Raw genomic sequence first — 56,178 nt, 5'->3', positions numbered from 1 at the left:
GGAACGCCCAGATAACCCAGCGACACATTCTCCCCGATCAGCGCGTCCGACGGGACGGGCGCGGAGGTCGGCGTGCCGCTCGCCACGGTGCAGTTGGTGCCCGCGCCCTTCGGGCACAGGAAGTACGAGGTATAGGCGCTGATTTTCTTGCGCCGGCTGAAATTCGCGCCGACCTGCCAGCTCTTGATCACGCTATTTGAGAACTCACCGGCCAAATCGGCACGCAGCGACTTCATATCGTCGGTGAAGCTGGGGCGATTGAGAAAGCCCGCCTGGACCACCGTCTGAGTGCCGTTATAGCCCCAACCCTGGGGGTCGGTCAGCTTGAACAGCGAAGGATCGGCATAGTTGAGCGTCGGCACGATGGTGAACGTGCCGTTCTTCTGTTGCTCGATACGGACCGTGTCGGTCGCGCCCGAACGGTTATAGCCGGTGCCCGTATAGGTTTCGAGCAGGAAGTCGGTGCGCTTGGCGCGCGACCAGCTCGCGTCGACCGTCAGGCGCAGGCTGTCGTTCAGCTTGATCTCGTTGTTCCAGCCGAACGAATAATTGTCAGCGGTCCGGCGGTTATAGTCGTTGCGCTGGACGCCGACGACGTTGCTGTAGGTCGCTGCCGTGTCGAAGCCGTTGACCGTGGTAATGTTGGTGGCCGACGTGCCGGCGCCCCACCACAACGGGAATTCGATGCCGCGGAGCTTCTGGGTTTCCTTGAAGTTCGAATAGAGCGCGTCGAACGTCGAATGGAAATTGTCGCTCGGCTGATATTCGATCGTCGCGACGCCGCCATAACGCTTCAGTACGTTCGACTGGACATAGGGTTTGGCGCCGCCGAGGATCAGATTGCCGTTATTGTCGGTGGCATAGCCCCAGGCATTGTAGCGCTCGTCCTGCGACGGCGTCGAACTGGCCGATACGCCCAGCGCGATTCCCAACGTGTCGTTGGCGAACTTGCCGACATAGGTCGCCGATCCGCGATAGCCGAAACGCGCCGAGTCCGGATTGAGCGACTTGATGCCGTTCATCTGGCCGCGCGCCGAGATGACGAACGCGTTCTTCGACGCGAGCGGCCGGAGCATGCGCAGATCGACCGTGCCGGCGATGCCAGCCGCGACCAGCGACGCGTCGGCGCTCTTGTAGACGTTGACGTTCTTGAAGAATTCCGACGGATATTGGTCGTATTCGACGCCGCGATTGTCGCCGACGGTGACCTGCTCACGGCCGTTCAGCAGCGTGGTGCTGAAGTCGGGGCCCATGCCGCGGATGGACAGGCGCTGGTCGCGGCCTTCGAGCCGCTGGGCGGTGACGCCGGGCAGTCGGGCGAGCGAATCGGCGATCGAAACGTCGGGAAGCTTGCCGATGTCCTCGGCCGAGACGGAATCGACGATCAGCGTGGAATTGCGCTTGGTACGCGCCGACGATTCGAGCGAGGCGCGGATACCGGTGACCTGGATATCGGGTCCTGCCGCTGCACTTTGATCATCGGTTTGTGGGACGGGCGCGGCAGGCGCATCCTGCGCCGAGGCTGGCGAGGCGACCATCGCCAGCGCGCCGGCAAGCGCGATGCCACTCACGCGCTGCGCGAGCTGGACACGACGGTTCGAACGGTAAGTAGTCATCAATTCCTCCCCTTGCGGCCACGCCATGTTTGGCTTGCGGCATCGACGCGACCGACACGGCGCGTTCGGATGTGCTGCGCTTATGTTGCGGTCGGTAACCGGCCAAGTTGGCCACATACGTATTCAGGATTATGCAGTCGGCGGTGTTGCCCGGTTGCATCGCCGGGTCAGCGTGTCCTTCCGGCAAGGATGCGATAGCTCCACGGGGCCAATTCGATGCTGGTCGATCGTGTCACGGTCACTGGCGAACCGTCGGCGAAATCGAGGTAGCGTCCGTCGCTCGGCCCGTCGGTAAAGCTTACGGCCTGGGTCTCGCCCGACAGATTGAACAACGCCAGCACCTTGTCGCCGTTCTTCTGACGCACGAACGACAGCACCTTGGATGGGACGCTGTTGACGACCGGAGTCATCGGGGCGCCCCAGGGTGCATTCGACAGTGCCGGATGCGCCTTGCGGAACGCGATCAGGCGGCGGAACAGATCGTTATTGGGGTGGTCGCGCCATTCGATCGGATCGCGCTCGAAGAATTTGAGCCGTTTGGGATTGCCCGCCTCCTGGCCATTGTAGATCAGCGGGATACCTTCGCCGACGAACGACAGCGCGATTGCGCTAGGCAACTCCTTGCCGAAGCGTTCGAATTCGGTGCCCTCCCAAGCATTCTGGTCGTGATTCTCGGTATAGACCATGCGCATAGCCTCGGCTGGCCACGCGCTCTCCGTTTCCGAATAATAACCGAACAGCGCGCCGACATCGGCCTTGCCTGCGGCGATGTCCGCCATCGCGTTGTTCCATTTCCACGCGTAGCTCGCGTCGAACGCCTTGCGGTGGACATCGCGCTGGTCGAACTCGGCCAGCATGAAGACCGGCTTGATGCTGTCGAGCTGGCGCCGCGCAGTCTCCCAGAAATCGAGCGGGACATAGCCGGCGACGTCGCAGCGGAACCCATCCACGCCGGCGGTGCGCACCCAATAGGTCATCGCGTCGGTCATGTAGCGGCGCAGGCCGGGCTTCGAATAATCGAGGTCGATGATGTCGGACCAGTCCCACCACGGCGTGGGGCGATTGGCGCCTTTCCAGTCATGCTCGTACCAATCGGGATGCGCCGCATGGATCGGATTGTCCCAGGCAGTGTGATTGGCGACCCAGTCGAGAATGACGTGCATGCCCAGCCGATGGGCGGTCGCGACGAACGACTTGAGGTCGGTGAGCGTCCCGAATTCGGGGTTCACGCCGTAATAATCCCTGACCGAATATGGGCTGCCGAGGCCGCCCTTGCGGTTCTGCACGCCGATCGGATGGATCGGCATCAGCCAGAGGATGTCGACGCCGAGCGCCTTCAGCCGAGGCAATTGCTTCTCCGCGGCACGGAACGTGCCTTCGGGCGTGAACTGGCGGGTATTGATCTGATAGAGGACCGCATCCTTCGACCAAGCGGGATGCTTCAGCGTCACGTACGGCTTGGGCGCGTAAGGATCGGCAGGACCGGCTGCCGCCGTCGCGGGCGTCAGCGTCAGTCCCGCCAGCAGCGCGAGTGCGATCGATTTCAGCATCCTGTCCTCCTTTTTGTGTGGACATTGTGCCACGCTCGCCGGGCCGTACCCGTTGAATACGTATGTGATCGCGTTCCGGCGGGTGAGCCGCGCGCCTAGTCTCCATCGATCGCCCCGCGACAAAAGGGCGGCTGGGGAGGGATGATTTGCCGGACACTCTTTACGCGCGCGGGCCCTATCGCGCCGCCGCGCTGCCCGCTACACTCGCGCCCAATCGGCCGCAAACGACGGCCGGCAGCGGGAGAAGCCGTCGGGCAATGCTAACCGACAAACCGACGTCGTTCGATATCGCCCAACGCGCCGGCGTATCCCAACCGACCGTGTCGCGCGCGCTGCGTGGCGACCCGACCGTCAGCGAGGCGACGCGCAAGCGGATCGAAGCGATCGCGGCGCAACTCAACTACAAGGTCGACAAGAACGCCTCGTCCCTCCGCAGCCGCCACACCAATACGTTGGCGCTATTGTTCTTCGAGGACCCGACGCCTGACGATTCGCTGATCAACCCGTTCTTCCTCTCCATGCTCGGATCGATCGCGCGAACCTGCGCGCTGCGCGGTTATGATCTGCTCACCTCGTTCCAGCAGCTCTCGTCGAACTGGCATGTCGATTATGAGGACAGCCACAAGGCCGATGGCATTATCCTGCTCGGTTATGGGGATTACGAGACGTATCGCGCGCGGCTCGAACAACTCGAGGCGCAGGGCACGCATTTCGTGCGCTGGGGATCAGTCCAGACAGGCCAGCCGGGAACGACGATCGGTTGCGACAATGTGCGCGGCGGGCGCGACGCTGGTGCGCACTTAATCGGGCTGGGCTGCCGTCGGATCGCGTTCCTGGGGCAGGTGTCGAGCCATTCGCCCGAACTCGCCGATCGCTATCGCGGCATTTGTTCGGCGATGCTCGAAGCAGGGATCGACCCTGATCCATCGCTGCAGGTCGATGCGATCACCACGGAAGCGTCGGGGTACGAGGCTGCGATCGAATTGCTGCGGCGCGGTGTGCGCTTCGATGCGGTCTTCGCGGGCAGCGACCTGATCGCGATCGGCGCGATGCGCGCGTTCGAGGAAGCAGGGCTCGACGTGCCCGGCGATGTGTCGATCGTCGGGTTCGACGATATTCCGGCGGCCAGCCTGTCGCATCCGCCGCTGACCACGATCGCGCAGGATTATGCCAAGGCCGGGGCCGCGTTGGTCGATACGCTGTTGCGTCAGATCCGCGCGCAGCCGGTCGAGGCGGCGATGCTGCCGCCGCGATTGGTCGTTCGGCGCTCGACGGCGTCCAGGGCATGAGCGGACTTCCGGTGGAGAAACCGCGCCAGACCTGGCGCGGGCTGTGGAATATTTCGTTCGGCTTTTTCGGCATCCAGATCGCGTTCGGGCTGCAGAACGCGAACATCAGCCGGATCTTCCAGTCGCTGGGCAGCGATGTCGGCAGTCTGGCGCTGCTATGGATTGCCGGGCCGGTCACCGGATTACTCGTCCAACCGATCATTGGCCATTTCAGCGACCGCACCTGGGGACGGTTTGGGCGCCGCCGACCCTATTTCCTGGCCGGTGCGACGCTGGCGGCGCTGGCGCTGATCGGTATGCCCAACGCCTCGGCGCTGCTGGCGGCCGCGCTGTTGCTGTGGATGCTGGACGCATCGATCAACGTCTCGATGGAGCCGTTTCGCGCCTTTGTCGGCGACATGGTCGCGCCGTCGCAACGCACGACAGGTTATGCCTTCCAGACCGCCTTCATCGGGGCGGGCGCAGTGCTCGGCAGCCTGGCGCCGTTCGCCATGGCCAAGTTGGGGGTGAGCAATGTCGCACCATCGGGTGGCGTCCCCGATTCGGTACATTACGCTTTCTATCTCGGTGCGATCGCGATCTTCGCCGCCGTAATGTGGACAGTGCTGACGGTACGCGAATATTCGCCCGACCAGATGCGCGGTTTTGGCGACACCGACGTCTTTGGCCATGACGGCCATCCCGCCGCGCTCCATGGCGGCCTTTGGTGGCTGCTTGGCGGTTTGGTGGTGATCGGCATCGTGCGGTGGTTCGCGCTCGAGCGCGACCTTTACGTGCTGGGCGGGGCGTTGGCCGCGTTCGGCGTACTGGCGCTCGTCGCCGCGGCGATGGCCCGTAACGGGGGCAGAAACGCGCTGGTCCAGATCATGAGTGATATGGCGCGCATGCCCGATCAGATGAAGCGGCTGGCGCTGGTCCAGTTCTTCTCCTGGGTCGCGCTGTTCATCATGTGGATCTACACCACTCCGGTGGTGGCGCAGTACGTGTTCCAGTCGACCGACACCACGGGCAAGGCCTATAATGACGGCGCCGACTGGGTCGGGGTGCTGTTCTCGGTCTATAACGGCGTCGCCGCACTGGCCGCGTTCGTGTTGCCGGTGATGGCGAAGCGGATCGGGGCGCAAAAGACCCATATGCTGTGCCTGTTGATTGGCGCCGTCAGCTTCGCGTCGCTATTGGTCATTCGCGACCAGTGGATGTTGCTGTTGCCGATGGTCGGGATCGGCTTCACCTGGGCGTCGATCCTGACGATGCCCTACGTCATTTTGGCCGGCGTGCTGCCGCAGCACAAGCTCGGTATCTATATGGGCATCTTCAACTTCTTTATCGTGGTGCCGCAGCTGCTGGTCGCGACCGTGATGGGGGCGATTATCCGCACCTTCTTTCCGACCGAGCCGGTCTGGACGATGGCGTGCGGCGCGGTGGTGCTGGTGCTGGCGGCGTTGGCGATGCTGCGGGTGAGGACGAGCGCGGAGCCTAACGTGGCAGCGTGATCGTTGCGGCCAGCCCGCCTTCCGGGCGGTTCTCCAGCCGGATATCGCCGCGCGCTTCGCGTACGATTGCCCGCGCCAGCGCCAGGCCGAGGCCGATTCCACCGGTTTCCTTGTTGCGCGATCCCTCGATCCGCGTGAACGCCTCGAACACCTCGGCGATGCGGTCGGACGGGATGCCCGGGCCCTCGTCGCACACTATGATCTCGACTGCCTTGACGTCGGACCGAAGGAACACTTCCGCGCCGCCGCCATATTTGACCGCATTCTCGATCAAATTGCGGATCGCGCGGCGCATCAGCGACGGCCGCAAATGCATCGTCAGCCGTTCGACCTCGGCGAACTCGACCGGCATGCCGAGGTCGCGGAAATCCTCGACCACCGCATCGACCAAAGCGGCGAGGTCGACTTCGGTCGCCTGTTCGCTCGGCCGCCCGAGCCGCGCCAACGACAATATGTCGTCGAGCGTGCGGTTCATCTCGTCGATCGTGTCCGCCATGCGTGCGCGGTCGTCGTCATCCTCGACCGATTCGATGCGGACGCGAAGCGCCGCCAGCGGCGTGCGCAAATCGTGCCCAATCGCGCCCAGCATGCGGTCCTTTTCCTCGAGCATCGCACTCACCCGCGTGCGGAGGTCGTTGAACGCGGTGATCAGCGTGCGGACGTCGTGTGGGCCGCTTTCGGTGATCGGACCGTCCGCTTCACCGGGATGGAAACGCTGCGCCGCGTTGGCCAGCGACCTCAGCGGCTGGGCGATGCGTCGCGTCGCCAGCAGCACCGGCAGCAAGACGATCGCGTAGAGCACCAATGTCTGGCCGATCAGCCGCGACAGGAACGGCCATTCCGAATCCTGCCAGGGAATCGAGGCCGCCCACCAGCCGACCTTGGGTTGCTCGACGGCGATCAACAACTCGTGCTGGACGAAGCGATAGCGCTGCGCCCGGACGCGCGACATCTTGCCGAAACGCGGGTCGTCGGAGCGCAGCGGGCGGATTCCCGTCACAACCTGGCCGACGGGGACGCCGGCCTCGTTGAGTCGCGTGCGTAGCGCTTCCTCGATATCTGGTCGTCGCCGCAGCCCTCCCTCGATCGGATTGGACGGCCAGGGGCGCGAGCGGAACCGGTCCCAGGGCGTCTCGTCGCCGACCGGGGGAGCGGGCGCGATGTCGAGCGGCCGGTCATGCCGGTTGCGGGGACCCTGCGATGCGTCGACGATCCGTGCCGCGACCGGCCCAACCGTCTGTTCGAGCCGGAACGCCTGCCGATCCCGCAGGCTCAGCCCGAAGTTGACCGCCTGGGCCACGAACAAGGCAATGGCGACCAGTACCGCCATCTGGCCGGGCAGGTTGCGCGGCCATAATCTCACAGGCGCGTGACTTCGGCAGCGAGCGTGTAGCCACCGCCCCAAACCGTCTTGATGACGGTGGGGTTCTTGGGATCGGGCTCGATCTTGCGTCGCAGTCGGCTGACCTGGTTATCGATCGCGCGATCGAACGCCATCGCCTCGCGGCCCTGGGTCAGGTCGAGCAACTGGTCGCGCGTGAGCACCTGGCGCGGGCGCAATACCAGCGCCAGCAGCAGATTATATTCGCCGGTCGACAAGGGTACCGACACGCCTTCGCGGTCGACCAACGCGCGTTCGCCGGACTTCAACACCCAGCCGGCGAAGGCATAGGATCCGCTTTCAGGTGCGTGCTGACGCGCGCCGCTGCCGGCGGCGCGGCGGAGGATGACGCGGGTGCGGGTTGCCAGTTCGCGGGGGGAGAAGGGTTTGACGACATAATCGTCGGCACCCATTTCGAGCCCGACGATGCGGTCGGTCTCCTCGCTCTTGGCGGTCAGCAGGATGACCGGGATATCGCCGGTCGCGCGGATATGGCGGCACAGGCTCAGCCCGTCCTCGCCTGGCATCATGATATCGAGAATGATCAGATCGATGGCATAGGCCGCCATCCGGGTACGCGCGCTTTCGGCATCGCCCGCCTGGGTGACGCGAAAGCCCTGCTTGGTCAGATATTGCGCCAGCGGCTCGCGGATCGAGCGCTCGTCATCAACCAGCAGAATATGGGGAGTGCCGCCCATCGGCACGTCGCTTAGCATCTATCGGCCCCCTGAAAACCCCTCGAATTCTAAAAGGAGGGCCGGGCGGGTGAGGAGGGGCACCCGCCCGGCAGCCAGGGCATATGGGGATTACTGCCCGGGCTTGTCCGCTGGCGCGGGCGGCGGCGGCATGTCTCCGCCGTTGCCGCGTCGACCGCGCATCTGTTCCATTGCGTCGCGCGCCGCCTGGCGCTCGGCCGCGTCGACCTTGCCGTCCTTGTTGGTGTCCATGCGGTCGAAACGCTGCGCGGCCTGTGCGCGATACTCCTCGCGGTCGATCACCCCGTCGCCGTTGGTATCCAGCCGGGCGAACATTCGCCCGCCAAAGCCGCGACCGCCCGGTCCGGGCGGGGGCGGCGGTGGGGATGCGCCGTCAGCCGGCGGTGGGGCAGACGCCGCCGGCGCGGTTCCGCTCATCGGCCGGCGCGGCTGCATCTCGTCGGGCGTCAGCTTGCCGTCCTTGTTGGCATCCAGGCGATCGAACCGCGCATCGGCCTGAGCCATTGCCTCGTCGCGCGAAAGCACGCCGTCGCCATTGGCATCGCCTCGGGCGGCCGGGGCGGTCTGCGCCGCGGTCGGCCCGACCAAGGCTACCGCCATGAAGCTTGCGCTCGCGAGCGCCGCGGCAAGAAACACTCGATTCATCCCGTTGTCCTCGATCGGGCGAAGGGTCATTCCCCGCCATCCAAGGACTTGTGGTTCCTCTGTGTCGCCCGGGCATGTCAGTCCACGACGAAATTGTCGCAAATTGTCGCACTACAAGGGAAAGCCTTCGCGTCAGGCGAAGATAGCGACGCTCTGCATCTGCTCGGCGATGGGCTTGCCATCGGCATTCCAGATCATCATTTCCTGGCTCGAGCTTCCGGCCTTGGCATAATCGGCGTTGGTCCTGAGCAGCCACCATCCGTCGGTCGTTCGCGGCTGCGCGCCGAGCAGGTTGAGTTGCCAGGTCATCGAGCTGCACGGCGCCGGTCCGCCGATCAGCTTGAGCGCGGCGGGCGGCAGGCAATCGGCCACCGCGATCAGCTCCACCATCGGATCGATTCCGTCGCGCTCGTTCAATCGTACCCAGCGCAACCATTCGGCCGGCCCCACCGTCGCATCGCGCCGGTCGAGCAGTTCGAAATTCTGCGCGAAGGATACCGCTGAATTGCCTTTGAAGGTCGTGTCGCCGGCTTGCGGGCGTGGAAAGGCCGGTGCGGTGCCGACCTGATGATCCAGCTTGGACTCGACCGCGCTCATGAACACGAATGTCGCGCGCAGCCCGAGCCCGGCCTCGCTCTCGACATCGGCTTGGATGAAGGCGGCGTTACGGCCACGGCGCAGGCGGCTCGCGCGGATCACGATCTCGCCGGACAACGGGCCGATGAACGCGACCAGCGCGGATCGCAGCGGCGGCAGGTCGGTGTCCGACTGTTGCGCCGCATGAAGCGCGAGCGCTGCCGACAGGCCGCCATAGCTCGTCCGTCCCTGCAGCCAGGTGTCGGGGATGCTGCCCCGCCAGCCGCCCTCGATCGGTTCGAGGGCATCGATGATCTGCTTCAAACCCGGCATGAATTCCCCTTGTTCTTGTGATTATGCCGGCTGCGCTGTCAGGCGATCGCGCAATTCGCGCTTGAGCACCTTTCCGATCGCGCTCCGTGGCAATTCGTCGATCGGATGGAGTGCCGACAGGCGCTGCGTCTTGCCGAGCTGGTTATTGGTCCACGCCATGATCTCGTCGGCCGAGGCATCGACGCCGCTATTGGGGACGTAGAATCCGACCGGCGTCTCGCCCCACTTTTCCGACGGTACGCCGATCACGGTGCATTCTACGACCGCAGGGTGCTGTTTGAGCACCGCTTCGATATCGACCGGGTAGATATTGAACCCGCCCGAGATGATCAGGTCCTTCTTGCGGTCCATCAGGATCAGGAAACCGTCTTCGTCGAACCGGCCGATATCGCCGTGGCGGATGAAGCGATTGCCCTCCTTGTCGTACCATTCGGCGTCGGCGGTCGCCTGCTTGCGGCCGTGATAGCCGGTCATCATCGCCGGTGAGCGGCCGACGACTTCCCCGGTTTCGCCTTGCGCGACCTCGTTCCCGTCATCGTCGATCAGCCGCATATCATGGCCTGGCAGCGGCTGCCCGACGGTGTGCAGCTTGTCGGGATATTCGGTGCAATCGAGTCCCGTCGAGGCGCCACCCTCGGTCATTCCGTAGAATTCGATCAGGCGGCCGGGCCAGCGCTTGAGAATGTCGGCTTTGAGCGTGGCGGAGAAGGGGGCGCTGGTCGACGTCTTCAGCCGGAATGCCGACAGATCGAACGTGTCGAAGTCGGGAACGGCCATGATCCGCTGATATTGGACCGGCACCAGCATCGCGTGTGTCACGCGAAACTTTTCGGCAAGCTCGAGAAAGCGGCGCGCGTCGAACTTCTTCATCAGCACGACGGTGCCTCCCCAACCCAACGTGGGAAGGAAACTGACCAACGTCGTATTGGAATAGAGCGGGGTGGAATTCATTGTCACCGCCTCGCCGTAGCCGCCCGCGGAGTTGCGGCCGATATGCGACCAGCGCATGCGGTGCGACTGGACGATCCCCTTGGGCGTGCCGGTGGTGCCCGACGAATAGATGATGTTGAAGCCATCGACGGGGTCGATCGTCACTGGGCGGGGCTTGCTGCCCGGTGGTGCCAGCCACGCCTCGAACTCGGTGGTGTCGAGACGAATCTGTTTCGCGGCGATTGGCTGCTGCGCGATCGCCGCCTGGTTGTCGCCATCGAGGAAGACGATCGGCGCGCCGCAATCGGCGATCATCGCGGCAAGCGCCTCCGGCGTCGAGGAGGGCGCCAGTGGCGCCGCGACACAGCCGGCACGCAACGTTCCCAGGAACACTGCCGCATAAGCGATCGACGAGGCGGAGATGATCGCCACCGACTGACCCTGGTCGACGCCGTCACGCTGCAGCGCGGCCGCGACGCGGTCCATCATCGCGTCGAGTTCGGTATAGCTGTAGCTGCCCTCGCCGTCGGCTACGGCGGTCTTGCCGCCGCGTTCCTCGGCATGGTCGCGAATAATGTCGGGCAGGGCAGCGAAGTCACTGGTGAGCAAGGCGTCAGCGCTCATGATCTCTCCTCAAACTTGCCGTGAGTCGCTAGGCGAAGCCGCCACGAAATGCCATACGCGATATTCGAAAAATGGAATCAAGGGGGAGTCGATGCTGTTCTACGATGCGGTCAATCCCGCGCCCAACCCGCGGCGCGTGCGAATCTATCTCGCCGAAAAAGGGCTGACCGTTCCGAGCGAAAAGGTGTCGATCCCGAAAGGCGAGCACAAGGGCGAGGCGTATCGCGCGGTCAATCCGCTCGGGCAGGTGCCGTGCCTGAGGCTGGATGACGGCACCGTCATCACCGAGAGCGTGTCGATCTGCCGCTATTTCGAGGCGCTCAATCCCGAACCGCCCTTGTTCGGCGTGGGCGCCCAGGGGCAGGCTGAGGTCGACATGTGGACCCGCCGCGTCGAACTTCGCCTGATGAACCCGATCGCGATGGTGTGGGTGCACACGCATCCCTTCACCGCGCGCGTCGTGCCCAAGCAATATACCGAATTCGGCGAGAGCAACCGTCCGCGGATCGACACGGTGATGCGCGAGTTCGACACGGCGCTGACCGAGCGTCAGTTTCTCGACGGAAGAGGATATTCGATGGCCGATATCGTGCTGCAGACGACGATCGATTTCGGCAAGTTCATCGGCGTGGACATGCCCGAGGACGCGACGGCGCTGAGAGCCTGGTACGACCGCGTGTCCGCACGCCCGAGTGCGGCGGCATGAACACCGGGATGGACGGCCGCGTCGCGATCGTCACCGGCGGCGGGACGGGCATCGGCGCATCGACCGTAAGGATGCTGGCGGCGCGAGGCGTGCGCTGCGTGGTCAATTACGCGTCCAGCCGGGAAGATGCGGAGGCGGTGGCGGCCGAGGTCGGCAATGGCGCGATCGCGGTGCAGGCCGATATCGTCGAGGATGCCGCATGTCGCGCGCTGGCGCAGGCCGCGCTCGACGCGTTCGGGCGGATCGACTTCCTAGTCAACAATGCCGGGCGGACCAAGTTCGCCAATCATGAGGACCTCGACGCGCTCGATGCCGAGGACTTCGTCGACATCTATCGGCTCAATACCGTCGCCGCGTTTCAGATGGTGCGCGCCTGCGCGCCGGCGATGCGCGACCAGGATGCGTCGGCGGTGGTCAACGTCGCCAGCGTCGCGGGCGTGTTCGGGATGGGATCGTCGGTCGCCTATGCTGCGTCGAAAGGCGCGCTGATCACCTTGACCAAGAGCCTGGCGCGCGTGTTGGCGCCGCACATCCGGGTCAACGCGGTTGCCCCGGGTTATGTCGGCACCGGCTGGTTCGAGAAGAGGCTGGGCGCGGAAGGGTTCGAGCGGCTCAACCAGAATATCGCCAGCCGCGTGCCGATGGGATTCGCCGCCGGACCCGATGATATCGCCGGACCGATCGTGCAATTGCTCGATCCCATCGCCCGCGCGATCACCGGGGAGGTGACGTTGCTCGACGCCGGCGGTCACCTCGACGTCGCGCTGACGCGGCGGCCGGGAAGGGAGCAATAGCCGCCTGACGTAAGGCTCAGCCTTCGGCAACCGCAACCGGTGCCGCCGCCGGCACGCGATCGAGCACTTTCCAGAGGATGATGCCTAGCGCGATCGTCACCAGCAACGCCGCGACCAGGAAATTCGCGCCGGTAAATCCGTGATGATCGCCCGCGGCCAGGGCCTGGGTCAGAACGAGCGGTCCCACGATCGACGACACGCTGCCCATGCTGCCGATCCCGCCCTGCAATTGCCCCTGACGCGTCGCATCGACCATGCGCGATAACAGGCCGTTGAACGCCGGGAAGACGAAGCCCTGGAACGCGCTGACCGCCATCAGCAGGTAAGCCTGCCAGCCGGCGGTGGCGAAGGCGAACAGGTAAAAGGCGGTTCCGGCGGAGCACATCCCCACGACCATCGCCTTGCGCTCACCGATGCGCCTGATCACCGGGCCGGTCAGGCCGGCCTGCACGCACGCCATGATGAAGCCGACGAAGGCCAGGCTCCAGCCGATCGCGCGCGCATCCCAGCCGAAGCGCATCGTCGCCCAGAATGACCAGGTCGACGGATAGACCATGTGCGCGAGCTGCCAGATGAACCAGGCGAGCAGCAGCGGCGCGGCATTTCCGGCGTGGAACAGGGGACGGAAAGCGCCGACGATATGCGCGTCGCGCAGATGGAACGGACGACGATTCTCAGGCTTCAACGTTTCCGGCATGAACAGGAACATCGTCGCGGCGTTGAGCAGCGCCAGCGCGGCGGCCGCGACGAACGGAGCGCGCGGCCCGAAGCTCGAGAGCAGGCCGCCAAGCGCCGGGCCGAGGATGAAGCCGATGCCGAATGCCGCGCCGATCAGCCCGAAGGTCGCGCTGCGCTTTTCGGGCGGCGTGACGTCGGCGATGACCGATCCGGCCGGGCCATAGACCGCACCCGCCGCGCCGGCGATCGCACGACCCAGGAACAGCCAGCCGAGCGTCGGCGCCCAGGCCATCAACGCATAATCCATCCCGAAGCATAGCATCGAGGTCAGCAATATCGGCCGCCGCCCGAAGCGGTCGGACAGATTGCCGAGCACCGGTCCGGCGAAGAATTGCATCACCGAGAAAACCACGAGCATATAGCCCGCGACACGCGTGGCCTGCTCCAGGTCGATATGGCCGAGCTGAGTGATCAGCTTGGGGAAGACCGGCATGACGATCCCGAACCCGATCGTATCAATCAGCACCGCCGCGAGTGCGATTGGCACGGCGCGATTGTCGAAGCGCATCAATTCCTCCCGGCGATATTATCGAGCCGCAATGCCCGAACCGTGCGGACCCGGCAATTCAGCGACTTGTTCGGCGTGTTCTGCCCGACTTGTTCCAACATCGCAAAACAAGGCGCCGCCCCCGGAGGCAAGGGGCGGCGCGGCCGGGGATCAGCCGAGATGGGCGACGAGATTGTCGAGGGTCTGGCTCGTGCCGTTGGCGACGCCGAGCCTGATATAGTTGTCGAGATGCTCGTCCGAGCGGCAGACGATTTCCACCGTCATCCGCGTGCCGCCGTCATGATCGGCGAGCATCACGCGACCGATCGCATCCATCGCCTCGAACTCGAGCAGGTGCGGCGGTTCGATCCGCCGATAGGTTCCGGTGAACGCCATATGCGCATGGCTGGGCGAGACGAATAGGAACTCGCCGCCGATGCGCAGGTCGATCTCACAGCGCGAGAGCGGCTCGCCGCCGGCGTCCCACCAGAGGCGCATGCTCTCGGGCGTGGTCCAGGCCGTGAACACGGCGTCGGGCGACGCGGCGACGTCACGGACGAAGCGAAGGGCGTGAGCGGCACGGTCGATCGTGAAACCCGGCGCGTTGGCGGCGATAGCTGGGGCAGGCATTCAAGTCTCCTTCTTGGTGGCGGCGAGGTGGCGGTCGAGATTGTCGAAACGGCGGTCCCATTGGTCCCGGAACCGCTCGATCCAGTCGGCGGCATCCTTCATCGCTTCCGCGCGCAACCGCCGCGGCCGGCGTTGCGCGTCGCGCCCGCCCTCGATCAGCCCGGCATGTTCGAGCACTTTGAGATGCTTCGAGATGGTCGGCTGGCTGAGCGCGAAGGGCTGCATGAGCTCGGACACCGTCGCTTCGCCCAGCGCCAGCCGGGCAAGGATCGCGCGACGAGTGGGATCGCTGAGCGCGGCAAAGGTCGCGTCGAGAGGGTGTGATTCGATAGCCATATAGCTATATAGCCAGATAGCTATTTAAGAGTCAAATCCTGCGGTCTTATGCACTCCCCTCCCTGCTTGCAGGGAGGGGCTGGGGGTGGGTGCGCGCGTCTGCGCGCTTACAAAGACTCATTGATCGATTGCCAAAACAGCAACGGACGAGGCATCGAGCCTCGCCCGTCGCTACACCCACCCCTTTATCCCCTCCCTTGCAGGGAGGGGAGATTAGGAGGTCGATCGCCTCAACCCGGCATCGTTTCGAACACGGCCAACCCCTCAGGCATGGCGACCCAATCGGGTTTGTCGCGGACGAAGATCGCCAGCGTCGGTTTGAAGTGCGCCGGGTCGTCGAGCGAACCGGCATAGATGGTGTGGCTGTCATGCACGCCATGGATGCCGCCGAACACCAGCCCGCCGCACTCAGGGCACGAATTGCGTGTGGCACTGCCGCCGCGCATCGCCGGGGAATGGAATTGATGCGTGCGTCCCGTGATCGTCAGCGCGCTGGCGGCAAAGCCCATGAACGGAATGAAGCCCGACCCCGATGCCTTGCGGCAGTCGGCGCAATAGCAAAAACCCATGCCGTCCGCTTCGCCCCGTGCTTCATAGCGCAATTGCCCGCACAGACATCCACCGGTGATTGTCGTCATCCGCCTCTCCGCTTGCCACTATTCTTGAGCGCTTCGCGTTTGCTCAGGCCGCTCAGCCGATCCTCGCTCGCAGCGACATAACGTGCGACTTCATCCGGATCTGTCCAGGCATATTGGCGCAGCGCCCAGCCGATTGCCTTGCGCAGGAAGAATTCGGCCGATCCGATCGACGGTTCGATACAGGCGTAAAGCAGATCGAGATCTGTCTCGCGCTTGGCGGGCAATTGGCAGAGGATCGAGCTTCTCCGCTTCCACATATCCGTGTCGGTCGACCAGGCCAGCATCGCCTCGCGCATCGTGGCACGGTCGTTCTGCAGCAACGTCCATAACCGGTGCCCAGCGATTTCGTCGACATAGTCCCACCACGCGCCGGTGACGATCATCTCCTCGTACATCGGCAAAACGTCGATCCGCTGAAACCGTCTTGCGGCCTTCACGGCGGTGAGGTCGATCGCCGCATAACGCTCCTCGCGATGGGTGGCGCCGCGCCACAAGGCGAGCACGTCCGCTTGCCACGCGAGGCTGTCGGGCCAATCGATACCGGCGAAGACCGACTTCAGCGCGACACGTCGCGGCACGCTCGCGACGCCGAGATAGGGCATCGCCGATTTCATATAGGCCTGCATCGCCGGCGCCCGCGCCGGTTCCGCTACGGCATCGAGCGCTTCGCGGACCCGCATCGTCAGGGGCTTTCCCGCCGGCTTGGAATGTGTCATCTCCGGACCATACCCGATATTCAGATTCGGTGAAGAGGAGAGGTTTGAATGGCATCCGCCGCCGAACTCGATCGTCCGTCCGACGCGCTCGAGAATTTCCGTGCCGAAGTGCGCGACTGGCTCGCCGCCAATTTCCCGGCGTCGCTCAAGGGCAAGGGCAATGCCCTCGCCAGTGTCGAGGGGCCGACTCAGGAGACGCCCGAAATGACCGCCTGGCGCAAGGCGATGGGCGAAAAGGGGTGGGGCGTTCCGACCTGGCCGAAGGAATATGGCGGTGGCGGGCTCAGCCGCGCCGAGGCCAGGGTGCTCGCGGACGAGATGGCGCGCGTTGACGCCTGGAACCCGATCGGCGGCATGGGCGTGATGATGTTCGGCCCGACCCTGCTCGAATATGGCAATGAGGCACAGAAGCGCGAGCACATCCCGGCGATCGCCAAGGGCGAAATACGCTGGTGTCAGGGCTATTCCGAGCCCAATGCCGGCTCGGACCTCGCCAATCTGCAGACCTTCGCCGAGGACAAAGGCGATCATTATGTCGTCAACGGCCAGAAGACCTGGACCTCGGGCGGCCAGTGGGCGGACAAATGCTTCTGTCTCGTCCGCACCGACAAAACGGAAAAGCACAAAGGTATCAGCTTCCTGCTGATCGATATGACCGCGCCCGGTGTCGAGGTGAAGCCGATCAAGATGATCAGCGGGATGTCGCCCTTCTGCGAGACCTTCTTCACCGACGTGAAGGTGCCGAAGGAAAACCTGGTCGGCGAGGAAGGGCAGGGCTGGACGATCGGCAAGCGCCTGCTCCAGCACGAGCGGACCAATTTGTCGGGCGGCGGGTCGCGGCTCATGCCGAGCGGTCCGGGCCTGCCAGACGTCGCCAAGAAATATGTCGGCACCGATGCCGAAGGACGGATCGCCGACCCGGATTTGCGCGCGCGGATCGCCAAGTTCGAAATGGACTGGCGCGCCTTCCTGCTGACCGCAATGCGTATCCAGGCCGAATCCAAGGCAAAGGGCGGCGTGTCCGAAGTGTCGTCGATCCTCAAGACGATCGGCACCAAGCTGGGGCAGGAACGCGCCGAGCTGACGATCGAGATTCAGGGGCTGCAGGGCCTGGGCTGGGAAGGCGAGGGCTTCACCGAATCCGAATTGCACGGCGTCCGCGCCTGGCTCTTCGGCAAGGCGACGACGATCTATGGCGGCTCGACCGAAATCCAAAACAACGTGATCGCCAAACGCATCCTGGGGATGCTGGATCATCAGTGAAATCCGTCGCCCCGGCGCAGGCCGGGGCCGCTGCGTAGTAAAGCGCAGCCCCAACAATCTAGCGGCCCCGGCCTCCGCCGGGGCGACGAGGTAGAAAAATGGCCGTCCTCAACGAAGAACAGACGATGCTGCGCGACATGGCGCGCGAATGGACTCGCAACGAAAGCCCGGTGACCGCGTGGCGTAAGGTGCGCGATGCCGACACAGCGACAGGTTACGACCCTAATGTCTATAACGAGATGGCGCAGATGGGCTGGGCGGGGATCGTCATCCCCGAAGCCCAGGGTGGCTCCGATTTCGGCTGGCTGAGCCTCGGTCTGGTAATCGAGGAACTCGGCCGCACGCTGACCGCGAGCCCGCTATCGGCAAGCGCGGTGGCGGCATCGGCGATCGTGCTTGGCGGCAGCGACGCGCAAAAGGAAGCGTGGCTGCCCAAGATCGCCAGCGGCGAGCTCGTCGCGACCTTCGCGCTCGACGAAGGGCCGCGGCACGACCCAGAGAATATCAAGACCCAAGTTGCCGGCGGCAAGCTCAGCGGGACCAAGGCGTTCGTGGCCGAGGGTGACAGCGCGGGCCTGTTCGTCGTCGCGGCGACGGACGGGCTTTATCTGGTCGATGGCAATCAGGCCGGCGTATCGCGGTCGCGGCGTCATCTCACCGATTTCCGCAGCCACGCCGACCTGACGTTCGATGCCGCCGAAGCGGACAAGCTCGCGAACGGCGGCGACACGTTGCTCGATCAGGTGCTCGACCGCGCGCGCGTCGTCGCCTCGGCCGAGATGCTTGGCATGGCGCAGCAGGCGTTCGAGACGACGCTCGATTATCTCAAGCAGCGCCGCCAGTTCGACCAGGTCCTGTCGACCTTCCAGGCGTTGCAGCACCGCATGGCCGGCCTGTTCAGCGATATCGAACTGATGCGCTCGGCGGTCGAGGCGGGGCTCGCGGCGATCGACGCCGGCGGCGACACCCGCCAGGCGGCCTTGCTCGCCAAGACCAAGGCGAACGAGGTCGGCCACGCGATGAGCCGCGAGATGATCCAGCTTCATGGCGGGATCGGCATGACCGACGAATATGATGCCGGCTTCTACCTTAAGCGGATGCGCGTGCTGGAAGCGGTATGGGGAAACACCGCTTACCTCCGCGACCGGTTCGCGCGGCTCGGCGGCTACTGAATTTAGCTTCTTTCTGGCCATGTTTTCCGGAGTCCGGTTTGTCGGGTTCCGGAATCGTGGGCTCGTGCCTATTCCGCGTTGAACTAGGAATACATAGCGATTTGCAACGCGACTAAAGCTTGACGTAGCGTCACCCATAGTGCCTATTCGAGTAATGGGTATGGAGCCGATCAAGGTGCTCCAACCCATTTGGGGAGAGGCACATGACCAAGACAAGGTTGCTTTGCGCCTGCGCGATTTCCGTATTTGCGGTATGCGCGGCATCATCGGCGGCTGCCCAATCGGCGCCGGCCGCGGATCCGCAAGACACCGGCAGCACGCCGGACATCATCGTCACCGGCTCGATCATCAGGGGGACGCCTGAGGATGCGGCGCTGCCGGTCAACGTCATCGGCGCCGATGAACTCCAGAAGCAGGGATCACCTTCCGCTGTCGAATTGCTCAAGGCACTGCCGACATCGAGCGCGGTGCTCGGCGACTCGAACCAGTTCGACAGCCGTTCGCAAGGTGCGGAAGGCATCGCCACCGCCAACCTCCGCGGCCTGTCGCCGCAACGGACCCTGGTGTTGCTCAACAATCGGCGCCTGGTCACCGCCGGCAACGGCGTCCCAGCAGTCGATATCAACCTGATTCCGTCCGCGGCGATCGGCCGTATCGAAGTGCTCAAGGATGGTGCGGCGGCGACCTACGGATCGGACGCGGTCGCCGGCGTGGTCAATTTCATCACGCGCACCGACCAGGAAGGGTTTCGCGCCTCGGCCGCCTATCGTTGGGTCAAGGATACCGACGGCGATATCGACGCGTCGCTGAGCTACGGCCATGTCGGCAACGGCTTCCGGATGCTTGCCGCGGTCGGCTTCAACAAGCGCGGTCAATTGCTCGCGCGCGACCGCGCTTTCGCGGTTCAACCCTATCTCAACAATCCGCAGGGCGGCTGGACCGGCGGTGGTAACCCAGCCAACTTCCTGCTGGTTGGCCCGAGTGCAACCCCTGGTGTCGTTACCCCCTATACGGGCGTCGTGGCCGATACGAGCTGCGTTCCCTTGGGCGGATATCTCGGCGCGAACGGCCGTTGCTCGACTCAATATACCGGGTTTGACACCCTGGTAGATCTCGAGAAGCGCATTACCGCCTTCACCGATGTCGAGGTCGATCTCGGCGGCAGCCACAAATTCGAGGTCACCGCGCTGTATGGGCGCACGACGGTCCCGCACTATCTGACCTCGCCGTCCTATCTGCTCACGCAGTTGCCCTCGACGGTGTCGCTGGGCGGTTCGGTAGCGAACAGCAGTCTCGGGATCGGCTTCTACGTGCCGGCGAACAATCCAGGGTTCATCGCCTACAAGGCCGCCAACCCGTCGCTTTTCATCAACCCGGTGACGGGCAATCCATTGCCCGCAAGCGGAGCCGTCTTCCCGCTGCTACTATTCCGTCCGTACATGGCCGGCGGCAATCCCTCTACGCTGGGGGATTCGAGTGAGACCGGTTCGGCCCGCGGCATGCGCAAGTCGGAATCGATCCGCTTCACGGCCGAATTCAGCGGCAAACTCGCCCCGAAGCTCGATTACAGCCTGTCGGCGACCTATCACCAATATTATCGTTACATCGACGGCTACGACTCATTCGGTGACCGCATCCAACTCGCGTTGCGCGGATTGGGCGGACCGAATTGCACCGGCAACGTGCCCGGCGCGAACGGCTGCATGTGGCTCAATCCGTTCGGCAACGCGGTAACCGCCGGCGCGATCAACGGTACGACCAACCCGCAAGGCAATGCCGCTTTGGCCAATACGAAGGCGCTGACCGATTGGTTCTTCGTACGGTCGTCGACCGCGGTCGATTCGCAATTGTTCGTGCTCGACGGCAATATCAGCGGCTCGACCGGCATCAAGCTGCCGGGCGGCGACATCCAGTTCGGCGTCGGTGTGCAATATCGCTACAATTGGTTCGACACCAAATATGCCGCGAACAACAACCTTGCGGTCAATCCCTGCCGCGACACACCGATCACCGGCAACACGAATCCGGCCGCCTGCGCCCCGACCTCGGGCGTAACGCCCAGTCCCGCGACCGGCGCGCTGGCGTTCCTGGGTACGAATCGCGACAGCTTCCTGAAGGGCGGCGTCAAGGCCGTGTTCACCGAATTGCAGCTGCCGGTGTTCGACAGCTTCAACATCCAGGCAGCCGTACGATATGAGGACTATGGTGGCTCGGTCGGTTCGACCGTCGATCCCCAGGTCCGCGCGCGGTGGCAGGTCACCGACTGGCTCGCCATCCGCGGGGGATACGGAACGACGTTCCGCGGGCCGACGCTGGCGAACATCACCAACAATTTCGTGACCGCGCTCCAGCTGATCGGCACGACGTTCAAGCCGGTCGACGTCTACGGCAACCCGGCGCTCAAACCCGAAAGCTCCGAAAACTACTCGGCCGGCATTCTGCTGAAGTTCGGCGGTTTCAACGCCAGTGTCGACTATTTCCGCTATAATCTCAGCGACGTAATCGTCAGCGATCCGCTGAGCGCGATGGTCGCGACATTGTTCCCGACTGGGTTGCCCAACACATGTGCCACCAATGCGGGTCTTGCTGCGCGGTTCACCTTTTCGACCGGCGCGTGCACCGGGACAACGACGGTCGCGAACATCGCGCGCGTCAAGACGATGTACCAGAACGGCGCGACCCAACGTAACGACGGGCTCGACTTCAGCGTCAACTACCGGTCGAACCAGTTCCTCGGCTCCGCCATTCGTTTCGGCGTCGGCGCGGACGCCACGCGGACGCTGCACAACCGGATCAGCGCGATCATCGTGGCGGGAACGAAGGTTCAGGACGCGTTCGACGGCGTCGGGCTGCTCAACTATCAATCGACATTGTATCCGGTGCCGAAATGGAAGGGGCAGGCGTATCTCGATCTGGGCGCTGGTCCGGTCGATGCCCGGTTGACGGTCAACTACACCGACGGGCTGCACGACCAGCGTTACGATACCAGGACTGGGCCGTTCGCGCCCAACTGCGCGCTAGGCCTCAAACAGGGAGCGACCGGCGCTTGCGTCGACTCTGGGCTGACGCCCAACGCCGCGAGCATCCTGACCGGCGCCGATCTCAACGACTTCATCTCGGCGGACCTCAACGTCCAGGTCAAGCTGCCGTGGAAGAACATCGTCCTGACCGGCACGGTGTTCAACATCTTCGACGCGCAGCCGCCTTTCGCGCGCGAGGATTACAATTACGAACCGTTCGTCGGGAATCCCTACGGCCGGATGTTCAAGCTCGGCCTGTCGACCAAGTTCTGACCTTGACCGACTGAGCCTTCTCTCCTCGGCCCCGCCGCGCCAGACCAGCGCGGCGGGGCCGTTCTTTTAGATAAACAGAAAGGTCGCCCCCTCCCGTGTCCTCCCCCACGCATCTTCCCGAAGTAGAGGCGACGTTCGTGCCGAAACGCCGCGCGCTGACGCTGCTGCTCCTGACCTTCGCCTATTTCTTCAGCTATATGGACCGGCAGATCCTCGCGATCCTCAACGAGGATATCATCAGGGATCTGCATCTTTCCGACGCCCAGATGGGCATCCTGGGCGGGATGGCGTTCGCGATCTTCTATGCCGGATTGGGGATTCCCGTCGCCTGGCTCGCCGATCGCGGCAATCGCGTGCGGATCATCGCCGGCGCACTGGCAATCTGGAGCGCGTTCACCGCGCTGGGCGGGCTCGCCGGCAATTTCTGGCAGTTGCTTGGCGCGCGCATCGGCGTCGGCATCGGCGAGGCGGGGTCGAGCCCGCCGAGCCATTCGATCATTGCCGACCTCTATCCGCCGGACAAACGGGCATCGGCGATGTCGATCTATTCGCTCGGCGTTGGACTGGGGGCAGCGTTCGGCACGATCATCGGCGGGGTGGTCGCGACTTATTACGGCTGGCGCGTCGCGATGTATGTGATTGGCCTGCCGGGATTGTTGCTGGCGGGGATCATCTGGGCCGTCGTGCCCGAGCCCAAGCGAGGTCTGTCCGATGCGCAGATCGCGATGGACACGGCCAGGCCGTCGCTGACCGACGGCTTCACCACATTGTTCGCCAACCGCGCCGCGCTCCATCTCGTCGCCGGTTTCACGCTGACGTCGATGATCGGTTACGGCCTGACGGCGTTCGGACCCAGTTTCATGCAGCGGTCGTTCGGCTTCACGAAGCTCGACATCGCGCTCAAGGTGGCACCCGCCGGCGCGATCATCGTCGCTGTCGCGGCCATCGCCAGCGGACGGATCGCCGACCGACTGACGCGGCGCTACGGGCAATACAGCCAGTCGTTCATGGTGGCGGTCTTCAAGACGATCGGGCTGCCGCTGACCCTGTGCGTCTATACCGCGACCAACCCGACCTTCGGGGTCGGGGCCTATTTCCTGTCGATCCTGTTTTCGACCGCCTATCTCGGCGTGACCTTCGCGCTGATCCAGTCGGAAGCACCGGTCCGGCTGCGCGCGACATGGGCCGCGATCACGTTATTGGTCAACAACATGATCGGTCTGGGGCTGGGGCCATTTCTGGTCGGCATGCTCAGCGATGCGCTCAAGCCGACTTATGGCCCCGAGTCGCTGCGCTATTCGATGTTCGTCTTCGCTGCGATCACCCCCTGGGCGATCTTCCATTATTGGCGCGCGGGCGTGCTGCTCAAGCGCAGGGCGATCGAGCGCAAAGCGGCGCCGGACACGGTTTTTGCCTGAGCGTTGACGGGCTGTTCAGCCCTCCGCCGCGCGGTCGTCGAACATGCCGAAGGCGAGGGTGGAGGCGTACATCGCCACCGCGCGATCGCGCGGCATGGTCGATGCCCATTTGCGCATGTCGAACGCGGCGTTCTGCAGCGCCATCAGCGACTGGCTGACGATCAATGCATCGACCGGACGGACCGACCCTTCCGCCGCGCCGTCGGACAGCATGCCGGCATAGCGCCGTGCGATGCGGTTGGAGCGGTCGATCATCGCCTGGCGGACATGGCGCGGCAGGCCGGTCAGCGCGGTGGTCCGCAATAGAGGCCCCCGTTCGGAGAACTGGACGTCGAGCAACGTCGCGATGATGCTCGACAGCCGGTGCCACCAATCGCCACTGCTGTTCTCACCGACCTGGATCGTCTCGGTGATCGTGTCGAAGCTGCGCTTGTAGCATTCGATGACCAGATCGTCCTTGGCGTCGAGATGGTGGTAGAAGCTGCCCTTGGTGACGTTGAGCTCCGACGCGATGCGCTGCACCGAGGCGCCGCGATAACCGAGTTCGTTGATCAGCCGCGTCGCCGCACGCAGGAACGCCTCGCGCCCGGGTTCGGCTTCCTCATGCTCGATATCGAGGATCGCGGGCTCCCATGCCGCGCCCTCGACCGCGATGCCGTGGCGGAACATGTCCATCAGCCGCGCCTCGACCCGGTCGAACTGGTCGAGGTCGTAGCGCGCGATCCAGGCGGGGATCCAGAACGTGTTCTCGAGCAACACATGCGCGCGCGCGCCGTAGAGATCCTTGAGCTTGCGGCTCTCCGGCTCTTCGCCCCACAGTGCGCGGGTCTTGCGGAAAATCTCGCGCCAGGCGGCCATCAGCCGGCCGAGCATCGGGTCTTCCATCGCGCGCAAATCGCTAAGCGTCGCCAGTGCGCGTTCCTCGTCCTCGCGGATGCGAGCGAACCGCTCCATGTTGAGCGATAGATAGCGCGCGACCCGCGCCTCCGGTGTCGCCTCCATCTGGGCGGTGTCGAGCATCTCTCCCAAGGTTTCGAGCGTGTGTTCGAAACACGCCTGGGCGAGATCTTCCTTGCGCTTGAAATAATAGGTCACGCTGGTTGTGTTGAGCCCCACGCGGCGCGCAACATCGGCGAAGGTCATGCCCTTCGCGCTCTGCTCGTTTATCGCTTCGGAAGCGGCGGCCAGGATCGCATTACGTTTCGCTCTGAAACGTTTCGTTCCCGTAACCTCGTCCAGTTCTGCGGTGTCGGTTTGCCCCATCCGTCCTGCTTAACATTTCCGTCACACGGGGCCAACGGATTCCGCAGCGGCATTTCGCTTTTCGTTGTTCGAGCCCGCCGGCAAAAAGAGGATTCAACGGCTTTACCGAAAACACGGTACGGTTTAGTCGGAGTCGCGACAGCCATAGGAGAGAAGCATCATGGACTTCACGCTGAGCGATCGGGAAACCTATTTCCGGGACCGCGTACGGGCCTTTATCGACAAGGAGATCGCACCCCGCAACGCCGAGTATCACAAGCAATCGCATGAGGGCGAGCGCTGGAAGGTGATCCAGGTGATCGAGGACGTGAAGGAGATCGCCAAGGCGCAGGGCCTGTGGAACTTCTTCATGCCGCCGCATTCGGGCCAGACCCATGTCGACGACAGTTTCGAATTCGAAGGAACGCAACTTTCCAATCTCGAATATGCTCTGTGCGCCGAGGAAATGGGCAAGATCGGCTGGGCTTCGGAATGCTTTAACTGCTCGGCGCCGGACACCGGCAACATGGAAGTCTTTCACCGTTACGGCACGCTGGAGCAGAAAGAGCGGTGGTTGCGGCCGTTGATGGAAGGCAAGATTCGCTCCGCCTTCCTGATGACCGAACCGGCGGTCGCATCGTCGGACGCCACCAATATCGAAACCTCGATGGTCCGCGATGGCGACCATTATGTCATCAACGGCCGTAAATGGTGGTCGTCGGGCGTCGGCGATCCGCGCTGCGCCGTGGCGATCGTGATGGGCAAGACCAATCCCGACGCCAAGCGCCACGCCCAGCAGAGCCAGATTCTGGTTCCGCTCGACGCACCGGGCGTCAAGATCGAGCGGATGCTTTCGGTTTACGGGTATGATCACGCCCCGCACGGCCATGGCCAGGTGTTGCTCGAGAATGTCCGCGTGCCGGTCGACAACCTGCTGCTTGGCGAGGGGCGTGGTTTCGAGATCGCGCAGGGTCGGCTCGGGCCGGGCCGCATTCACCATTGCATGCGCACGATCGGTGTCGCCGAGACGGGGATCGAGGCGATGGCCAAGCGCCTGCTCAGCCGCGTCGCGTTCGGCAAGCGCATCGCCGACCATTCGATCTGGGAGCAGCGTATCGCGCGCGCCCGCATCGATATCGAGATGACGCGCCTGTTGTGCCTCAAGGCCGCGGACATGATGGACAAGGCCGGCAACAAGTCCGCTCAGCTCGAGATCGCGATGATCAAGGTTCAGGCGCCAAACATGGCGCTGCAGATCCTCGACGACGCCATCCAGGCGCATGGCGGCGGCGGCGTGTCGGACGACTTCCCGCTGGCGCATCAATGGGCAGCAATGCGGACTTTGCGCTTCGCCGACGGTCCGGACGAAGTCCACAACCGCGCGATCGCCCGCAACGAGTTCGGCAAATATGCCGATTACAAGGCGGATGTGATGTCGAGCGGCGACATCGGAGTTTCGCGTTAACGAAAAAAGACCCTCACCCTTCCGGCGCTTCGCGCCTCCCTCCCTCTCCCGCATGCGGGAGAGGGAAGGGGCCCGCCGCCGAAGGCGGTGGGAAGGGTGAGGGTCTGTTGACCACTGAGGGAGTAGGACTTGAAAGCAGCCGTGTTGTTCGAAGCGAAAAAGCCGCTCGAAATCTGTGACGTGACGATCGACAAGCCCGGGCCGCACGAGGTGCTGATCCGCACGGTCGCGTGCGGCGTGTGCCGGTCGGATCTGCACTTCGTCGATGGCGCCTATCCCACGCCGCTGCCGGCGATCCCTGGCCACGAAGCCGCCGGGATCGTCGAGGCAGTCGGGGACGAGGTTCGCACGGTCAAGGTCGGCGACGCCGTCGTCACTTGCCTGTCGGCCTTTTGCGGCCATTGCGAATTCTGCGTTACCGGGCGCATGTCGCTATGCATCAGCAACGACACGAAACGTGCCCGTGACGCCGCGCCGCGGCTGAGCCTGAACGGCGATCCGGTGCATCAGATGCTCAATTTGTCGGCCTATGCCGAGATGATGCTGGTCCATGAGCATGCCTGTGTCGCGATCGACCCAGACATGCCGCTCGACCGCGCCGCCTTGCTCGGTTGCGCGGTGACGACGGGTGCGGGTGCGGTGTTCAACGCCAGCCCGGTCACGCCCGGCGAAACGGTGTGCGTGGTCGGCTGCGGCGGTATCGGCCTGGCCGCGGTCAATGCCGCGAAGATCGCCGGCGCGGGCAAGATCATCGCGCTCGACCCGGTGCCGGAGAAGCGCGCTTTGGCCGAAAAGCTCGGCGCTACCCACAGCTTCGACGCGATGGCGGAAAACACCATTCCCGAAGTGGTCGAGCTGACCAAGGGCGGCGTGCATCACGCAATCGAAGCGGTCGGTCGAGAGGCGTCGGCGCAGACCGCGGTCAAGGTGCTGCGGCGGGGCGGCACCGCGACGATCCTGGGCATGATGCCGCTCGGTAGCCAGGTCGGCCTGTCCGCGCTCGACCTGCTCGGCAGCAAGAAGCTGCAGGGCGCATTGATGGGTGGCAATCGCTTTCCGGTCGACATTCCGCGGCTGGTCGATTTCTATATGCGCGGGCTGCTCGACCTCGACACGATCATCGCCGATCGCATGCCGATCGAGCGGATCAACGACGCGTTCGACGAATTGCGCAAGGGCGATGCCGCGCGCTCGGTGATCACGTTCGGATAAGGACCGGCCGATGAGCGCACATCCCGACGACGCACCCAAGACGATCGAGGTGGCGGAGAAGGACCGCCTCGATCTCGCCAGGCTGACCGTGTGGATGGAGGCGAATGTCGAAGGGTTCGAAGGACCGCTCGCGTACAGCAAGTTCGCCGGCGGGCAGTCCAACCCGACCTACAAGCTGGAAGCGAAATCCGGCGAATACGTGCTGCGTCGCAAGCCGTTCGGCAATCTGCTGCCCTCGGCGCATGCGGTCGATCGCGAATATCGCGTGATCGCCGGACTGTACCCGACCGGCTTTCCGGTCGCGCGGCCTTATGGTCTGTGCACCGACCCCCAGGTGATCGGCACCGATTTCTACGTCATGGGGTTCGCCAACGGGCGCAACATCTGGGACGGCACGATGCCGGATTACACGCCCGAGGAGCGCACCGGTGTCTATAACGCGATGTGCGATACGCTGGCGGCGCTGCACAACACCGATCACGAGAAAGCGGGCCTGGGCGATTACGGCAAGCCGGGCAATTATTTCGAGCGCCAGGTCGGCCGCTGGACCAAGCAATATCGCATGGCCGAGACCGAGCATATGCCCGCGGTCGAGAAGCTGATCGAGTATCTCCCGCATACCATCCCGCCGCAGACGCGCACCTCGATCGTCCATGGCGACTACCGCATCGACAACATGATCTTTCACGCCACCGAGCCGCGCGTCATCGCGCTGCTTGACTGGGAGCTGTCGACGCTCGGCGATCCACTCGCCGATTTCAGCTATTTCCTGATGAGCTGGGTGACCGCGCCCGAGGGCCGCTCGGGCGTGATGGGCAAGGCCGGCGGCGACAGCGGCATTCCGACGCTGGAGGACATGGTCGAACGCTATTGCGCGGCCACCGGGCGCGACGGCGTGCCGGACCTCAACTGGTATTTCGCCTATAATCTGTTCCGCCTGACCGGGATCGTCCAGGGCATCAAGAAGCGCATCGTCGAAGGAACAGCGTCGTCGGCACAGGCCGAGAAGTCGGCGGCGGGAGTGTATCGGCTGGCGGATGCGGCGTGGGACTTCGCGCAGAAGGCGGGAGCATAGGGACAGGCCGTCACCCCAGCGCAAGCTGGGGTCTCAAGCGGCGGCGCATTTCGGCACGAGATCCCAGCTTTCGCTGGGATGACGATTGGGAGAGAAAGATGTCGCTATTCGACCTGACCGGAAAGGTCGCCGTCGTCACCGGATCGTCGCGTGGGATCGGCAAGGCGAGCGTCTTCGAACTTGCCGAGCATGGCGCGAAGGTCGTCGTATCGAGCCGCAAGCAGGACGCCTGCGATGAAGTCGCCGCCGAGATCAACGCTAAATATGGCGACGGCACGGCGATCGCGGTGGCCGCGAACATCTCCGACAAGCAAGGCTTGCAGCATCTGGTCGACGAGAGTCGCCGGGCATTCGGCAAGATCGACATCCTGGTCTGCAACGCAGCGTCGAACCCCTATTACGGGCCGCAGGCGGACATCAGCGACGAGCAGTTCCGCAAGATCCTCGACAACAATATCGTCTCCAACCACTGGCTGATCTCGATGGTCGTGCCCGAGATGCGCGCGCGCAAGGACGGCGCGATCATCATCATCTCGTCGATCGGCGGCCTGCGCGGGTCGACCGCGATCGGCGCCTATTGCATCTCCAAGGCGGCCGACATGCAACTCGCGCGCAACTTGGCGCACGAATATGGGCCGGACAATGTCAGGGTGAATTGCATCGCGCCGGGCCTGGTGAAGACCGACTTCGCGCGGGCGCTGTGGGAGAATCCGGAGCGGCAGAAGGCGGCGAACAACTCGGTGCCGCTGCGCCGTATCGGAGAGCCGGAGGATATCGCGGGCGGTGTGGTGTTCCTGGCGTCGAAGGCTGCGGCGTTCACTACGGGCCAGACGATCGTGATGGATGGCGGGGTCACCATTTGACCAATCGTCACCCCGGGCTTGTCCCGGGGTCCACCGTGCCTCGAGCGCGGAACAAGAGGCTCAAGGTCCGTGCCAGGATGCCCGGTGGATGCCGGCACAAGGCCGGCATGACGGAGTAGAAAAGATGGCACGTTTTACCGGCAAATCGATCATCGTCACCGGGGCCGGGTCGGGCATCGGCCGCGCCTCGGCGAGCCTCTTCGCGGCGGAAGGCGGTAGCGTCATCGCTGCCGACAAGACGGAGGCGGTACACGATACGGTCGAGGCGATCCTCAAGGCAGGCGGCACCGCCAAGGCGATCCAGATGGACGCCGGCGACGAGGGCGATGTCGAACGCACCGTGGCGCTCGCGGTCTCCGAACATGGCGGGCTCGACATCATCTACGCCAATGCCGGTATTTCGGGCGGGATCACCGGCATTCTCGACAGCAGCGTCGAGCTGTGGACCGAAGTTTTGCGGGTCAACCTGATCGGCCCGTTCCTGGCGATCAAGCACGGCGCGCCCGAGATCATCAAGCGCGGAAAGGGCGCGATCGTCTGCACTGCGTCGGTCGCCGGCATCCGCTCGGGGGCAGGCGGCCCGGCCTATTCGGCGTCCAAGGCCGGCGTCATCAATCTCGTTACCACCGCCGCGCAGCAGCTCACCGGCACCAACGTCCGTGTCAACGCGATCTGTCCCGGCTTGATCGAAACCGGCATGACCGCGCGCGTGTTCGAATATGCCCGCGCCAATGACAAGATGGACAAGGTTGGCCGCCTCAACCCGCTCAAGCGTGCCGGCGTGCCCGAGGAGATCGCCCGCGTCGCCTTGTTCCTGGCCAGCGACGACGCCAGCTACGTCAACGGCCAGGCCTGGGCGGTCGATGGCGGCCTGTCGTCGAGCCATCCCGTCACCCGTCAGGAATTCGGCAAGCCCGCCGTCTGAGGAGAAGGAGAAGCCAATGCTGTTGATCATGGGCACGGTGCGGTTGCCGACGGGCGGTCTCGACCGCGCGCGGTCGGCGATGGAGAAGATGGTTGCCGCGAGCCGCGCCGAAGATGGCTGCTTCACCTATGCCTATGGCCAGGATGTGCTTGACCCCACGCTGATCCATGTCGTCGAGCGCTGGCGCGATCGCGAAGCGCTCAAGGCGCATGGCGCGTCGGCACACATGGCCGAATGGCGCGCGGCCGGCGCCGATCTCGGGCTGCACGACCGCGACCTCAAGCTCTACGACGCCGACGAGGGCACGCCGCTCTGACGTCAGGCGCGGGGCTCGCGCTTCCGGATCAGACCTTCCTGTGCGACGCTCGCGACCAGACGGCCGTCGCGAGTGAAGATGCTGCCGCGGTTCATGCCTCGGCCATGGCCGGCCCAGGGGCTGTCCATCGCATAGAGCATCCATTCGTCGGCGCGGAACGCCTCGTGGAACCACATGGCGTGATCCAGGCTGGCGGTCTGCATTCCGGGCGTCATCCAGTTCACGCCGTGCGGCATCATGCTCGTCGACATCAGCCCCATGTCGCTCGCATAGGCCAGGATCGCGCGGTGCATCGCGGGATCGTCGCCGAGCGGAGCGAGGGCGCGGATCCACGTATAGTTGATCGGCTCGCGCGCGGCGGGGGAGAACCAGTTGCGCGGGTAGAGCGGGCGAACGTCGACCGGGCTCGCCCAGCGCAGGAAACGCGCGCGATGTTCCTCGGGCATGTGTTGTGCCGCCTCGACGCGTAATTCGCTCTCGGATTTCAGCTCCTCGGGCGGCGGGATGTCGCTGGGGAACGCGTCCTGATGATGCAGCCCGTCCTCGGCTACCTGGAACGATGCCGCCATGTTGAGGATCGGCTGGCCGTTCTGCGTCGCGATCACGCGCCGGGTCGCGAAACTCTTGCCGTCGAAGTCGCGCACCACGCGATAGATGATCGGCAGCGCGTCGTCGCCGGCGCGCATGAAATAAGCGTGGAGCGAATGCGCGTCCTTGCCTTCCGCCGATCGCTGCGCAGCCTGCAGCGCCTGGCCGATTACCTGGCCGCCGAACACGCGGCCCTGGCCACCGGGGAGCTTCATGCCGCGATAGAGATCGGCATCGAGCTCCTCAACGTCGAGTAGGGCGACGAGGCCCTCGACGAGTTCTTCGGGCGTGCGCTTGGGGCGTTGTGGATCTTCTTCGGCCATGACTTCTCTTTAGCAGTGCTCCTGCGAAAGCAGGAGCCGAGTGTTACAGGCGGCAACGCTGTCGGCCCTGGTTCCTGCTTTCGCAGGAACACGGGCGATTAGTAACCGGCCGCCCGCGCCAATTTATCCGCATGGAAGTTGGCGTCGCCGAACATTTCCGCCAGCACGCGCTGACGCTTCATGTAGAAGCCGATGTCATATTCGTCGGTCATGCCAATGCCGCCGTGCATCTGCACGCCTTCCTGCACCGCCAGCATCGAGGCCAGCCCGGTCTGCGCCTTGGCGACCGACACAGCTTCGTCCGCACGATCAGCCCCGTTGTCGAGCATCTGCTGCGCGCGGAGCGTGGCGGCGCGCGCCACTTCCATTTCTGAATAGAGATGCGCGGCGCGGTGCTGGAGCGCCTGGAACGTGCCGATTACGACGCCGAACTGCTTGCGTTGCTTGAGGTAATCGACCGTCATGTCCATCGCGCCCGCGCCGACCCCGAGCATCTCGGCCGAGGCGCCCGTGCGGCCGGCACGGAGCAGACGGTTTAGGGGGTCGCGCCCCGCGTCGATCTCGCCAATCACCGCATCGGCGGTGACCTCGACATTGTCGAAGTCGAGCCGCGCGGCGATGCTCGAATCCGCCAGCCGCTCGGGCGTCGCGGTCAGGCCGGCGGCGCCCTTGTCGACCGCGAACAATGTCACGCCATTCTCGTCGGCATCCGAGCCTGCGGTGCGCGCGGCGACGATGATCAGGTCGGCGACATGGCCGTGGGTCACGAACTGCTTCTTGCCCGACAGGCGGAAACCGTTGCCCGACCGTTCGGCTTTCATGCCGACGCTGTCGCGAAACTTGGCCTGCTCGTCGATCGCCAGCGCGGCGACGGTCTCGCCGGCCAGGATGCCGGGGTAGAATTTGTCGGCGAGCGCGCTGCCCTTGAGCGCCTCGACCGCGGCGACGGCGGTGGCGAGGAACGGCGAGGGCGACAGGTTGCGTCCGATTTCTTCCAGCACCACGCCCGCCTCGACATGGCCGAGCGCGAGCCCGCCCTGGTCCTCGCCGATCAGGATGCCGGTGAAGCCCATCTCCGCGAACGCCTTCCACAGATCGCGGCTGAACCCGTCGGCGTTGTTGCTGTCGCGCAGCTCGCGGAGATGTTTGACCGGGGCATGTTCGCGCACGAAGTCCTTCGCGGTGTCCGCGAGCATGGATTGTTCGTCGTTGAGGTAGAGAGGCATTCTTTACTCCTGATCCCTCTCCCGCTTGCGGGAGAGGAGCGAGACTTGGTGAGCGAAGCGAGCCTAGTCGCAGCGGTGAGGGTCTTCTTTTCTTCTTCGGAGCGGCTCTGAACCAAGAAGAAAGAAGACCCTCACCCAACCCTCTCCCGCGAGCGGGAGAGGGCTTTTGGTCATCTGTCCGGCAAATCCAAAATCCGCTTCGAGATGATGTTGAGCTGCACCTCGCTGGTGCCGCCTTCGATCGAATTGGCCTTGGTGCGCAGCCAGGCGCGTGGCGCGGCGCCGTTATTCGACTCCTGGCTTTCCCATTCGAGTGCGTCGGATCCGCCCGCCGCCATCATCAGCTCATGGCGCGACTTGTTCAGCTCGGTGCCGTAATATTTCATCATCGACGGCTGGGCAGGGTGCGCCTTGCCGGCCTTCAATTCGTCGATGAACTTCTCGGACATCGCGGTGAACGCCTTGGCGCGCACCTCGAACAGCGCCATTTGCGCACGCAGCACCGGATCGGCGAGGGTGCCGTCCTCGGTCAGGCCGACGGTCCGCTTGGCGCCGTCGACCAGCGGGTTGCCGCCGCTTGATCCCAATCCCATGCCGCTGATCATCTCGCGTTCGTGGCCGAGCAGATATTTGGCGACGTCCCAACCCTTATTCACTTCGTGAACAAGGTTTTCCTTCGGGACCTTCACATTGTCGAAGAAGGTTTCGCAGAACGGCGAATAGCCCGAGATCAGCAGGATCGGCTTGGTCGACACGCCCGGCGTCGCCATGTCGAACAGCAGGAAGCTGATCCCGCCTTGCTTGACCGTTTTGTCGGTACGCACCAGGCAGAAGATCCAGTCGGCGTAATTGGCGTAGCTGGTCCAGACCTTCTGGCCGTTGACCAGATAGTGATCGCCTTTGTCTTCCGCCGAGGTCTGCAGGCTGGCCAGGTCCGATCCGGCGCCGGGCTCGGAATAGCCCTGGCACCAGCGGATCTCGCCGCGTGCAATCTTGGTCAGATGCTCGATCTTCTGCGCCTCGGTGCCGTATTTGAGCAACGCCGGCCCGAGCATCGAGATACCGAACGAGTTGAGCGGATTGCGGCATTTGAGCCGCGCCATTTCCTCGCGCAGGATCTTGGTCTCGGCCGGCGACAGTCCGCCACCGCCATATTCCTTGGGCCAATCGGGCACGGTCCAGCCCTTCGCACCCATCGCGTCCATCCATTGTTTCTGCGCCGGCGTCATCTTCGACTGGTCGCGACCGCCCCAGACGACATCGGCGTCGGACCGCACCGGCTCACGCATCTCCGCCGGGCAGTTCGCTTCGAGCCAGGCGCGCGTTTCGGCGCGGAAGGTTTCAAGATCATCATTCATTGCATTGCTCCATGCGCCAGCCGGGCGACCGCGATCGCCTTGTGGTCGAGATAGGTGGCGGCGATCGCCTGCACGCCGATCGGCATGCCGTCGGGATCGATTCCGATCGGAAAGCTGGTCGCCGGCAGCATCGGGAAAGTGGCGAGACCAGGGAAAGCGAATTGCCGCCCGAACGGCGTCTGCTCGCCGTCAATGTCGAGCACGCGCTTGGGCAGCGGCGTCGGATCGTGCGGGAAGGCGGTGACGCCCAGAGTCGGCGCGATCACCGCGTCGTAGCTCGCGAACAGGCGGTTCCAGGCACGCTTGTTGCGCGCCTGTTCATCACGCAGCTCGAACCATTCGACCAAGGTCGTCGGCGCCGATCCGTCCTGCGGCACACCGCGCGCGATCGTGATGTTGAGCATCTTCATATAGGCGCGCTGCTGCGCCTCGAGATCGGGGATCAGGTCGCTGCGCCTGTCGACCGAGACGCCGAGATCGTGGAGCGCGTCCGCCAGCCGGTCGAGCGCATCGGCGATCGGCGCGGCGACCTTGGCAAGAGGGTGCGAGTTCAGGACCAGCACGCGATAGTCGCTCGCGGGACGGTTATCCGCCTGTTTGAGCGGGTGGTCGGCCAGGATGTCGAGCGCGAGTTCGAGGTCGTCGGGGTTGCGCGCCATCGGACCGATCACCGACAATTCGCCCGGCGCACCGTCGGTGCCGGGAAAGTAGTGACCATCGCGGCTCAGCGCGCCGAAGGTGGGCTTGTGCCCCCAGACGCCGTTGAACGCCGCCGGCACCCGGATCGAACCGCCGATATCGCTGCCGAGCTCGAGCGGCACCATACCTGCGGCAAGAGCAGCGGCGGCGCCACCCGACGATCCGCCCGCGACCCGATCGTGACTGTGCGGGTTGTTCGTCCGGCCATAGATCGGATTGTCGGCTTGAAGATCAGCCAGCAGCGGCGGCACATTGGTCTTGCCCAGGATCACCGCGCCGGCGGCCTTGAGGCGCTTGACCGCCACAGCGTCACCGCTCGCTACGAAGTCGCGCGCCGCTTCCAGGCCCCAGGTGGTCTTGAGTCCGTCGAGATCGAAGCTCTCCTTGACGGTCATCGGCACGCCCAGCAGCGGCGCGCGTTCGCCTGCGGCGAGCCGTTGATCCATCTCATGCGCCTGATGCCTGGCGCGGTCGAAATCGCGTACGACGACCGCGTTGATCGCCCCGTCACGCGCCTCGATCCGGGCGATCGCCGCTTCGCATTCGAGCAAAGCGGTGGTCTCGCCGGAGCGGATCGCCTTGGCGGTTTCGATCGCCGATTTTTCGGTCACGCGGTCCAGGACTTCCATAACTCCCTCTCCCCAGCGGGGAGAGGGTTGGGGAGAGGGGCAGTGTGACTCACTGCGCTCTCCGACTGCCCCTCTCCCGACGTCGCGTGGCTGGCGCCGCGCTCGTCTGCCCTCTCCCCGGCAGGGAGAGGGCGTTGTGGCTCAGAACTTCTCGCCTGCCTCGGCCTTCGCCTTCAGCAGCGGTGAGACCTCGACACCATTCTTCTCGAGACCCGCCACGACCTTGTCGAGCCCGACGGTATTGCCCCAGAACATCGGGCCGCCGCGATAGACCGGCCAGCCGTAACCGTAGATCCACACGACATCGATATCCGACGCGCGCTGCGCCATGCCTTCGTCGAGGATCTTCGCGCCCTCATTGACCATCGGATAGATGGTCGCGGCGATGATATCCTCGTCGGTGAAATCCCTCTTCGGCTGGTTGGACCGGCTGCGGAAATCCTCGATGATCTCGGCGACTTCGGGCGAGGGGGTGGGGTTGCGGTTCTCGTCATAATCGTACCAGCCCTTGCCGGTCTTCTGGCCCCAACGGCCGCGCGCGCACAGCACGTCGCGGATCGTATCCTGCTTGGTCGGATCGCGATGCCAGCCGATATCGACGCCGGCGAGGTCGCCCATCTGGAACACGCCCATCGGGAAGCCGAAATCGACCAGCGCCTTGTCGATCTGTTCGGGCCGCGCGCCCTGCATCAGCATCGCGTTGGCGGGCGCGTTGCGTGCAGAGAGCATGCGGTTGCCGATGAAGCCGGGGCAGACGCCGGAGACGACCGCGACCTTGCCGATCGGCTTGGCCAGCGCCATCACCGTCGCCAGCACGTCGGGCGCGGTCTTGGCGCCGCGCACGACTTCGAGCAGCTTCATCACGTTGGCCGGCGAGAAGAAGTGCATGCCCAGCACGTCCTGCGGACGGCCGGTCGCCGAGGCGATCTCGTCGACATTGAGGTAGGACGTGTTCGAGGCCAGGATCGCGCCGGGTTTGACGATCTTGTCGAGCTTGCCGAACAGCTCCTTCTTGACGTCCATATTCTCGTAGATCGCCTCGATGACGAGGTCGCAATCCTTGAGGTCGTCGAGGCTGAGCGTGGGGGTTAGCAGACCCATCATCGCCTCGACCTTCTCCATCGTGAAGCGGCCCCGCTTGGCGGAATTCTCGTAATTCTTGCGGATCACCCCGACGCCGCGATCGAGTGCTTCCTGTGCGGTCTCGACGATCGTCACCGGGATGCCGGCGGTCAGGAAGTTCATGCTGATGCCGCCGCCCATCGTGCCGGCGCCGACCACGCCGACCTTCTTGATCAGGCGCAGTTGCACGTCGGACGGGATGCCATCGACCTTGGCCGCCTGACGTTCGGCGAAGAACATGTAGCGCTGGGCAGCGGATTGCGTGCCCATCATCAGCTTCATGAATTCCTCGCGCTCGACCGCAATGCCCTCTGCGAAGGTGCCGTGAGTCGAGGCCTCGACGCAGCGGATATTCGCCGTCGGCGCGTCAAAGCCGCGGAACTTGCGCGCGTTGGCTTTCTTGAACGCCTCGACCGCTTCGGGATCGGCCGTCGCGGTCTTTTCCGATGCGCGGGGCAGGGGGCGCTTGTCGGCGATCTCGTTGGCGAAGGCGATCGCGTCCGCCTCCAGGCTGTCCTCACTCGCGAGGCGATCGATCAGACCGGCTTCCTGCGCCTTCTTGGCCGCGATCGGATCGCCGATCGCGGTCATTTCGAGCGCGAGCTTGACCCCCGCGATGCGCGGGATGCGCTGCGTCCCGCCGGCGCCCGGCAACAGGCCGAGCTTGACCTCGGGGGTTCCGATCTTCGCCGACGGTACCGCGATACGATAGTGACAGCCGAGCGTAACCTCGCAGCCGCCGCCAAGCGCTGTGCCGTGGATCGCCGCGACCACCGGCTTGTCGAGCGCCTCGATCATATCGATCACCGCGCCCAGGCCCGGCCCCTTCATCGGCTTGCCGAATTCGGTGATGTCGGCGCCGGCGAAGAAGGTTCGGCCGTCGCAACGGATCACCACCGACTTGATCGTCGCATCGCCCTCGGCCTGCTTGATCCCCGCTTCGAGCCCTTCGCGCACCGCCGCGCCCAGCGCATTGACCGGCGGGTTGTTCGAGATGATCACCAGCACGTCGCCATGGCGCTCGGTGCGGATCGGGGAGGCGGGCGTATCGGACATCATTCTCTCCTGGAAATCGTCGCCCCGGCGGAGGCCGGGGCCGCTATATTCTAGCCCATGCCGGCGATGCGGCCGGCGGCCCCGGCCTCCGCCGGGGCGACGGGAGTCACGTCAAAGACGAGTAGATCAGCGTCTTGAGTTCGCGGCGGATCGGATACAGGCCGGACGGGCTGAGCTGGGTCATGAACACCATGTGCAGCCGCTCGACCGGATCGATGAAGAAGGCGGTCGAGAACATCCCGCCCCAATAATATTCGCCCGCCGATCCCGGGATCATCGTCTTGGCGACGTCCTCGGTAACCGCGAAGCCCAGGCCGAAGCCGGTCCCGGCATTCTGGGTCTCGCTGAACAGCGAGCGCGACAGAGTCGACAAGTCCGATTTGCCCGGCAAATGGTTCATCGTCATCAGGTCGAGCGTCTTGCGCCCCAACAGGCGGGCGCCGTCGAGTTCGCCGCCATTGGCGCACATCTGGCAGAAGCGATGATAGTCGAGCGCGGTCGACACCAGCCCGCCGCCGCCCGAGAGCAATTTGGGCTGGCGCCGCCAGGCGCTTTCGCCCGCCCGGTCGTACATGACGCGACCCTTTCCGGCGACGAAGGTATAGCAATCGGTCAGTCGGTCGACCTTGCCGTCGGGGACGACGAAGCCGGTATCGTCCATCTTGAGCGGCTTGAAGATCTTCTCGGCAAAATATTGGTCGAGCGGCATGCCCGACACGCGCTGGATCACCGCGCCGAGCACGTCGGTCGACACCGAATAATTCCACGCCGTGCCGGGTGAGAATTCGAGCGGAAGCTTGCCCAATGCCGCGACAAAGCCGTCGAGGTCGTTACCGCCATGCCAATTATCGATCTTTCCCTCGCGATACGCGGCATCGACGTTGGTGCGATTCTGGAAACCGTAGGTCAGCCCCGACGTGTGGCGCAGCAGGTCGAGCATCCGCATCGGCTCCGCCGTCGGCGTCACCGGCAGGAACGGGACGCCGCCGCCGCCGCCATTATAGACGCCGATCCCCTTGAACTCGGGCAGTATGTGATGGACGGGTGTGTCGACCGCGACCTTGCCGTCCTCGACCAGCATCATGAAGCCGACCGAGGTGATCGGCTTGGTCATGCTGGCGATGCGGAAGATCGAACCCTCGTCGATCGCCTTGTCGGAGCCTTCGCTCGCGGCGCCCTGGCTCGAAAAATGGACGATCTCGCCATCGCGGCTGATCAGTATCTGGGCGTTCGGCAATTTGCCCGAATCGAGGTACCGTTCCTTCAGGAATGCCGGAATACGGTTGAGGCGCGCGGCGTCGAAACCATGCTTTTCGGGCGCTTTCATCAGCATCGCTCTTCCATACCCCTATTTCAAATTCCGACTCTCTATTGCCTTGAGCGGCGCTCGAATCAACTCTAACGTTGCGAAATCGCGCAGGCCAAGACCTGTGAAAGCCGAAGCTGGAGAGCGGATCCTTGTCAATGAATGGCGCACCCGAACCCGTTATCGCCCTCGATCCCGCCTGGCCCAAGGTTTCGCTGAAGGAGGCGACCGCCGCGCTGACCGCGCCGGGTACCAAGTTCGAGATGGAAACGATCGAGATTCGCGGCGTGCCGACTCGGATATGGAAATATGCGCCGCACGATCTGGGCGTCCTGCTCGATCTGTCGCGCACGCATGGCGACCGGCTGTTCACGATCCTCGAGGACGAACGCGTCAGTTATGAGGCGAATTATCGGGCGACGGCCGCGCTCGCTCGTGCTTTCCAGAATATGGGCGTCGGCAAGGGCGACCGCGTTGCCTTTGCCACGCGCAACCTGCCCGAATGGCCGGTAATCTTCTTCGCGATCGCGACGCTGGGCGCCATCGCGGTGCCGCTCAACGCGTGGTGGACCGGCGCCGAGCTCGAATATGGCGTCAATGATTCGGGCGCCAAAGTGCTGCTGGTCGACGCCGAACGCTATGAACGACTCAGGCCGCATCTGGCGGCGTTGCCGAACGTGGAGCACCTGATCGTCATGCGGTCGCCCGCGCCTGTCGTGGGCGCAACCGCGCTCGAAGACATTATCGGCGGGCCGAAAAGCTGGGCGGACCTGCCGGCGGACGATCGGCCGCGGGTCGAGATCGACAGCGATGACGACGCGACGATCTTCTACACCAGCGGCACGACCGGCAACCCCAAAGGCGCGTTGGGCACGCACCGCAACCTCGTCACCAACATCATGTCGGGTGGCTTCTCGGCCGCCCGCAGCTTCGTTCGCCGTGGTGAGCCGATTCCGGACCCGACTCCGCGCACCAGCCTGACGGTGATCCCGATGTTCCACGTCACGGCCTGCTCGGCCGGGCTGATGGGAACGATGGCCAGCGGCAGCACGACCATCTTCATGCGTAAATGGGATACGACGAAGGCAATGGAGATCATCGAGCGCGAAAAGGTCAACATGACCGGCGGCGTGCCGACGATCGCCTGGCAACTGATCGAGCATCCCGACCGCCACAAATACGACCTCTCGTCGCTCGAAGTCATCGCCTATGGCGGTGCGCCATCCGCTCCCGAACTGGTCAAGAAGATCTACGAGGAATTCGGCGCCTTGCCCGGCAATGGCTGGGGCATGACCGAGACGATGGCGACGGTCACGCATCATGCGAGCGAGGATTATCTCAATCGCCCCACCAGCGCCGGCCCGCCGGTGGCGACCGCCGATCTCGAAATCCGTGCCGAGGACGGCGTCACGGTGCTGCCGGCCGGTGAGGTGGGCGAATTGTGGGCGCGCGGGCCGATGATCGTGAAGGGCTATTGGAACAAGCCCGAAGCAAGCGCGGAGACCTTTGTCGACGGCTGGGTGCGCACCGGCGATCTCGCCCGGCTCGATGAGGAGGGATTCCTGTTCATCGTCGATCGCGCCAAGGACATGGTTATCCGCGGCGGCGAGAATATCTATTCGTCCGAAGTCGAGAACGCGCTCTACGAACATCCCGCGGTGACCGACGCCGCGGTCATCGGCATTCCGCATCGGACGTTGGGCGAGGAGCCGGCGGCCGTCGTCCATCTCGCGCCCGGCACGTCCGCGACCGAGGCGGAATTGCAGGCCTGGGTGCGCGAGCGGCTCGCGGCTTTCAAGGTGCCGGTGGCGATCCGTTTCGTCCATGAGACTCTGCCGCGCAACGCCAATGGCAAGATCCTCAAGAAGGATCTGAAAGGGTTGTTCGAGGATCGGGCAAGCGAGGCGGCCTAAGCGGCATCCTCTCCCTCGTCATGCCGGCCTTGTGCCGGCATCCACCGAGCCTCTAGCCGTTGGGCTTGGGGAGGAGTGGACCCCGGCACAAGGCCGGGGTGACGCCGGAGGCGTCTTAATTCCTCGGTGATGCGCGCCCCGGCGCCGTCTCGCGCGCAAAACAGAGCGCCACGAACCCCAGCACTGCCGCCGCCGCCATATACCAGGCAGGCGCCAACGGACTGCCGGTAACGCCCGTCAGCCATGCCACGACGAACTGGGTCGATCCGCCGAAGATCGAGATCGCTAGCGCATAGACGATCGCGAGCGCCCCGGACCGGATGCGCGCCGGAAAATCCTCGGTGATATGGACCAGCACCGCGCTCAAGGCGATGCCGATGGAGAGACGCAATCCACATCCCACGAGGAACAGGCTCGCTTTGCCCGGCGCGACTGTCAGCAGCCAGAAAGCGGGCAGGGTGATCAGGCAGACGAACAGGGTCGGCAGGATCATCGCCGGACGCCGGCCGTAGCGATCGGCCAGCCAGCCGCCGAGCGGCGCGCCGATCGTGCCGCCGATTCCCACCGCAATCGTCGCCCAGAAGGCGGTGTCCGACGGCAAATGCAGCGTCGTCTTGGCGAAGGTGGTCAGGAAGTTGGTGACATAGGTCATGATCGTCCCCGACAGCAGTGCCAGGAACGCGATGATCGCGGTGCGGCGATAGTCGCGGAGCGGCGGCGCCGGGATCGCGGGCGCGTCGCTGGGCAGTGTTTCCGGCAAGGTCCGCCGGAGGACAAGACCGATCGGCACGACACCGACGCCGAGCGCCAGCGCGATCCGCCAGCCCCAGCTTGCAAGCGCGGCATCATCCATCACTTGCGCCAGCGCGAGCCCGATCAATCCGGCAACCAGCACAGCGACATTCTGCCCGAACATTTGCATCGAGACGTACAGGCCGCGGCGATGCGGCGGCGCCGCTTCCGCCAGGAACGCCGTGCTCGGGCCGACCTCTCCGCCCAGCGCGAATCCCTGGACCAGGCGCCAGAACAGCACGAGCAACGGCGCGGCGATGCCGATAGCGGCGTAAGAAGGTGTCAGCGCGACCCCGAGGCTGGCGACGCCGATCAGCGCGAACGACAACAGCATCATCGGTCGCCGCCCCAGCCGATCGCCGAGCACGCCGATCACCAGTCCGCCGAGCGGGCGTGTCAGGAACCCCGCGCCAAACGTGGCCAGCGCAGCAAGCAAGCTCGATTGCGGGTCGGTCGCGGGGAAGAAGGTATGGCCGATCTCGACCGCAAAGAAGGTGAAGATCAGGAAATCGTAGAATTCGAGTGCGTTGCCGAGCGTAACGCCTACGACTTGGGAAGCGGTGACCCGAGGCGCCGTGATAATGGTCATCGTGCTCCCCAGCTCGTCCCCTCCATCAAGCGATGTCGGGCGCCGCAAGTCAATCGCGGCCCGCTGGAGTTCGATGCACGCAGTCTATAGGCGCCCGACGACCCCACCCCCAAATGGTAGAGTCAGCACCGAGACCAGCCAATGAATCCGTCCGGAATGGTGGCTTCCTTGCTGGCTTGCCGGCGACCGAAGGCGTAATAATCTCCCATAAATACGGGGGGATGCCATGATGCGCTTCGCTGTTCGCCGCCCATTCCAGTCGGTCGTATTGATCGGCGCGATACTGACCTTCGCCGCCGCATGTACGATGAAGACGTCCGCGACCGCGCCGGCGCCGGGCATCGCCAACGCCGCTTGCCCGACGCCGCAGAATATCCCGTCCGGGTTCGACTATCCGCAAAAGGCCGCCACGGTCGAAAGCTGGGTGACAACCGGCAACGTCGCGCGCACGCGCCAGCACGGCTGGAACGTCTGGGCCGCGCTCAACACGATGGTCGGCGGCAAGCCGATCTGGCAAAGCTGGTGCACCGAAACCCAGGCATTCGCACCTGACGCCTCGGTGACGGCCAAACTCGCCAAGACCGAGCCGGCGGTCGCGACGGTTCCGATGCGCAAGTTCAAGCTCAACAACGGATCGAGCGCTGGCGCAGACCCGATCAACTTCCCCGTCTCGCCGACCTATGCCGTGCCGCAGCCGGTGGTCGACCGCTACAAGGGCACGCCGTGCCTGCAGGGATCGACGCCCGCCGATTACGCTTTGGCGAACGGCCCGACCTTGCAGAATAACGGCGACGTGATGGTGGCGGGGGTGATCTACAACCAGCCCGCCTTCGACTGGATTCGCAGCAACAAGCTCTATCTGCAGTCGACGCTGAACGGCCTGATCCCGCCACCCAACCAGGCCAAGCAGATGGCGGCGATGCCCGACGGTTCGATCGTCCTCAAGCCGATGATGTGGCCGGTGGCGGCGGGCCAGTTCACCGCGCTGCCGATCTGGAATGACCCGGCATCGGACGACGGTGTCTATGCCGGCTTCGAGATCCAGAAGAAATGGCCGAAAGCGGTGGCGGTCACCACCACACCGGCGGCGCAGGTCATCCCGTCCTCGGTAAGCTTCCTCCACGGCGTGACGATGAACGGCAAGCCGCTCGGGCCCAACACCTATGCGAAACCACGCGTGGTCGGCGTCGACCGCTTCTACAATTACAAACCCGATCTCTCAAAGATGGCGCAATGCGATCGCGCGATCCTCGATGCTTCGGCTTATTATGCTTATGGCCGGATGTTCCAGCAGGGCGACTATCTGATCCTGATCGCGATGCACATCATGACCAAGGAACAGCCCGCCTGGACGTTCCAATCGGTGTGGTGGAACGATTCGCCCGGCATGAGCCCCTATGCCGCTGACCGGCCGAACCTGTCGCCGGTCGATGCGCCGGGACCGTGGCGCAATTATCTGATGGCGGCGACCTATGGCATCCCCGCTAGCTCGGGCAGCAACCAATGGCCGGTGGCATTCAACCCCTATATCGAACTCGCCGCCGATCACCCGATCAAGACCAATTGCATGAATTGCCATCACCGAGCGGCATGGCCCGCGTCGAGCACCGAATATGAAGCGCCCGGCGGTCCGAGCGCGCTCGACATTTTCGCGCTCAACAACGCGATCCTTAACGGCAAGATCGGCGTCGATTCCTTGTGGTCGATCAGCGACCGTGCGCTGGCGTCCAACCAGCGGATGGAGGCGGTAGCGGCACGGAAATAGCCGGGTAGGCGGTGGCCAGACCTGGGGCGGCTGCGCGGATCAGCCGAGCGCCAGGTCGACCGCCGCCAACGCGTGAAGGCTGGTCGTGTCGAACAGCGGCACTGCGCTGTCCGTCTGATCCACCAGCAGCATGATTTCGGTGCAGCCCAGCACGATCGCCTCCGCGCCGCGCTCGACCAGCCGCGCGATGACCTCACGATAGGCTGCGCGCGACGCTGCCTCGATTTTGCCGGCGACCAATTCCTCGTAGATCACGCGATGAACCTCGCGCCGATCGGCGGCGTCGGGAATCACTGTCTCGAGCCCGGCGGCATCGAGGCGATCGCGATAAAAGGCTTTTTCCATGGTGAAGGCGGTACCGAGCAGCCCGACTCGCTTCAGCCCCGCTTTGGTGATCGCCGACGCGGTTGGATCGACCACATGAAGCAGCGGCACGCCGATCGCCGCCGCGACGTCATCCGCCATCAAATGCATCGTGTTGCTGCAGATCAGGACGAAATCCGCGCCACCTGCCTCCAGGCGACCGGCGGCATCCACCATTCGCGCCGTGAGCGAAGGCCAGTCGCCATCATGCTGAAGCCGCTCGATTTCGCCGAAATCGACCGAGTATAGAAGCGTTTCGGCAGAGTGTGCGCCACCGAGACGCTCACGCACCGCGCGATTGATGATCGCATAATATTGCGCCGAGCTCTCCCAACTCATGCCGCCGATAAGGCCAATCGTCTTCATCGTGTCGCTATGGCGTTTCCTGCTAAGGAAACCAAGAAGCGAACAAGATCGTTACGCTGGCGAAGGGGCTTGAAGATCGACATGCTGACCGACAATTTCCTGCAGGGCCGCCGACGCCGCGAACTGACCGATGAGGAAAAAGACGCAATCGAGAGCGTCCTGACCGCGCCGGTGACGCTGCCGCGGCGCAAGGTGGTGACGAGCCGCGGCGATGTCGTCACGCGGTCGACCTTCCTCATTTCGGGCTTCATGTGCCGCTATATGGACGGCGCCGACGGCCACCGGCAGCTGGTCAGCATTCAGACGCCGGGCGATTTCGTCGATCTGCACGGTTATCCGCTGCAACGGCTCGACCATGACATCGCGACCTTGAGCGAATGCACCGTCGCCTATGCGCCGCACGATAAGCTGACCCAGATCATCGAGCGCTTGCCGCATCTGGGACGCGTGCTGTGGTTCTCGACCTTGCTGGATGCCGCCATGCATCGCGAATGGATTTTCCGGCTGGGGCGGCTCGACGCCGTGGGCCGCGTCGCGCACATGTTGTGCGAAACCTATTCGCGGCTCGATGCGGTCGGGCTGGTCGAGGATAACAGCTTCGCCTGGCCACTGACCCAGCAGGATTTGGGCGAGGCATGCGGACTGACCTCGGTTCACGTCAATCGAACGTTACGCGTGCTGCGCGAGGCGGCCATGGTCGAGGTATCGGATCGCATCGTCACGATGATGGATTTCGATCGCCTTGCCTCGACCGGCGAATTCCAGCCCGATTACCTCTATTTCGACAACCACACTCGCACGCCGTAAACGCCCGATCAGCCGTGGCGTCAGTGCGCGGCGGCGATCACCGATTTGACCGCCGATGCCCAGCCATCGAGCCGGGCCTGCCGGGCGTCGGCGGCCAGGCCGGAATGGAAGGCGTCGATCTTGCCGCGCATGGCCGACGCCGCCTTCAGGTCCTTGAACAAGCCGATGCCGACGCCGGCCAGCATCGCCGCGCCGAGCGCCGTGGTTTCGGCGAAGACCGGCCGCTCCACCGCAACCTCGAGCATGTCGGCGAGATCCTGCGCGATCCAGTCGTTGGCGACCATGCCACCATCGATCCTGAGTGTCGTCCAGTCGGCGCCGTCGGCCGCGAAGGCGGTCTTCAGGTCGTTCGCCTGGTGGGCCATCGCCTCCAACGCGGCGCGGACGATGTGCGCGCGGGTGGCGGTGAAACTAAGCCCCGACATGCAGCCGCGCGCCTCGGCTTCCCACCATGGAGCGCCCAGGCCCGACAGCGCCGGAACCAGATAGACCCCGGCATTGTCCGCGACCGACCGCGCCAGTGCCTCGGTTTCGTCGGCGGCCGCGATCAGCTTGAGCGAATCGCGCAGCCACTGGACCAGGCTGCCGGCGACGAACACCGATCCTTCGAGTGCATAAGCGCGCCGGCCACCGAGTTGCCACGCCACTGTCGCCAGCAGCCGGTTCTTCGATGTCGGCTGGTGCGCGCCATATTGCGTCAGCACGAAGGCGCCGGTGCCGAACGTCGCCTTGGTGTCGCCCGGCGTCAGGCAAGCCTGACCGATCGTCGCTGCCTGCTGATCTCCGGCCATGCCGCAAATCGAAATCGGCGCGCCGAACAGGCTGGTAGTGCCATAATTGCCCGCGCAATCGACGATTTCTGGAAGCGCGTGACGCGGTGCGTCGAACAGCTCGATCAGGCCGTCGTCCCAATGCCCACTGCCGATCGCCATCAGCGCGGTGCGACTGGCATTGGTCGCGTCGGTGATGTGCAGCCCGCCCCCATTCTCGGCCGCGGTCAATTTCCACACCAGCCAGGAATCGATCGTGCCGACCGCGAGCCGGCCGCCCGCCGCCTTCAACTGCGGCCAATTGGCCATCGCCCAGCCGATCTTGGATCCCGAGAAATAGGGGTCGAGCAATAATCCGGTTCGCGCCTGCACGGTCGGCTCGTGCCCGGCCTCCTTGAGCTCGCGGCACCATGACGCCGTGCGCCGGTCCTGCCAGACGATCGCGGGCGCCAGCGGTTCGCCGGTCTGCTTGTCCCAGAACACCACCGTCTCGCGCTGGTTGGTGATGCCGATCGCGGCCACCGCCTCGGCTCCGCCCGCAAGCTCGACCATTTTCCGGGCGCAGGCGAGGGTCCGATCCCAGATTTCGGCGGCATCGTGCTCGACCAGCCCGGGGGCGGGGTAATGCTGCGTCAGCGAAGCCGATTCGCTGCCCAGGCATGTGCCGTCTGGCGCGAACAGCATCGCCCGGGTGGAAGTGGTGCCTTCGTCGATGACCAGCAGTTTGTCGCCCATTTTGCGAAGCTAGCCGGGATTACTTTGCCCGCCAATGGCGCTACGGAAGCGATATGACGAGTGGTGAGAGCGGAACGGGGGCGAATCTGGCGGCAACGGTGGGCGGTGCGGCCGCGGTCGCGCCAACCGCGCCCGACAATACGCCGCCGACCGCATCGGCCGAGGATGGTCCGCCGCCGGTGATCGATCCGCGGCGCGATCGCCTGCTCGCCGCGTTGACGCTGATTGCCGGTGTCGGACTGGTGATCGGCCTGCCGTTCGCGCTCAAGGCCGGCGCCGAATTCTTCCTGCCGATCACCATCGCCCTGGTCATCTCGATCGCGCTCATCCCCGTGCTCGAATGGCTCGAGCGGCGGCGGCTGCCGTCCTGGCTGGCGGCGCTAATCTGCGTGCTGACGTTCCTGGCCGCGGCGAATGTGGCGCTGGCGGCGATCGTCGTCCCGGCGATCGAATTCTTCCGCCGCCTGCCCGAGCGGATCGATCGTATCCAGGCCAATCTGGCGCCCGTGCTCGATCTCTATGCGAGCCTCGAAAAATATATCAACAAGGCGGCGGCGCATATCGCCACCATCCCCAAGGTGCGGACCGCGACCCCGGTATCGCCACCGAGTTCGCTGCTCGATCTCATCGCCACGTCGGCGCCGACCGCTTTGGTGCAGATATTTTTCGGGGTGCTGGTGGTGTTCTTCTTCCTGGCCGGCTGGACGCGGACGCGGCGCCGGACGATCACCAGCCGCGCGAGCTTCGGCGGGGCGATGGCGACGGCGCGGGTGATCCAGGACGTGGTTGACGACGTCTCCGCTTATCTGGGCACGATCACCGCGATCAACATCGTGCTGGGGCTGATCGTGTCGGGCGCCTTATGGCTGATCGGCATGCCCTATCCGCTGATGTGGGGCGGCATCGTCACCCTGCTCAACTATATTCCCTATTTCGGGCCGATCGTCGCCGCCTTGCTGCTCGCGGTCGGCGGACTGATGACCTTCCCCGATATCTGGGTGGCGCTAATGCCCGCCGGCATCATGATCGGCTGTCACCTGCTCGAAGCCAATGCGGTGACGCCGTTCATCGTCGGGCATCGCCTGACGATCAGCCCGGTGCTGATCCTGATCTCGCTGAGTTTCTGGAGCTGGGTGTGGGGCACGCCGGGCGCGTTGCTTGCAGTGCCGCTGCTGATCATCATGCAGACGGTGATCGGCGCAGCGGGCAAGCCCGACATTGCCGGTTTCCTGTTCGAGCACGGCACGCTGGTCAGCGAGCGCAAGCGCGGCCGCTGGGGCGTGCGACAAAACTGATTTGACCGCTGTTGACACTGGGGGGCGGCTCGCTTAGTGGCCGCGCCTCACGCTTCCAAGCGGGTGTAGCTCAGTTGGTTAGAGCGCCGGCCTGTCACGCCGGAGGTCGCGGGTTCGAGCCCCGTCACTCGCGCCATTTTCGGCGTGGACTTCTCCAGACGAATGATCGTTGCAGACGTCAGCGCCAGCGCCCGGTTTCCATCCAGCGCAACATGCGGCGCATCGGTAGCAGCCACAGCCAGACTATCCCGGTCACGACGTAGAACAGCAATTGCGCGACCGCCGGCCAGCGTCCGACCCAGGGCGACAGGCTGACCACGGCGATGCACCAGATCGCAATCAACGCCAGGATGGCGAGCATACCCACCGGCTTTTGCCAGCGCGGTGTCGGCGGCGGGTTCATCGTGTAATCCATCCTTGTTCGGTAACGACGGCGTGGAGCGCCATATCCCAGGGATCGACCGGCAAGTCTTCGACCTGCTGGACGCTCCAGGCGACGCCGACGCGCCAGGCGTCGGGGAAGCGCGCGAAGGCACCGTCATAATAGCCTGCTCCCTGGCCGAGTCGATCGAGCTTCGCGTCGAACGCTAGCATCGGGGTCAGGATGATGTCGGGGCGCAATTCGGCGGCGAGCGCCGAGGGCTGGCTGAGGCCGAACGGGCCGGCTTCGAGGGCCGCTTCCGTCTCCCAGGCAAGGAAGCGCATCGGTTCGCTGAGCACCGTGACATGGGGGAGGGCGAGCACGCATCCCGCCTCGACCGCGGCGCGCGCGAGCGGCGAGGGGTCGGCTTCGCTGCCGATCGGGACATAGGACGTAACGGTCAGGCCGCGGTCGAGCCGCGCACGGAAGGCGTCGGGCACCGCGATCGGCAAGGGCTTGCCTGCGACGAACGCGTCGCGTGCGGCGCGGAGGCGCGCTCGCAATGCCTGTTTGCTCTTCATGTTTCGGTGGAGTGGCGGGACCACCGTAGACCGTTTGCCGGGTTATCCTCTGACGCACGGTACGTCAGGTGGGGACCATATACGTCGGACCAGGGTCCGGGCAGGGACAGCCCCCTTGGATGATGAATAGCCTCAGGGATAATAAAGGCTCGTATCGGGCAGTACCCGCCACTCATGAATCTAGGCGCTCGGTGCCGGTTTCTCAAGGGTCTCGGCAAGCGCTTCCAGACGATCGGCGAGGCGGTTGAGAAAAGCGGGACTCGGACCGCCGTCCGCCGAGGGACGGTTCTCCGCCTGATCGAGATTGTCGGCGAGCATCAGCGCGATCAGCAGCATGGTGCGTTCGGCGTTGAGGCCGCCCGACGCGCGGTTGGCCATCGCCCAACGCTGGTCAAGCATTTCTCCCAATCGGCGAAGCTGGGCTTCCTCACCATCGCGGCAAGCGACGTTGTGACGACGATCGCCGATCGTCAGCGTGACCTCAGCCATTCCGCGCCCCCAGGGCATCGAGCGCGGCGATCGCCTCGCCGACGCGCGCGCGCAGCGATTCGTGTCGTGTCTTCAGGTCCTGCGCGCTCCTGTCGCGCGCCGCGACGGCGCGTTCGATGCGGGCGAGCGCGGCGTCGATCCGATCGGTCGGGGAAGCGTCTGCCATCGGGGGGAGATAGCACGGCGAGGGGGCGCGACAAGATCGTTTCGCCGCGCAAAGGTCTCGGACTCGCCGCCGCGGCCATTGCGACGGACAACCGATCGAGCCGCCCGGCCCTCGCTGCCCCGTCACGATCGCCTGGCAATGTGGCCGGTACGGTGCAAATACCGCCCCTGACGGTTGACGCGCCGCGTCAGCATCCCCAAAGGCAGCCGCGACCGACCGGCCCCATTCGCGCGTGCCGGCATCAGCAGCTCGAGGAGCGAAACAACATGGCGGTGAAGGTAGCGATCAACGGGTTCGGACGGATTGGGCGTCTGGTAGCGCGCGCGATGCTCGCGCAAGGCGATACCGGTCTCGACCTGGTGGCGATCAACGATCTCGGCGATGCCAAGGCCAATGCCTGGCTGTTCAAGCGCGACTCGGTCCATGGCAAATGGCCCGGCGAGGTCCATGCCGAAGGCCAGGACATGGTGATCGACGGCAAGCGCATCCGCGTCACCGCAGAGCGCGATCCGGCGAACCTGCCGCACAAGGAACTGGGCGTCGATCTGGTGCTCGAATGCACCGGCTTCTTCACCGACCGTGACGCTTGCCAGAAACATATCGATGCCGGCGCCAAGAAGGTGCTGATCTCGGCCCCGGGCAAGAATGTCGACCTGACCGTCGTCTATGGCGTCAACCACGACAAGCTGACCGCGGATCACAACATCGTGTCGAACGCGTCGTGCACGACCAATTGCCTGGCGCCGGTCGCCAAGGTGCTGAACGACGAATTCGGCATCGAGCGCGGCCTGATGACCACGGTCCACGCTTATACCAACGATCAGAAGATCCTCGATCAGATCCATTCCGACCTGCGCCGCGCGCGGGCGGCTGGCATGTCGATGATCCCGACCACCACGGGTGCCGCGCGTGCGGTCGCCGAGGTGCTGCCCGAGCTCAAGGGCAGGCTCGACGGATCGGCGATCCGCGTGCCGGTTCCCGACGTGTCGTTGATCGACCTGACCTTCACGCCGAAGCGCGACGTGACCAAGGAAGAGATCAACGCGGCGCTCAAGGCAGCGTCGGAAGGCAAGCTCAAGGGCGTGCTCGATTATACCGACGAGCCGCTCGTCTCGATCGACCTGATGGGTTCGCCGGCTTCGTCGACCGTCGACAGCCTCGAAACCGCGGTGCTCGAAGGCAAGCTGGTTCGCGTCCTCAGCTGGTACGACAATGAATGGGGCTTCTCCAACCGCATGGTCGACACGGCGAAGGCGATGGCCGCGTTGATCTAAGCCCACTTCCCCTCCCGTTCACGGGAGGGGTTAGGGGAGGGCGTGTCGTTCCGAGTTGAGGGGCGACGCCCAGCCCAACAGACCCTCCCCCAACCCCTCCCGCATGCGGGAGGGGAGTTTGCCGACAGGAGTGTGACATGGCACGCAACTTCAAAACGCTCGATGACATGGGCGACATCGCGGGCAAGCGGGTGCTGGTCCGTGAGGATCTCAACGTGCCGATGGCCGATGGCCAAGTCACCGACGACACCCGGCTGCGTGCCGCGGTGCCGACCGTCGCCGAACTCGCCGACAAGGGCGCCAAAGTCCTGATCCTGGCGCATTTCGGGCGCCCCAAGGGGCAACGTAACCCCGAGATGAGCCTGGCGCTCGTTACGCGCCCCTTCGAACACGTGCTCGGCCGTCCTGTACGCTTCATCGACGATGAGGGCGCGGCCGAGGCGATCGCGACGCTGAAGGACGGCGACGTCGCGATCCTGGAGAATACGCGGTTCGATCCGGGCGAAGAGAAGAACGCGCCCGAGACAATCGAGCGGCTGGCCGCGCTCGGCGACCTGTATGTCAACGATGCCTTCTCGGCCGCGCACCGCGCGCATGCCTCGACCGAAGGGCTGGCGCATCGCCTGCCGTCATTCGCGGGGCGGCAGATGGAGGCCGAGCTCGACGCGCTCGACAAGGCGCTGGGCGCGCCCGAGCATCCCGTCGCGGCGGTGGTCGGCGGTGCCAAGGTGTCGAGCAAGCTCGACGTGCTCAAGCATCTGGTCAGCAGGGTCGATCACCTGATCATCGGCGGCGGCATGGCCAATACCTTCCTCGCCGCGCGTGGGGTCGATGTCGGCAAAAGCCTGGCCGAGCACGATCTGACCGGCACGGCGGAAGAGATTTTCGATGCCGCCGACGCTGCCGGCTGCACGATCCATCTGCCCTACGATGTCGTTGTCGCGAAGGAATTCAAGCCGAACCCGGCAACGCGCACGGTCAATGTCCATGAAGTCGCGCCCGACGAGATGATCCTCGACATCGGGCCGGCCGCGAGCGAGGCGCTGGCCGACGTGCTCAAGAATTGCCGCACGCTGGTCTGGAACGGTCCGCTTGGCGCGTTCGAGACGCCGCCGTTCGATGTCGCGACGATGGCCCTGGCGAAGACGGTCGCTGCGCTGACCCGCGAAGGTTCGCTGGTGTCGGTGGCGGGTGGCGGCGATACCGTCGCCGCGCTCAACCAGGCAGGCGTCGCGGATGACATGACGTTCGTGTCGACCGCCGGTGGCGCCTTCCTTGAATGGATGGAAGGCAAGGAACTTCCGGGAGTTAAGGCATTAAGCTCCTAACGCTCGGCAAGTAGCGGTCGGACCACGGCGTCGAGGCTCCGCGGCGTAAAAGCAGCCGCCTTCGCGTAGCGGACACGGCCGTGGCGATCGATCACATAACTCATTGGTACCGCGGTCAGCGCGATGTCCGCGCCGCCGACCTGGCTTGCCTGGGGATAGGGAATGGTCGACGCGGTGGCCTGTCCCTTACCGTTCGGTCCCGCGTCGACCGAAATGCCGATCACCACCAGTCCTCGCGACAAATGGGCCCGGTAGTAGCGCGCGAGCAACGGGATTTCGGTGCGGCACGGCACGCACCAACTGGCCCAATAATTGATCACGACGACGCGTCCGCGCAGGTCTTCCAGCTTGATCTTTTGCCCGCTGGTCAAGGTCATTGGACCAGGTAATCCGGGTGCGCTCGCGACTGCCGGAATGCTCAGCGCCACAGCAGCGCTCAGTGCGCACATGAGCCGGACCAACGCCATCAGTTCGCGGGCATCGGTTCGCGCAGCAGCGGCACGAGGATCGCATTCAGGCTGTCGAGATCGAACGCGGCGGCCTTGGCATAGCGGATGCGACCGTCGCGGCCGATGATGATGTTGGTCGGCACAGCATTGCCGATCGTGTCGTACGGCCCCTTGATCTTCCTGACCGGCGAAATGTGCATGACCTTGAAGAGAGTCTTGAGCTGATAGGGTTGCAGCGAATCTTCGGTCGTTACCGCGAAGACGCGTAACCCCGCATCCTTGCGCATCGCGTAATAGGTATCGAGCGTCGGCAGCTCGGCCCGGCACGGCACGCACCACGTTGCCCAGAAATTGAGGATGACGACCTGCCCGCGCAATTGATCACGGGTGATCTTGGTGCCGTCGACCAGAGTCAGGGTGAAATCGGGCGCTGGCTGACCGATCGTCACCTTGTCGCCCGCCGCGACCGGCATTCCGACCGTCGCCGACGCGAGTACGGCGCCTGCGACCACGCCCCTGATTATCTTTCCGAAGATACCCACGACGCCCCCCGATAATGTTGCCCTGTATCAGGGTGATCCCGTTGCAACTGCAGGTCAACCGGTAGGAAGCTTCCAAAAAAGGAGACAATCGCGCTTGGGCGATTGAAGATGGCCTTCGCGGTTGCGATCATTCTAACCGGTTACACGAATCGTGGCCCCATTGCGGACCCGCCGGACGCTGTCTAACAGCCGCCACACATACGTATGCACAGACGGGAAACGACCATGCAGACCGCCGAAATGACCGCCAAGATTGCCGCCGGACATGGCTTCATCGCCGCGCTCGATCAGAGCGGTGGGTCGACCCCCAAGGCGCTCAAGGGCTATGGCATCGAGGAAGGCGCCTGGTCGAGCGACGAAGAGATGTTCGACCTGATCCACCAGATGCGCGTGCGGATCATCACCGCGCCGGCCTTCGCCAGCGGCAAGGTGATCGCGGCGATCCTGTTCGAGCGCACCATGGACGGCCAGGCGAACGGTCAGCCGGTGCCCCAGGCGCTGCACGATCGTGGCGTCGTTCCGTTCATCAAGATCGACAAGGGACTGGAGGCCGAGGCCAATGGCGTCCAACTGATGAAGCCGATGCCCGGCCTCGACGCGTTGCTCGACCGCGCGCGCGGGCTCGGCATGTTCGGCACCAAGGAGCGGTCGGTCGTCAATCTCGCCAATCGCGAGGGCATCGCCGCGATCGTCGCGCAGCAATTCGAGATCGCGCGGCAAGTGCTGAGCCATGGTCTGATGCCGATCATCGAGCCCGAAGTGAACATCAAGAGCCCGGAACGTGCCGAGGCCGATGCGATCCTGCTCGACGAGATCCTCAAGGCGCTCGACGCGATGCCAGGCGACGACAAGGTGATGCTCAAACTGTCGCTGCCGGCCAAGCCGGGCCTGTTCCTGCCGCTGGTCGAGCATCCGCGCGTGCTCCATGTCGTCGCGCTGTCGGGCGGGTTCAACCGCACCGAGGCATGCGCCGAACTGGCGAAAAACCAGGGCATTATCGCGAGCTTCAGCCGCGCCCTGCTCGAGGATTTGCGCCACCAGATGAGCGACGAGGAATTCGACCGCGCGCTGGCTGAGGCGATCGACGAGATTTACGACGCGTCGGTCGACAAAGTCGCGGCCTAGGACCCTAACCTTCCTCGCCAAGGATCTCGGCGAGACGATCGAGCCGTTTTTCCAGCATCGACCGCCGGTCGCGCGCCCAGCGTTCGACCGGCGTCAGGCCGTCGGGCACCAGCGACGCCGTCCGCACGCGCCCGACCTTTTCGGTGCGCACCACCCCGCATTGCTCGAGCACCTGCAGGTGCTGAGCAATCGCGGTCACGGTGACGCCCAGCGGCTCGGCAAGCCGTGAGACCGATGTGGGGCTTTCGGCGAGGCGATCTACGATCGCGCGCCGCGTCGGGTCCCCCAGTGCCTGGAACAGTCGGTCGAGATCGGGCGTCACCCGCTCAGCCTTCGATGACCTCACCCAATTTGTCGAGCAGCACGCGCCAGCCATGCTCGCGCATCACCGGCCCGTCGGCGTTTTCGAAGAAAGCGACCTGATTGGTGCAGCGCAGATCGGTGCCCTCGCCGTTGGGGACAAGCTCGAACGTCGTCAGCGATACCGACATCGGTGCGCCGCCGATCGCCATCATGCTGGTAGTGACGATCCGGCTGCCCGGGACGATCGCCTGGAAAGTGCCGTCGTCGGTCAGCGAGACGCCGGGAAAGGGGCTGGAGTCGCCAAATCTGTAGCCGAGATGCTGCGCCCCACCCGGGCGGAAGTCGCTCTGGAAGGCGACGAGCTCGGTTTGATCGTTCGCCGCATACCATTGGCGCTTGATGGCGGGGTCGCTGAGCGCCTCGAATACCTTGGCGGGGTCCGCTTTGTAGCTGCGCTCGATGGCGAAAGTGGCGTGGGTAACGTGTCCATCCGGCATGACTCGCTCCTTTAGTGAAGTCACGGCTTCAATATTCATATGGCGACAAACAGTCAAGCCATGACTTCACTATTGTCGCGTTGACGCAGCGGGGTGGAGGAGGAAAAGGACGCCGCGCGGCAAAGCGCCGCCTCAGCCGGGAGGATTGCCATGGTCGAGCGAGTCGGAGAGCAAAATCCGGGCTGGAGCGCGGTCGACACCTATATCGCCGATCGCCTGCTCGGCGACGATCCGGCGCTTTCGGCGGCGCTTGCTGCCAACGCTGCCGGCGGACTGCCCGACATCGACGTGTCACCCGCGCAGGGGCGGATGCTCCATCTGTTCGCCCGGATGGCGCGCGCGCGACGCATTCTCGAAATCGGCACGCTCGGCGGCTATTCGACGATCGAGCTGGCCCGAGCTTTGCCCGCCGACGGCAAGCTGCTCTCGCTGGAGATCGAGCCGCATCATGCCGATGTCGCGCGCAGCAACGTCGCGAAAGCCGGGCTGAGCGATCGCGTCGATATCCGTACCGGTCCCGCGCTCGACTCGCTTCAGGCGATGATCGCGGCGAACGAAGGCCCGTTCGACTTCGTGTTCATCGATGCCGACAAACAGAACAACCCGGCCTATGTCCGCGCGGCGCTCGCAATGTCCCGGCCGGGCACGACGATCGTCGTCGACAACGTTATTCGCGAGGGCGGGGTGTTGGACGCGGCGAGCGGAGACGAGCGGATCCGGGGGACACGCAGGCTGTTCGACGAAGTCGGCCGGGAACCGCGCTTGACGGCTACCGCGGTGCAGACGGTCGGTGTCAAGAAATGGGACGGATTCCTGATCGCGATTGTGGATTGATCCTTATTCCCTCTCCCCTTGTGGGCGCATCAGGTCGGTCATGCCCCCGGCATGACCTAAACAGCGCGGGGCGCTGTTTACCTGT

General features: G+C 64.6%; 52 protein-coding genes and 1 tRNA gene (1 of these 53 only partly in view). 23 read left to right on the top strand and 30 right to left on the bottom strand.

Annotated elements, in window-relative coordinates; all coding sequences use genetic code 11:
* Positions 1-1,616: the 5' portion of a TonB-dependent receptor gene (locus SMA01S_RS04175; protein WP_084250083.1), read on the bottom strand. Its footprint begins 1,198 nt before the window's first position; only the first 1,616 of its 2,814 coding nucleotides appear in the window; it begins with the start codon at positions 1,614-1,616; its stop codon lies off the left edge, out of view.
* A gap of 167 nt (positions 1,617-1,783) precedes the next feature.
* The gene (locus tag SMA01S_RS04170; RefSeq protein ID WP_066817729.1) at positions 1,784-3,166 is read right to left on the bottom strand and encodes an alpha-amylase family glycosyl hydrolase; all 1,383 of its coding nucleotides are present in this window, start codon (positions 3,164-3,166) and stop codon (positions 1,784-1,786) included.
* Positions 3,167-3,423: 257 nt separating this feature from the next.
* On the opposite strand from SMA01S_RS04170, the gene SMA01S_RS04165 reads away from it, so the two are divergent.
* On the top strand, positions 3,424-4,455 hold the full coding sequence (locus SMA01S_RS04165) for a LacI family DNA-binding transcriptional regulator (RefSeq protein ID WP_066818648.1): 1,032 nt from the start codon (positions 3,424-3,426) through the stop codon (positions 4,453-4,455).
* Positions 4,452-5,948: an MFS transporter gene (locus SMA01S_RS04160; protein ID WP_066817727.1), complete on the top strand. Its 1,497-nt coding sequence runs from the start codon at positions 4,452-4,454 to the stop codon at positions 5,946-5,948. Before SMA01S_RS04165 ends, SMA01S_RS04160 begins: the two co-directional genes overlap by 4 nt.
* Here SMA01S_RS04160 and SMA01S_RS04155 read toward each other — a convergent pair.
* From SMA01S_RS04155 to SMA01S_RS04135, 5 genes are all read right to left on the bottom strand, one after another.
* Positions 5,932-7,278 carry a sensor histidine kinase gene (locus SMA01S_RS04155; RefSeq protein ID WP_084250045.1) on the bottom strand — a complete coding sequence of 449 codons (1,347 nt, stop codon included), beginning with the start codon at positions 7,276-7,278 and terminating at the stop codon, positions 5,932-5,934. The two genes, SMA01S_RS04160 and SMA01S_RS04155, sit on opposite strands and share 17 nt — an antisense overlap.
* 29 nt (positions 7,279-7,307) lie before the next feature.
* The gene (locus SMA01S_RS04150; protein WP_066817722.1) at positions 7,308-8,027 is read right to left on the bottom strand and encodes a response regulator; all 720 of its coding nucleotides are present in this window, start codon (positions 8,025-8,027) and stop codon (positions 7,308-7,310) included.
* Between the two features lie 108 nt (positions 8,028-8,135).
* Positions 8,136-8,690, bottom strand: coding sequence for an EF-hand domain-containing protein (locus SMA01S_RS04145; RefSeq protein WP_245649144.1), 555 nt, complete (start codon positions 8,688-8,690; stop codon positions 8,136-8,138).
* 132 nt (positions 8,691-8,822) lie between these two features.
* A complete protein-coding gene (locus SMA01S_RS04140; protein ID WP_066817716.1) occupies positions 8,823-9,599 on the bottom strand; it encodes a thioesterase family protein in 777 nt (258 codons plus the stop codon).
* 21 nt (positions 9,600-9,620) lie between these two features.
* Positions 9,621-11,153, bottom strand: coding sequence for a class I adenylate-forming enzyme family protein (locus SMA01S_RS04135; RefSeq protein WP_066817713.1), 1,533 nt, complete (start codon positions 11,151-11,153; stop codon positions 9,621-9,623).
* 91 nt (positions 11,154-11,244) lie between these two features.
* Between SMA01S_RS04135 and SMA01S_RS04130 the strand changes: the two genes are divergently transcribed.
* A complete protein-coding gene (locus tag SMA01S_RS04130) occupies positions 11,245-11,859 on the top strand; it encodes a glutathione S-transferase family protein (protein WP_066817710.1) in 615 nt (204 codons plus the stop codon).
* Positions 11,856-12,653 (top strand): SDR family NAD(P)-dependent oxidoreductase, encoded by a 798-nt coding sequence (locus SMA01S_RS04125; RefSeq protein WP_066817709.1) that lies wholly within the window; start codon positions 11,856-11,858, stop codon positions 12,651-12,653. Before SMA01S_RS04130 ends, SMA01S_RS04125 begins: the two co-directional genes overlap by 4 nt.
* A gap of 16 nt (positions 12,654-12,669) precedes the next feature.
* On the opposite strand, the gene SMA01S_RS04120 is transcribed toward SMA01S_RS04125, so the two are convergent.
* From SMA01S_RS04120 to SMA01S_RS04100, 5 genes are all read right to left on the bottom strand, one after another.
* Positions 12,670-13,899 carry an MFS transporter gene (locus SMA01S_RS04120; RefSeq protein WP_174543079.1) on the bottom strand — a complete coding sequence of 410 codons (1,230 nt, stop codon included), beginning with the start codon at positions 13,897-13,899 and terminating at the stop codon, positions 12,670-12,672.
* A gap of 150 nt (positions 13,900-14,049) precedes the next feature.
* A complete protein-coding gene (locus SMA01S_RS04115) occupies positions 14,050-14,508 on the bottom strand; it encodes an SRPBCC family protein (protein WP_066817707.1) in 459 nt (152 codons plus the stop codon).
* On the bottom strand, positions 14,509-14,844 hold the full coding sequence (locus SMA01S_RS04110) for an ArsR/SmtB family transcription factor (RefSeq protein WP_174543077.1): 336 nt from the start codon (positions 14,842-14,844) through the stop codon (positions 14,509-14,511). It abuts the gene before it with no gap.
* Positions 14,845-15,074: 230 nt separating this feature from the next.
* A complete protein-coding gene (locus SMA01S_RS04105; protein WP_066817705.1) occupies positions 15,075-15,482 on the bottom strand; it encodes a GFA family protein in 408 nt (135 codons plus the stop codon).
* The gene (locus SMA01S_RS04100; protein WP_245649143.1) at positions 15,479-16,198 is read right to left on the bottom strand and encodes a DNA alkylation repair protein; all 720 of its coding nucleotides are present in this window, start codon (positions 16,196-16,198) and stop codon (positions 15,479-15,481) included. The genes SMA01S_RS04105 and SMA01S_RS04100 overlap by 4 nt, the downstream gene beginning before the upstream one ends.
* A gap of 48 nt (positions 16,199-16,246) precedes the next feature.
* On the opposite strand from SMA01S_RS04100, the gene SMA01S_RS04095 reads away from it, so the two are divergent.
* The 4 genes from SMA01S_RS04095 (at position 16,247) to SMA01S_RS04080 (ending at position 23,344) form a co-directional block, all read left to right on the top strand.
* On the top strand, positions 16,247-17,461 hold the full coding sequence (locus SMA01S_RS04095) for an acyl-CoA dehydrogenase family protein (RefSeq protein ID WP_066817703.1): 1,215 nt from the start codon (positions 16,247-16,249) through the stop codon (positions 17,459-17,461).
* Between the two features lie 98 nt (positions 17,462-17,559).
* A complete protein-coding gene (locus SMA01S_RS04090; protein WP_066817701.1) occupies positions 17,560-18,633 on the top strand; it encodes an acyl-CoA dehydrogenase family protein in 1,074 nt (357 codons plus the stop codon).
* Between the two features lie 203 nt (positions 18,634-18,836).
* The gene (locus tag SMA01S_RS04085; protein WP_066817698.1) at positions 18,837-21,926 is read left to right on the top strand and encodes a TonB-dependent receptor domain-containing protein; all 3,090 of its coding nucleotides are present in this window, start codon (positions 18,837-18,839) and stop codon (positions 21,924-21,926) included.
* A 137-nt stretch (positions 21,927-22,063) separates the two neighbouring features.
* A complete protein-coding gene (locus SMA01S_RS04080; RefSeq protein WP_245649142.1) occupies positions 22,064-23,344 on the top strand; it encodes a spinster family MFS transporter in 1,281 nt (426 codons plus the stop codon).
* Between the two features lie 15 nt (positions 23,345-23,359).
* Here the strand turns inward: SMA01S_RS04080 and SMA01S_RS04075 are convergent, their stop codons facing one another.
* Positions 23,360-24,607: a TetR/AcrR family transcriptional regulator gene (locus tag SMA01S_RS04075; RefSeq protein WP_066817692.1), complete on the bottom strand. Its 1,248-nt coding sequence runs from the start codon at positions 24,605-24,607 to the stop codon at positions 23,360-23,362.
* A gap of 160 nt (positions 24,608-24,767) precedes the next feature.
* On the opposite strand from SMA01S_RS04075, the gene SMA01S_RS04070 reads away from it, so the two are divergent.
* The 6 genes from SMA01S_RS04070 (at position 24,768) to SMA01S_RS04045 (ending at position 30,442) form a co-directional block, all read left to right on the top strand.
* Positions 24,768-26,051: an acyl-CoA dehydrogenase family protein gene (locus SMA01S_RS04070; RefSeq protein ID WP_066817682.1), complete on the top strand. Its 1,284-nt coding sequence runs from the start codon at positions 24,768-24,770 to the stop codon at positions 26,049-26,051.
* A gap of 129 nt (positions 26,052-26,180) precedes the next feature.
* A complete protein-coding gene (locus tag SMA01S_RS04065; protein ID WP_066817680.1) occupies positions 26,181-27,263 on the top strand; it encodes a Zn-dependent alcohol dehydrogenase in 1,083 nt (360 codons plus the stop codon).
* Positions 27,264-27,273: 10 nt separating this feature from the next.
* Positions 27,274-28,338 carry a phosphotransferase family protein gene (locus SMA01S_RS04060; protein WP_066817678.1) on the top strand — a complete coding sequence of 355 codons (1,065 nt, stop codon included), beginning with the start codon at positions 27,274-27,276 and terminating at the stop codon, positions 28,336-28,338.
* Between the two features lie 98 nt (positions 28,339-28,436).
* The gene (locus SMA01S_RS04055; protein WP_066817676.1) at positions 28,437-29,201 is read left to right on the top strand and encodes an SDR family oxidoreductase; all 765 of its coding nucleotides are present in this window, start codon (positions 28,437-28,439) and stop codon (positions 29,199-29,201) included.
* Between the two features lie 124 nt (positions 29,202-29,325).
* The gene (locus tag SMA01S_RS04050) at positions 29,326-30,126 is read left to right on the top strand and encodes an SDR family NAD(P)-dependent oxidoreductase (protein ID WP_066817673.1); all 801 of its coding nucleotides are present in this window, start codon (positions 29,326-29,328) and stop codon (positions 30,124-30,126) included.
* A 16-nt stretch (positions 30,127-30,142) separates the two neighbouring features.
* A complete protein-coding gene (locus SMA01S_RS04045) occupies positions 30,143-30,442 on the top strand; it encodes a putative quinol monooxygenase (RefSeq protein WP_066817670.1) in 300 nt (99 codons plus the stop codon).
* 2 nt (positions 30,443-30,444) lie between these two features.
* Here SMA01S_RS04045 and SMA01S_RS04040 read toward each other — a convergent pair whose 3' ends face one another.
* The 6 genes from SMA01S_RS04040 to SMA01S_RS04015 form a co-directional block, all read right to left on the bottom strand.
* Entirely contained in the window at positions 30,445-31,353 is a 909-nt protein-coding gene (locus tag SMA01S_RS04040) for an acyl-CoA thioesterase (protein WP_066817667.1), read from the bottom strand.
* A 98-nt stretch (positions 31,354-31,451) separates the two neighbouring features.
* Positions 31,452-32,579, bottom strand: a complete 1,128-nt coding sequence (locus SMA01S_RS04035; RefSeq protein WP_066817663.1) for an acyl-CoA dehydrogenase family protein — start codon at positions 32,577-32,579, stop codon at positions 31,452-31,454.
* A gap of 170 nt (positions 32,580-32,749) precedes the next feature.
* Positions 32,750-33,937 (bottom strand): acyl-CoA dehydrogenase family protein, encoded by a 1,188-nt coding sequence (locus SMA01S_RS04030; protein WP_066817660.1) that lies wholly within the window; start codon positions 33,935-33,937, stop codon positions 32,750-32,752.
* Positions 33,934-35,265, bottom strand: a complete 1,332-nt coding sequence (locus SMA01S_RS04025; protein ID WP_066817656.1) for an amidase family protein — start codon at positions 35,263-35,265, stop codon at positions 33,934-33,936. The genes SMA01S_RS04030 and SMA01S_RS04025 overlap by 4 nt, the downstream gene beginning before the upstream one ends.
* 141 nt (positions 35,266-35,406) lie before the next feature.
* Positions 35,407-37,443 carry a 3-hydroxyacyl-CoA dehydrogenase NAD-binding domain-containing protein gene (locus SMA01S_RS04020; protein WP_066818633.1) on the bottom strand — a complete coding sequence of 679 codons (2,037 nt, stop codon included), beginning with the start codon at positions 37,441-37,443 and terminating at the stop codon, positions 35,407-35,409.
* A 106-nt stretch (positions 37,444-37,549) separates the two neighbouring features.
* A complete protein-coding gene (locus SMA01S_RS04015) occupies positions 37,550-38,776 on the bottom strand; it encodes a serine hydrolase domain-containing protein (RefSeq protein WP_066817653.1) in 1,227 nt (408 codons plus the stop codon).
* A gap of 131 nt (positions 38,777-38,907) precedes the next feature.
* On the opposite strand from SMA01S_RS04015, the gene SMA01S_RS04010 reads away from it, so the two are divergent.
* On the top strand, positions 38,908-40,662 hold the full coding sequence (locus SMA01S_RS04010; RefSeq protein WP_066817644.1) for a class I adenylate-forming enzyme family protein: 1,755 nt from the start codon (positions 38,908-38,910) through the stop codon (positions 40,660-40,662).
* 115 nt (positions 40,663-40,777) lie between these two features.
* Here SMA01S_RS04010 and SMA01S_RS04005 read toward each other — a convergent pair whose 3' ends face one another.
* The gene (locus tag SMA01S_RS04005) at positions 40,778-42,043 is read right to left on the bottom strand and encodes an MFS transporter (protein WP_066817642.1); all 1,266 of its coding nucleotides are present in this window, start codon (positions 42,041-42,043) and stop codon (positions 40,778-40,780) included.
* Positions 42,044-42,269: 226 nt separating this feature from the next.
* On the opposite strand from SMA01S_RS04005, the gene SMA01S_RS04000 reads away from it, so the two are divergent.
* A complete protein-coding gene (locus SMA01S_RS04000; RefSeq protein ID WP_066817640.1) occupies positions 42,270-43,808 on the top strand; it encodes a hypothetical protein in 1,539 nt (512 codons plus the stop codon).
* A gap of 39 nt (positions 43,809-43,847) precedes the next feature.
* Here the strand turns inward: SMA01S_RS04000 and SMA01S_RS03995 are convergent, their stop codons facing one another.
* The gene (locus SMA01S_RS03995; RefSeq protein WP_066817638.1) at positions 43,848-44,537 is read right to left on the bottom strand and encodes an aspartate/glutamate racemase family protein; all 690 of its coding nucleotides are present in this window, start codon (positions 44,535-44,537) and stop codon (positions 43,848-43,850) included.
* A 69-nt stretch (positions 44,538-44,606) separates the two neighbouring features.
* Here SMA01S_RS03995 and SMA01S_RS03990 point away from each other — a divergent pair, with 69 nt between their 5' ends.
* Positions 44,607-45,344, top strand: a complete 738-nt coding sequence (locus SMA01S_RS03990) for a Crp/Fnr family transcriptional regulator (protein WP_369405655.1) — start codon at positions 44,607-44,609, stop codon at positions 45,342-45,344.
* 20 nt (positions 45,345-45,364) lie between these two features.
* Here SMA01S_RS03990 and SMA01S_RS03985 read toward each other — a convergent pair whose 3' ends face one another.
* Positions 45,365-46,849: a glycerol kinase gene (locus tag SMA01S_RS03985; RefSeq protein ID WP_066817635.1), complete on the bottom strand. Its 1,485-nt coding sequence runs from the start codon at positions 46,847-46,849 to the stop codon at positions 45,365-45,367.
* Positions 46,850-46,902: 53 nt separating this feature from the next.
* Here SMA01S_RS03985 and SMA01S_RS03980 point away from each other — a divergent pair, with 53 nt between their 5' ends.
* Positions 46,903-48,144, top strand: coding sequence for an AI-2E family transporter (locus tag SMA01S_RS03980; RefSeq protein ID WP_084250044.1), 1,242 nt, complete (start codon positions 46,903-46,905; stop codon positions 48,142-48,144).
* A 59-nt stretch (positions 48,145-48,203) separates the two neighbouring features.
* Positions 48,204-48,280, top strand: a tRNA-Asp gene (locus tag SMA01S_RS03975).
* Between the two features lie 42 nt (positions 48,281-48,322).
* Here SMA01S_RS03975 and SMA01S_RS03970 read toward each other — a convergent pair.
* The 4 genes from SMA01S_RS03970 to SMA01S_RS24790 form a co-directional block, all read right to left on the bottom strand.
* Positions 48,323-48,559 (bottom strand): DUF2842 domain-containing protein, encoded by a 237-nt coding sequence (locus SMA01S_RS03970; RefSeq protein WP_245649141.1) that lies wholly within the window; start codon positions 48,557-48,559, stop codon positions 48,323-48,325.
* Positions 48,544-49,086, bottom strand: coding sequence for a 5-formyltetrahydrofolate cyclo-ligase (locus SMA01S_RS03965; protein ID WP_066817630.1), 543 nt, complete (start codon positions 49,084-49,086; stop codon positions 48,544-48,546). Before SMA01S_RS03965 ends, SMA01S_RS03970 begins: the two co-directional genes overlap by 16 nt.
* 180 nt (positions 49,087-49,266) lie before the next feature.
* Complete coding sequence (locus SMA01S_RS03960; RefSeq protein WP_066590022.1) at positions 49,267-49,575, bottom strand: cell division protein ZapA; 309 nt, start codon at positions 49,573-49,575, stop codon at positions 49,267-49,269.
* Complete coding sequence (locus tag SMA01S_RS24790) at positions 49,568-49,741, bottom strand: hypothetical protein (protein ID WP_169804179.1); 174 nt, start codon at positions 49,739-49,741, stop codon at positions 49,568-49,570. The genes SMA01S_RS03960 and SMA01S_RS24790 overlap by 8 nt, the downstream gene beginning before the upstream one ends.
* Before the next feature lie 266 nt (positions 49,742-50,007).
* Here SMA01S_RS24790 and gap point away from each other — a divergent pair, with 266 nt between their 5' ends.
* Both gap and SMA01S_RS03950 read left to right on the top strand, forming a co-directional pair.
* Complete coding sequence (gap, locus tag SMA01S_RS03955; RefSeq protein ID WP_066817627.1) at positions 50,008-51,015, top strand: type I glyceraldehyde-3-phosphate dehydrogenase; 1,008 nt, start codon at positions 50,008-50,010, stop codon at positions 51,013-51,015.
* 137 nt (positions 51,016-51,152) lie between these two features.
* Positions 51,153-52,343 carry a phosphoglycerate kinase gene (locus SMA01S_RS03950; protein WP_066817625.1) on the top strand — a complete coding sequence of 397 codons (1,191 nt, stop codon included), beginning with the start codon at positions 51,153-51,155 and terminating at the stop codon, positions 52,341-52,343.
* Here SMA01S_RS03950 and SMA01S_RS03945 read toward each other — a convergent pair.
* Both SMA01S_RS03945 and SMA01S_RS03940 read right to left on the bottom strand, forming a co-directional pair.
* Entirely contained in the window at positions 52,340-52,720 is a 381-nt protein-coding gene (locus SMA01S_RS03945) for a TlpA family protein disulfide reductase (protein WP_066817623.1), read from the bottom strand. The genes SMA01S_RS03950 and SMA01S_RS03945 overlap by 4 nt on opposite strands.
* Positions 52,721-52,809: 89 nt before the next feature.
* Positions 52,810-53,265 carry a TlpA family protein disulfide reductase gene (locus tag SMA01S_RS03940; RefSeq protein WP_084250081.1) on the bottom strand — a complete coding sequence of 152 codons (456 nt, stop codon included), beginning with the start codon at positions 53,263-53,265 and terminating at the stop codon, positions 52,810-52,812.
* Between the two features lie 294 nt (positions 53,266-53,559).
* On the opposite strand from SMA01S_RS03940, the gene SMA01S_RS03935 reads away from it, so the two are divergent.
* Entirely contained in the window at positions 53,560-54,459 is a 900-nt protein-coding gene (locus SMA01S_RS03935) for a fructose bisphosphate aldolase (protein ID WP_066817621.1), read from the top strand.
* Between the two features lie 4 nt (positions 54,460-54,463).
* On the opposite strand, the gene SMA01S_RS03930 is transcribed toward SMA01S_RS03935, so the two are convergent.
* Positions 54,464-54,781, bottom strand: a complete 318-nt coding sequence (locus SMA01S_RS03930) for an ArsR/SmtB family transcription factor (RefSeq protein ID WP_066817619.1) — start codon at positions 54,779-54,781, stop codon at positions 54,464-54,466.
* Between the two features lie 4 nt (positions 54,782-54,785).
* Positions 54,786-55,259 carry an SRPBCC domain-containing protein gene (locus tag SMA01S_RS03925; RefSeq protein ID WP_066817617.1) on the bottom strand — a complete coding sequence of 158 codons (474 nt, stop codon included), beginning with the start codon at positions 55,257-55,259 and terminating at the stop codon, positions 54,786-54,788.
* A gap of 150 nt (positions 55,260-55,409) precedes the next feature.
* Between SMA01S_RS03925 and SMA01S_RS03920 the strand changes: the two genes are divergently transcribed.
* Positions 55,410-56,093, top strand: a complete 684-nt coding sequence (locus tag SMA01S_RS03920) for an O-methyltransferase (RefSeq protein WP_066817615.1) — start codon at positions 55,410-55,412, stop codon at positions 56,091-56,093.
* The last annotated feature ends 85 nt before the right edge of the window (positions 56,094-56,178 follow it).

The organism is Sphingomonas mali NBRC 15500, assembly GCF_001598415.1.
Lineage (GTDB): Bacteria > Pseudomonadota > Alphaproteobacteria > Sphingomonadales > Sphingomonadaceae > Sphingomonas > Sphingomonas mali.
Note: the sequence above shows the minus strand (reverse complement) of the source record. Positions and strands in the feature narration are given on the sequence as shown.

What these genes read in the sequence shown, in the direction of transcription:
- SMA01S_RS04170 (WP_066817729.1), bottom strand. Translation starts at nt 3,166, where the DNA reads ATGCTGAAATCGATCGCACTCGCGCTGCTGGCGGGACTGACGCTGACG.
- SMA01S_RS04165 (WP_066818648.1), top strand. Translation starts at nt 3,424, where the DNA reads ATGCTAACCGACAAACCGACGTCGTTCGATATCGCCCAACGCGCCGGC.
- SMA01S_RS04160 (WP_066817727.1), top strand. Translation starts at nt 4,452, where the DNA reads ATGAGCGGACTTCCGGTGGAGAAACCGCGCCAGACCTGGCGCGGGCTG.
- SMA01S_RS04155 (WP_084250045.1), bottom strand. Translation starts at nt 7,278, where the DNA reads ATGGCGGTACTGGTCGCCATTGCCTTGTTCGTGGCCCAGGCGGTCAAC.
- SMA01S_RS04150 (WP_066817722.1), bottom strand. Translation starts at nt 8,027, where the DNA reads ATGGGCGGCACTCCCCATATTCTGCTGGTTGATGACGAGCGCTCGATC.
- SMA01S_RS04145 (WP_245649144.1), bottom strand. Translation starts at nt 8,690, where the DNA reads ATGAATCGAGTGTTTCTTGCCGCGGCGCTCGCGAGCGCAAGCTTCATG.
- SMA01S_RS04140 (WP_066817716.1), bottom strand. Translation starts at nt 9,599, where the DNA reads ATGCCGGGTTTGAAGCAGATCATCGATGCCCTCGAACCGATCGAGGGC.
- SMA01S_RS04135 (WP_066817713.1), bottom strand. Translation starts at nt 11,153, where the DNA reads ATGAGCGCTGACGCCTTGCTCACCAGTGACTTCGCTGCCCTGCCCGAC.
- SMA01S_RS04130 (WP_066817710.1), top strand. Translation starts at nt 11,245, where the DNA reads ATGCTGTTCTACGATGCGGTCAATCCCGCGCCCAACCCGCGGCGCGTG.
- SMA01S_RS04125 (WP_066817709.1), top strand. Translation starts at nt 11,856, where the DNA reads ATGAACACCGGGATGGACGGCCGCGTCGCGATCGTCACCGGCGGCGGG.
- SMA01S_RS04120 (WP_174543079.1), bottom strand. Translation starts at nt 13,899, where the DNA reads ATGCGCTTCGACAATCGCGCCGTGCCAATCGCACTCGCGGCGGTGCTG.
- SMA01S_RS04115 (WP_066817707.1), bottom strand. Translation starts at nt 14,508, where the DNA reads ATGCCTGCCCCAGCTATCGCCGCCAACGCGCCGGGTTTCACGATCGAC.
- SMA01S_RS04110 (WP_174543077.1), bottom strand. Translation starts at nt 14,844, where the DNA reads ATGGCTATCGAATCACACCCTCTCGACGCGACCTTTGCCGCGCTCAGC.
- SMA01S_RS04105 (WP_066817705.1), bottom strand. Translation starts at nt 15,482, where the DNA reads ATGACGACAATCACCGGTGGATGTCTGTGCGGGCAATTGCGCTATGAA.
- SMA01S_RS04100 (WP_245649143.1), bottom strand. Translation starts at nt 16,198, where the DNA reads ATGACACATTCCAAGCCGGCGGGAAAGCCCCTGACGATGCGGGTCCGC.
- SMA01S_RS04095 (WP_066817703.1), top strand. Translation starts at nt 16,247, where the DNA reads ATGGCATCCGCCGCCGAACTCGATCGTCCGTCCGACGCGCTCGAGAAT.
- SMA01S_RS04090 (WP_066817701.1), top strand. Translation starts at nt 17,560, where the DNA reads ATGGCCGTCCTCAACGAAGAACAGACGATGCTGCGCGACATGGCGCGC.
- SMA01S_RS04085 (WP_066817698.1), top strand. Translation starts at nt 18,837, where the DNA reads ATGACCAAGACAAGGTTGCTTTGCGCCTGCGCGATTTCCGTATTTGCG.
- SMA01S_RS04075 (WP_066817692.1), bottom strand. Translation starts at nt 24,607, where the DNA reads ATGGGGCAAACCGACACCGCAGAACTGGACGAGGTTACGGGAACGAAA.
- SMA01S_RS04070 (WP_066817682.1), top strand. Translation starts at nt 24,768, where the DNA reads ATGGACTTCACGCTGAGCGATCGGGAAACCTATTTCCGGGACCGCGTA.
- SMA01S_RS04060 (WP_066817678.1), top strand. Translation starts at nt 27,274, where the DNA reads ATGAGCGCACATCCCGACGACGCACCCAAGACGATCGAGGTGGCGGAG.
- SMA01S_RS04055 (WP_066817676.1), top strand. Translation starts at nt 28,437, where the DNA reads ATGTCGCTATTCGACCTGACCGGAAAGGTCGCCGTCGTCACCGGATCG.
- SMA01S_RS04050 (WP_066817673.1), top strand. Translation starts at nt 29,326, where the DNA reads ATGGCACGTTTTACCGGCAAATCGATCATCGTCACCGGGGCCGGGTCG.
- SMA01S_RS04045 (WP_066817670.1), top strand. Translation starts at nt 30,143, where the DNA reads ATGCTGTTGATCATGGGCACGGTGCGGTTGCCGACGGGCGGTCTCGAC.
- SMA01S_RS04040 (WP_066817667.1), bottom strand. Translation starts at nt 31,353, where the DNA reads ATGGCCGAAGAAGATCCACAACGCCCCAAGCGCACGCCCGAAGAACTC.
- SMA01S_RS04035 (WP_066817663.1), bottom strand. Translation starts at nt 32,579, where the DNA reads ATGCCTCTCTACCTCAACGACGAACAATCCATGCTCGCGGACACCGCG.
- SMA01S_RS04030 (WP_066817660.1), bottom strand. Translation starts at nt 33,937, where the DNA reads ATGAATGATGATCTTGAAACCTTCCGCGCCGAAACGCGCGCCTGGCTC.
- SMA01S_RS04025 (WP_066817656.1), bottom strand. Translation starts at nt 35,265, where the DNA reads ATGGAAGTCCTGGACCGCGTGACCGAAAAATCGGCGATCGAAACCGCC.
- SMA01S_RS04020 (WP_066818633.1), bottom strand. Translation starts at nt 37,443, where the DNA reads ATGTCCGATACGCCCGCCTCCCCGATCCGCACCGAGCGCCATGGCGAC.
- SMA01S_RS04015 (WP_066817653.1), bottom strand. Translation starts at nt 38,776, where the DNA reads ATGCTGATGAAAGCGCCCGAAAAGCATGGTTTCGACGCCGCGCGCCTC.
- SMA01S_RS04010 (WP_066817644.1), top strand. Translation starts at nt 38,908, where the DNA reads ATGAATGGCGCACCCGAACCCGTTATCGCCCTCGATCCCGCCTGGCCC.
- SMA01S_RS04005 (WP_066817642.1), bottom strand. Translation starts at nt 42,043, where the DNA reads ATGACCATTATCACGGCGCCTCGGGTCACCGCTTCCCAAGTCGTAGGC.
- SMA01S_RS04000 (WP_066817640.1), top strand. Translation starts at nt 42,270, where the DNA reads ATGATGCGCTTCGCTGTTCGCCGCCCATTCCAGTCGGTCGTATTGATC.
- SMA01S_RS03995 (WP_066817638.1), bottom strand. Translation starts at nt 44,537, where the DNA reads ATGAAGACGATTGGCCTTATCGGCGGCATGAGTTGGGAGAGCTCGGCG.
- SMA01S_RS03985 (WP_066817635.1), bottom strand. Translation starts at nt 46,849, where the DNA reads ATGGGCGACAAACTGCTGGTCATCGACGAAGGCACCACTTCCACCCGG.
- SMA01S_RS03980 (WP_084250044.1), top strand. Translation starts at nt 46,903, where the DNA reads ATGACGAGTGGTGAGAGCGGAACGGGGGCGAATCTGGCGGCAACGGTG.
- SMA01S_RS03970 (WP_245649141.1), bottom strand. Translation starts at nt 48,559, where the DNA reads ATGGATTACACGATGAACCCGCCGCCGACACCGCGCTGGCAAAAGCCG.
- SMA01S_RS03965 (WP_066817630.1), bottom strand. Translation starts at nt 49,086, where the DNA reads ATGAAGAGCAAACAGGCATTGCGAGCGCGCCTCCGCGCCGCACGCGAC.
- SMA01S_RS03960 (WP_066590022.1), bottom strand. Translation starts at nt 49,575, where the DNA reads ATGGCTGAGGTCACGCTGACGATCGGCGATCGTCGTCACAACGTCGCT.
- SMA01S_RS24790 (WP_169804179.1), bottom strand. Translation starts at nt 49,741, where the DNA reads ATGGCAGACGCTTCCCCGACCGATCGGATCGACGCCGCGCTCGCCCGC.
- gap (WP_066817627.1), top strand. Translation starts at nt 50,008, where the DNA reads ATGGCGGTGAAGGTAGCGATCAACGGGTTCGGACGGATTGGGCGTCTG.
- SMA01S_RS03950 (WP_066817625.1), top strand. Translation starts at nt 51,153, where the DNA reads ATGGCACGCAACTTCAAAACGCTCGATGACATGGGCGACATCGCGGGC.
- SMA01S_RS03945 (WP_066817623.1), bottom strand. Translation starts at nt 52,720, where the DNA reads ATGACCTTGACCAGCGGGCAAAAGATCAAGCTGGAAGACCTGCGCGGA.
- SMA01S_RS03940 (WP_084250081.1), bottom strand. Translation starts at nt 53,265, where the DNA reads ATGCCGGTCGCGGCGGGCGACAAGGTGACGATCGGTCAGCCAGCGCCC.
- SMA01S_RS03935 (WP_066817621.1), top strand. Translation starts at nt 53,560, where the DNA reads ATGCAGACCGCCGAAATGACCGCCAAGATTGCCGCCGGACATGGCTTC.
- SMA01S_RS03925 (WP_066817617.1), bottom strand. Translation starts at nt 55,259, where the DNA reads ATGCCGGATGGACACGTTACCCACGCCACTTTCGCCATCGAGCGCAGC.
- SMA01S_RS03920 (WP_066817615.1), top strand. Translation starts at nt 55,410, where the DNA reads ATGGTCGAGCGAGTCGGAGAGCAAAATCCGGGCTGGAGCGCGGTCGAC.